Origin of the sequence: Pseudoalteromonas peptidolytica, assembly GCF_012641745.1 — a bacterium.
Classification (GTDB): Bacteria; Pseudomonadota; Gammaproteobacteria; order Enterobacterales; family Alteromonadaceae; genus Pseudoalteromonas; species Pseudoalteromonas peptidolytica.
The window spans coordinates 1-57,671 of sequence record NZ_WEHZ01000027.1 but is presented as its reverse complement, the minus strand read 5'-3'; the positions used below and the strand labels follow the sequence as shown (position 1 = coordinate 57,671).

The window sequence follows — 57,671 nt, the reverse complement described above, 5'->3', positions numbered from 1 at the left end:
CCATACGCCAACTGATTCTTGAGGTGCGAAAAAGTAATCAGAAGAAAGCATCAGTAGGCTGTTATCGGAGCTATCGTAGTCTGTGTAACTAGCAGCGTTGAACCACTCTTTTTGAACGTTTCCTGCGTTAGCTTGAGCGGTCGCTGAAACAAGTAGTGAAACAGCTGCGATAGATAGTAGTTTTTTCATGTTCATCCCTTTAATTTCCATATATTGAGCTACATCAACTCAACGGCGCGCATAGTAGTACTAGAAATCTGAACAGGAACTGACAGAAGTCAAAAATTTATGAATTGGCGTAAATGCTCAGCTTTACATATGCTTTAGTTGGATTTGCAACTTCGGTTTTAGCTGGTTTACATGTTAATAGGAAGCGTAATGTCAGACTCGTTTCATGGTATTTCTATAGGCACTGAGAGGCGTCAAAACGATATCTACTTAACCTTAACACTCAGCGGTAAACTTACCCATGAAGATTACGTTACTATTATGCCTATTATTGAAGAGGTTATAAAAACGGTAAAGTCGCCACAGGTGTATGCACTAATTGATGCAATTGACTTTAAAGGCTGGGAGCTCAGAGCAATGTGGGACGATTTTCAGATAGTATTATCTCACAGCCACGAGTTTAAAAGAGTGGCCATTTATGGTGGCAAAAAGTGGCATCGTCTTGCTGCATTGATTGGTAATTGGATTATAACTGGGGAGGTAAAATATTTTCGAGATAAAAATCAGGCAATACTTTGGATTGAAAACAAATCATAGCCATACACAAAACGGTAATACATTGATGAGCAATGATGAATACAGAAATCCCATTTGTCTAAAAAGTGGATTATCCAGTTGCTCATCATGTATAGTGAATAAACACCAGCGGCTTTTATCTGAATGGCTTGGGAGTTGACTCTGTGAAAACAATACTGATAACAGGTGCTAATCGTGGGATTGGACTTGCGTTAACTAAGGTCTACCTGCAATCGGGGTGGCATGTGCTGGCAACATGTAGAGATCCGCTAGCTGCAACTGACTTAAATGCGTTATCTGCGACGTTTCCTGAACTTCAGGTGTTCGCCCTAGATGTCACTAATTTTGATCAAATGACGGAGTTGAGCGAAAAGCTTGCGCCAGTTGCCATTGATATTGTCGTTAATAATGCTGGCATATATGGACCAAAGGGTTACGCCTTTGGAGAAACAGATATTGAAGCGTGGCGTGAGGTGATGGAGGTCAATGTCTTTGCTACCATGCGACTTGCTGAGCTTTTTTATACCCACTTAAGTAACTCAACAGAAAAAATATTTGCCGCGGTGTCATCCAAAGTTGGTAGCCACACAATGAATACCAAAGGTGGTGGATATATTTATCGCAGCTCCAAAGCTGCAGTGAACTCAGTGATTAAAAGCTTATCAAATGATTTACTAGTTGATGGGATCCGTACCGTTGCATTGCACCCTGGTTGGGTTCAAACAGACATGGGGGGAGCTGAGGCACCAGTTACACCAGAGGAGTCGGCTGCTGGGCTTTATAGCGTGTTATCACATTTTGTTGATGCACAAAGTGGCGGCTTTTATGACTACAAAGGAGATGCAATTCCTTGGTGATCGCCGCATAAGTTATGTTTAATAACAACTAGCCTTAATACGTGCTCAATTTGAAGGAGTAAATCTGACGCCTAATTGCGTTAAAAATTTCTATTTAGAACAACTAAATAAAAATCCTTGCATTGCTTACAGAACATAAATACCTCGGCGTGAGCAGGGCGTGGAGCGGTGTTATCGACAAGATTTTCTCGCTTCAAAATAGTAGACCACTTAATTAAAATAATTAGTATAAGAAAGGAATATGTGTCTGTGGTAGAAGTACAAAATGTTGTCTTCTCTCGTCGTGACGGAGAGTCTCGCAGAGAAATATTAAGTGATCTTAATCTTAGCATCGGTAAAAATGAGCAAGTGGCAGTGGTAGGAGATAGCGGCTCAGGCAAGACCACATTGATCCATTTAATAGGTGGGCTACTCAGGCCTGACAGTGGCAGCATCATTATCGACGGCCAAGATATTACCAAATTTAACGACACAGCGCAGGCCAGATATCGCAGAAGCCTGGGCATGATATTCCAGCATTATCAACTACTATCAGTACTCAACGTATACGACAATATTACTTTCCAAGCACAGCTCAACAATATAAAACTAGCACCACAGACAGTCAAAACACTTGCTTCACGCTTGGGGATTGCAGATAAACTCAATGCCTTACCACATCAATTATCTGGTGGGGAGCAACAGCGAGTAGGTATTGCACGGGCTATGTTGAATAAACCTCTGTTGCTATTAGCAGATGAGCCTACAGGCAATTTAGATGCAGCCAAAAGCGAAGAAGTTGTGTCACTTTTACGTCAGCTATGCCAAGAGCAGTCGGTGAACCTGATTATGGTTACTCACAGCCAACACCTTGCCAATAGCCTAGATAGAAAAGTGACCATTGAGAATAAGCGCGCTTATGGTTAAGCACTCTCAGTTAAACATGGCCTTACCTACAGCGCTTGAAATTAGATTAATACTGGGGGTTTTTTTCCAGTTTTATCGCCGACACCTTTGGCTCTTTTTCCTGTTTGTTCTTGGTTTGTCGCTGGGGAGTGCGTTATTAGGTGCAATCCAAGGGCTGAATCAAGAAGCGAGTAACCGCTACCACCAAACCAGTGCGTTGATAAATAATCCAATCAGTCACTTTGTGAGGCCAATTCACGGTAGTAAAACACTTGAATCGACTATTTGGCGGGCGCTACGAAAAGCAGGTGTACGTTCTGCTGAGCCGGTGGCTGAAGGAGTGGTCACAATAGTCGAAGGTCAAAAAGTACGTATAAAAGGTGTAAATACTCTTCAGTGGCTTGGCAAAGGGAGTCATTCAGGCCGTCAACAAAATCAAAATCCCAGTATGCAGTTTGGTTTTAACACTATTTATATCTCCAATGCATTGGCGGAGCGCTTCTCCTTGAAGCAGCATCAGAGTATGCAAATTGCCGGTGTTGATTGTGTGTTTGTCGTATTACCAGGGCTTAGCGGGAATACCGCGTTGGCAGACATAGCCTTGGTTGACCGCCTGTTACATTTGGAAGGAAAAATCAGTTACATAGAAATTTCAGACTTTCATTTGAATAGTGCGCAGGTAAACGCCATTATTGCCAACAAAGCGCGACTGCAAAGTGCCGAGGCGCAATCATTCGACTCCCTGTCACAAGCCTTCTTTTTCAATCTCAAAGCGCTTGCGTTATTGGGTTATGTTGTTGGCGCTTTTTTAAGTTTCAATGCCATTAAATTGTGTCTGCATAGCCGACAAAAATTACATCAGCAACTTATATTGCTGGGTTGTCTTCAGCGCACGCTTGTTGTCGCCGTAAGTATAGAAATAATACTACTTAGCTTTTTGGCAGCATTGCTCGGTGCCGGTATCGCTTTTGTCGGTTCGAATGCTTTGGTGGCAGAAATCACACTCGCACTGAAAGGTCTCTTCGAACTGGACAGGCATTTACCGGTTCATTTCAGTTGGGTAGTTGTTTTACAAGCCTTTATGCTAAATATGTTGGTATTGGCGAGCATTGCTTATGCACAAACCAATGTGTTGACTTTCTATCGTAAGAAAAGGTTTCGAGTACTTTGTGTCATAGGAACTGGACTGATAGCAGGGTACTTCTATATTGGTAGCGATAATCCTTTTTTCGCGCTTGGCCTTTGTGTGTGTTTATTGCTGGTGTTCTTTATTATTACGCCTGTGGTACTGCGAATATCGTTTGCGTGTATACCCACAACCCGGCCATTACTCAAGTGGATGAAAGCTGATAGTCATGAGCAGATCAGAGTATTAACCACAAGCGTCTATGCAGTTTTGCTGGCTGTGGGTACGTCGGTGGGGTTGCAAATTATGGTTGCCAGCTTTAGCACCGCGTTGCAAATTCATTTAGATAGTCGTTTAAGTGCCGAGCTCTATATTCGGCCAAATCATATAGAAAGCTGGCAGTATCAATGGTTATCAGCAAGGCAGGAAGTTGATACTGTGGGTGTTTTTTGGCAAGCAGAAGGCAGTTATCAGCGCAATGATAGTGACCCTAATACACAATCAGTGAGATTAATCAGCTTTGGCTCTCATGCTGATTTACATCAAAATCTTACATTGCTTTCTGGAGTTCCACCAACTTCAAAAACGCTGTACCACGAAGCCAGCATACCGCGCAGTGGGTGCCTTGCTAATGAACCAAGTAAACTATTACATGGCATAAGATTGGGTCAATACGTCACCATCAAACAGGGTGAGCGTCAGATTAACTGCGAAATAACAGGGTTTTACTATGATTATGGTGAGCAGCGCAGTGTTTTTGTGGTGATTACTACAGCCATTTTACAAGCCAAGTTTAATTACGAGGCTTTTGGCTTCTCATTGCGTTTAAAAGAAGGAGCTGATGAGCTCGGCTTAAAACAGCAACTTTTACAACAATTTGAGCTTACCGAATCACAAGTTGTTGAAAATCATGTGTTTAAAAAATATGCGACACAATTATTTGAACATACATTTTACGCGACCAATGCTCTGAACCTGATGATAGTGGTGATTGCCTTATTTGGTCTTTGGGTGTCATTACTCACTTTGGGAGTCAAGCAGGTGCAGCCTTTGGCTGTGCTTAAAACCTTGGGGATCACTACACTACAAGCATTTCAGATTAAGCTTTCGCAAAGCTCGATTATCTTATTGGTAAGCTTGGTATTAGCAATGGTATTAGGTGGGTTATTGGGCTGGGTATTGCTGAAGTTTGTAATGCCTGTTGGGTTTGGCTGGAGCATTCCTTTTTTGATTCCGTATCAAAGTATTATGGTGTTTATCATGGGTATTTACAGTTTAGCCTTGTTGGTAAGTATTGCCCCGCTCATTAAGCTCAGTCGATATGCAGTTGCGGACTTATTACATGAAGACTAGATTGTGTTTATTGTTATTTATATTGGCACTATGTGTGGCTTGTACGCCAGAGCCTGCCAGCGACACCGAGGCTCAAACGCGCTTTTTTAGCCAAGTGCGAGGCACTGCTGTATCACCGGATTATCAACTACGCTTTCCTCATGATCATGGCAGTCATCCAGATCAAGGTATTGAATGGTGGTATATCACGGCAAATCTTCACAGCGATTTAGGCAAAGCGTTTGGGGTGCAATGGACGTTATTTAGAGTATCCGCCCCAAACACACATTACGCGAGTCATTGGTGGGATGATCAGCTCTACTTTGCGCATTTTGCGATTCAAAATGATGAGTCTCATCAAGCTTATGAGCGTTATGGTCGCGCAGGTCAAATAGAAATCGCGACTACTCCTTTTATTGCCCGCCTTGACGACTGGTATTTAAAAAGTGACTCAAGCGCTTTTTTGCCTCTGTCTCTGCATGCAAGCGAAAGCGGCAACAGTATTAATCTTAAGCTTAATGATAGTCCCTTGGTATTACATGGGGAAAATGGCTATAGCGAAAAGACCGCAGATGGTCATGCATCCATGTATTATAGCTACCCATTTTTAAATGCCTCTGGCACGCTTTACTTTAACGGTGAAAGCCATCAAGTATCAGGTAAAGCTTGGCTTGATAGAGAGTGGTCATCAGCTTTTATAAGTAAAACACAGCGTGGATGGGATTGGTTTAGTATCCGCGCAAAAGACAGAAAACAGGGGGCTCTGATGGTGTTTTGCATTCGTGATAGTGAGCAAAGCTACACTGATTGTCGAGGTACCAAGATTGCAAGCGATGGAAAATCGCCACAGCAGATAGAACATAATGAAATTAAACTGACGGTGCTAAAGTCAATACCGCTTGATGGTGTTCATTATCCTTCTAAATGGCTGCTAGAGCTTGATGGTAAGTCACCAATTACCATTGAAGCCATTAATCGAGACTCTAGGAATCAGCTCTCTATTCCCTATTGGGAGGGGCGAGTCAGAACCTCTGGAGGATTTGATGGAGAAGGTTTCGCTGAGCTGGTGGGCTACCAATAAGCGCTAAAAATTATATTGAATCTAAGAAACAGGATGACCTCGGCCACCTTATCTAGTAATAATGTCTGATATTTTAACTGTGGACTAAGCGCTATTACCTATGTTGCTGACTGGTTAATTAGACAAAGCTTGTTACAAAGTGAAGCCGTATTTATTCAAAAACCTTGTTGTTTTTGCACGAAAATACAGTAATATGCGCCGCGAATTGTACCAATATGCGTGACTATTCGGTGCCGCAAATTGGTATTACATACGAGCAATATGGAGTAAATCGTGAATTCAGTATTAAAGCAAGTAGTAGCAGTTTCAGCCTTACTAGTATCAACCGCCAGCGCTGCAAACTCAACAGATTTTGTTGAGCTTGGCTATGGTAAAATAACGATTGATAACTTAGATGAGGTAAAACCAGCGGGTGTTGTGGTTACTGCAAATAAGGCTTTCGATGGTTTTTATCTTCAAGGAAGTTATGCGGTACTTAGCGATGATATTAGTCGCTCTCAGCTAGAGGTTCATCACGATATACGTATAAATACAGCCCTAGAGGTGGATACAGATTTAGACTACTTGACCTTGTTGGTGGGGCACCAATTTGATGTTAGTGATGCAGGTTTTATGGATATTTACGGTGGCTACTCAAGGTATGAGGTAGACGTTGAGTATTCAGGTATTACAACAATAGTGCATAACAATGGTCAAGCTTATCAGCAGCAACTTTCAGATAAAGACAGTGATAATAGTGACCACTATCACTTAGAAGCTGCGTATGAGCATGCTTTTGGCGCATTATCTGCGCGCATTGGTCTTGGTGTTGAGCGTATTCAAAACGACGAAAGTGAAACCAACTTTGTATACCTAGCTAAGCTTGGTTACCAGTTTACAGACCGCATTTCAGCTAATATCAGCTACAGAAATGCAGATGAATACGATAACTTCGGTTTGAACTTGCGTTATAGCTTCTAATCAAGTTTATGTAATGATGAGATACAGGTCGTTGTAAAACGAGGCTGTATCTCTGATCCCCTGTATAAGCAAAGCAACTTCTAAGCTTAAAAAATGGCGTGCTTAGTCAATCTGACTGGTATAAACATGATTTGCAATCACTTTGCCATTAAATGAAAAATCAAACTGACCACAGTGAGCTAACCCAAGCTTTTGATAAAATTGATTTGATTCATTCTCTACCCATGTGTACAGCCAATATTTTTCACCTAGATCGGCACATGCGGCCGTGATGAGTTGCGAGCCGGCTCCCTTACCATGCCATCTTCTTAATACATAAAGCTTTTCAATCTCGAATCCAAGATCTTGGTCGCCGTATTGTGAAGACCTGTTAGCTTGAATGTATCCCTGTATTGCACCATCATGTTCAGCAACATAAATGCTGATTTCATCACGTTGTAACAAAGCTAAAAAATATGCTTGTGTAAAGGTGGTAAGTGCATAGTCGGCATATTCTTGTTTTACTCCCTCTAACGCATACGTGTCGAGCCACACCTGAATAGATAAGGCTGCGAGCGAGGAGGCGTCGCATGGTCGGGCTGGACGAATTTGGAAGTGGTACATTATCCTAGTTTATCCATTATTTGTGCGTATTGGTAATAAGCGAGCTGGCCAAATCGACGTAATTGTGGCAGCGGAAATGTGGGTAGCGGTTTAGTATAAATAGGTAAATTAGGTACAGGTTGTCCCATTAACTTTTCAGCAAGGCGTTTACTGGCCTGCGCACTAAATGCCACTCCTGAGCCACAGTAGCCGAGTATGTAACCGGTGTTATTTTCAGTATAAATATGTGGAATATCATCAAGCGCTGCCGCAATATAACCACTCCAGAAATAATCTACTGTAAATGGCAGTTTTGCAAAGCAATCTTTGAGGGCCGTCTGTAAGTTGTGTTGATACTTTAAGTTATCTTGACTGTGCCCAAATACAGCACCACGCCCACCAAATAAAATGCGATTATCTGGAAGTCGGCGGTAATAATACTTGAGTCGCCGGGTATCCATGACGACTTGCTCAGTGAATAGACCATGGGCATTTAACACGTCATCACTAAGAGGGTTGGTAACAATAATACTGCTTAAGATCGGCAAATAACGACCTTGTGTTAAAGGAGATAAGTTGCGTTGGCTATAGGCATTTGCTGCAATCACCACTTTATCTGCTGATACCTTGTGACCATTAACTTCTAAATGGTGTTTACCATTTGGGCTTTGGTGGTGTGTGACCAAGCTATTTTCGTATATCTTTACTCCGGCTTGCTGTGCCATCGCTTTGTAACCCATTAATAATTTTAATGGATGGACACCAAAGGCATTATCAAAACGCAGTGCGCCAAATCCCTGTTGATTACGCATATAAGCGTCACGGAGTTGTTGCTGGTCAAGCAGTTGGTGTTTGTTACAGTCCATTGTGGAATTTAAGTACTCAGACTGCGCCTTTAAAAGCGAAAATGCTTGCTGATTATGTGCTACTTTAAGGTAACCCGATGCTTGGACATTACACTCAATCTGGTTCACTTTGATATGATCACGCACTCTATCTACCGCATCATTATATTCTTGGTAGATGGATTTACTGATGTCTACACCATATCTTTTAGCAATTTGAGAATAACCTAAACGTCCTGTACTTGGTAAAACAAACCCTGCGTTTCTTGCGCTTGCACCAAAGCCAATTTGGTTGGCTTCAAATAATGCCACATTTTGCTGGAAAGTAGTCGCTAAATGATAAGCTGTCAGTAAGCCAGTAAAGCCGCCGCCAATGACTGCCACATCAACCTGTAAGGGACTATCAAGTGCTGAGGATGGCTCACCGATGTCGCAGGTTGCAGCCCAGTAACTCTTGGCAAAAGCTTGCCCCTGACAATGTGGCTGGGTTAGAGGATCAAATCCGGACATACTAAAACTCCAGCACCATTTCTGCCGCTTGGCAGTGGCACTGTGTGCCACAAATAGTGCAGACATAACCATGATAGATACAATCGTCTAGCCATTTGTCATCGTGTACTTTGATGAGTTTACCACCTGCTTTAGTGAAGTATTTTACTGCGCCATTGCCTGGGCTTTGCTTCCATAGGTGAGAGACACCAGCTTTTGCACCTTGTTGTTTTAGTGCTGCTACTGCATGGCTTAATAATTGTGGTCCTATACCTTGCCCCTGTGCATTGGGCGCGATAGCAATACACTTAAAGTAAGCCATATCATTTTCATCAACCGGCCATAGTGTTGGCGAGCTCCATTTGTCAATTGGCCATTGTCCGGCACTGTAGGTGGTTCTAAAACCAAGTAGTTCACCATTCTCGCCCAGCGCAACAAAAGAAGCATTGATACCGTTTTTACAACCTTTTTGGTACATCTGTTCGATACCGGTTTCATCTAAGTAGTTATCACCATGAACGAGGTTACCAAGCTCAATAACGGGTAAGAAATGCTCTGGTTGCAAGGGAGTGATTTTCATAAGAAGCTCTATTGTTGTTATTTATAATCAATTTTTATTAGCGTTGGCCTTAGCATATCACGTTGACTGACGTACCAAAAAGTCTTGGTCGTGCTCATTTTTTGAGACTCTGTTATTGAGCTTCGGATCGTTAAATTTGACAGCGATGTCATTTTGTTAATAATTGTTAAGTTAGTGGGTTCCACTATTAACAACAACGTGTAAAGGAAAAAACATGAAAACGCTTAAATTAGCAACAGCAATTTCGCTGGCTATTACTGCAAGTCAAGCAATAGCTATGAGTCCGCAACCAGATCCGCAAAACCCGGGGGGCTATATCGTGTCGCGAGTAGAGCTTTCTGCAACTGAGGGCGCAAAAACAAACAATCCAATGTATGCAATCTGGTCTAAGGCACTAGAAACTCGAGATAACACAATCGTTGAGGGAATTGCTCCTAACCTTGCTAGTAATCCTAATAATGTTAAGCGAGCTGAGCGTGTCTTCGGTGAAGCACAATGGCAATTTTTAACCCAAATGGCTGCGCCTGAATACACATATACCCGTTTTTTACGTGCTATTGGTAAGTTTCCTGCTTTTTGCGGCGACTACACCGATGGTCGCGATGCTGATGCAATCTGTAAACGCTCAATCGTCACCGCTTTTGCGCACTTCGCCCAAGAAACTGGAAGCCACATTGCCAAAGATAATATTTCTGATAACCCATTAGGTCTTGAAGAATGGCAACAAGCCTTGGTGCATGTACGTGAAATGGGGTGGTCAGAAGGAGAGGTCGGTTATACTACAGGGTGTGGCCAAAATGATTGGCAGAATCGTCGCTGGCCCTGTGGCACTGGGCAAGGCTACTTTGGTCGTGGTGCAAAGCAGCTATCTTATCACTTTAATTACGGTGCGTTCAGTGAAGTCATGTTTAATGGCGACGCCACTGTATTGCTTAATAACCCAGGTTTAGTTGCTGATTCTTGGCTAAATTTAGCGTCCGCAATTTGGTTTTTCTTAACTCCTCAAGCACCAAAGCCGGCGATGCTGCATGTGATTGACAAAACTTGGGTGCCGTCACAGCGTGAGGCAGATGCAGGGATTGGTTATGGTTTTGGTACCACTATTAATATTATTAATGGTGGTATCGAGTGCGGAGCACAAAACCGTGACAAAGGTCAACCTGTTAACCGCATCCGTTATTGGGAAGGGCTATCACATTACTATAATATTGCCATTGCTGCGGATGAAGAAAACACCTGCTGGCAGCAAACACCTTATGGTAGCTTAAATTTAGATGGCGCAACTGACGTACTATACACAAACTGGGAAGGAGACTGGACATATTACGCAGACCGCCCCGGAGGCTATTCTTTCGAGTGTAAACTTGTTGGGTATCAAACGGCTTATTCGGCACTTGTACCAGGAGACTACGAAAAATGCGTGACAAACTTTTATCAATCCCACGCAAGTTGGCCTCAAGTTCGAGTGGTTGACGACTTACCTACAACCCCTGTTGAACCGCCAGTGGGTGGTGTACCAGCTTGGGATGCTGATAAAGTCTACTTAAAAGGTGACCGTGCTAGCTACAATGGCGTGATATATGAAGCTAAATGGTGGACCAAAGGGAACATTCCAGCGGCTGACGGCCCTTGGTTAGCTGTTAAATAATACGGCAGTCGTTGTGGAGCGCGTTATACCATAAGTGGTCTATTTTGAGGTGAGAAAATCTTGTCGATAACAAGGCAAAAATTTTGCTATTTAGTTGTTCTAAATAAGAAATTTTTAACGCTGTTAGCGTCAGATTTACTCCTTCAAATTGAGCAAGTATTAAGTCAAATTGGTATTGTTTTGCTCCACAACTTCAAGATTCTCTGCAAAGATCACAAACTCCAATTGAAGCCCTTCTGTAGGCACGCTAAAATAGTATTTTAGCAATAACCGAGACCATATTGTGTCTGTAACTCGCGCATTAGTTCAAACTTTATCTGAGTGCATTGAACATGTACTTGACACCTCCCTCCATGCCGATAAAGCATTAACTCAACTACTGCAAAATAACCCGCAGTGGAGCCTTGATGAAAGGCAGTATGTAGTGAGTAACTATTACCATATTTTCCGCTTTAAACGATTACTGACTTACTTGCTTGAGCATGAGAATTTACCATTAGATGGGTTTGGCTATTGGTTGACTTGTCAAGTTGTAACCAAGCAGGCGTTGCCGGAGTGGGTAGATACCGAGCGTTATCATGTCGAGCGTTTACAAAGCTTGATAGAGCAGGCCCCCGAAGCTATCCGTCTGTCATTACCGGATTGGCTCAATGAAGTGGCGCATATACAGCTCGGTGAAAAATGGCAGGTGATTGCCAACGCGCTAAATCAAAGTGCTCAGCAATATTTGCGAGTCAATACTCTCAAAAGTGATATTGCAACGGTTACAGCATCTTTAGCAAAAGAAGGGATCAAGGTTTCAAACGTTGAACTTGATGCGCATATTGCCTTAAAAGTGGAGTCAAATAGCCATTTGTTTCGCTCTCAAGCATTTCAGTCCGGATGGTTTGAAATGCAAGATGCAGGCTCTCAGCAGATCGCACCATTTTTAGATGTGAAACCTGGACATAAAGTGGTGGACGCATGTGCTGGAGCTGGTGGAAAGAGCTTGCACTTAGCTGCATTGATGGAAAACAAAGGTCGATTACTGTCTTTGGATATTCATGAGCATAAACTTGAAACGCTAAAGCAACGGGCGAAACGCGCAGGGGTTCATGTTGCTGAGACCCGCGTTATTCAAAATAACAAAACCATCAAACGACAAAAAGAAAAGTTTGATCGTGTTTTGTTGGACGTACCTTGCTCAGGTTTAGGTGTACTAAAGCGAAACCCAGATGCAAAGTGGCACTTGAATTCGCAAAATTTAGACACACTTATTGATTTACAAACAGATATTCTGGCGCGCTACAGTCAAATGTGCAAAGTGGGCGGTAAATTAGTCTATGCAACTTGCTCTATTCTACCTGCTGAAAATGAGCAACAGGTTGAACGCTTTTTGGAGAACAACCCCAACTGGCAACTAGAGGACTCACTTTGCTTACTTCCGGGAATAAATTCGGAATTTGATGGTTTTTATGCCGCACGATTAGTAAAAAACAGTTAGGAAACAAGATGAATCCAATTATTGCATTACTTAAAGAGCACAATATTTCAGACGAGCAAATTGAAGCGGTGTTTACCCAGCTGACGGAAAACCCAATGATGGCAATGGCAACAATTCAGCAATTAGGTATTCCACCTGAAAAGCTTCAACAATTAATGGGTTTAGTAATGCAAAATCCTGCATTGATCAAAGAAGCGGTCGATGAATTAGGTCTGGATTTTGAAAAGGTTGAGGCTGCAAAAGCCCAGCTAAAACAGTAGTGTTAATGGCTAGACAAGCTCAGCCTTGTCTAGCCCTAGCTAAGTTAATCTAAGTTAATTCGCATGCCGCTCAAATCTTGTGAGTAAAACCACTGTATACCCCAAATAAAAATGTGAGCATTGCAGAAAATAGTGTCGAGCCTATCGCGTAGGCAAGTATTGCCTGAACCCAATTTTTCCACTTTGCCAGCTCATTTTCCGCCATTTTATAGTTAAGTATTATGCTGTACAAACCAGAAAATAAGAGCGAAAGAATAGCGTAAAGCTGCTCGCTGAAGATCTCTAGCATGAGTGGAATAGAGAATATCAGTACGCTTAGGGTTAGAATGAGTAGGTGTCCTATGGTGTACTCCAGCATTGTGTAGGGCGCAGAACGATACACTAGCTTAGAGGCTAATCCGAGTAAGAATGCCAGAATAAAGACGCGATAAATGTGCGTTGCTTCATATAGTGCGATTTCAGATTGCCATTTGAGCTGCTCTTTCGATTCCAAAAGCTGACTGCTGGGCATGAAGCTGGTTTCAAGTAGATGCGAGGCAAGCACGATCACGGTGAGTAGAATAAAACTAAACTTGAAGGGATTACCAAAGCGACTCCTCTGTCCATTCAAGTATCCAATAATGGTGCTAAAGGGTTGCAATAGCAGCCCAAAAAGCAATCTAAAAAATGGTGACTCTAAGTCGAATAATGCACTTTGAAGTAGTACACCTAAGTGTTTGAAAGTGAGCCTTGAGGCTCTTTTTTGCCCACAACCTGAGCAGTATTCGCCAGCTAACGGTGTGTGGCAGTTTAAACAGTGCGATTGGTTTTCGAAGTTTAGGTGATCCATACGATTTTTTATTATTTTTTACTTATAACGAATGCTACCTTTTATTGTCTCTTAGGAGCAAACAAAATGGGTGTCACAGCCCACTTTTCAAGCATACCATCCGAACTAATTGTTGTAAGCACGTTACTATCAGAGAGGTGGAAGTCATAAACGGTACTGCCAGCGCTTCGTTGTGCGATTGGCCAACTTATGATTTCTGTTCCAGATACAAGTTCCCATAACGAGATATAGGCTTTGGATGAGGTTGTTAACAAAAACTCATCGCTAGCTAGAAATTGGGCACCGCGAAAAAACTTGAAGCGTTGAGGGTAGGAGAGTGATAAAACAGGCTCGCCAGAACGAGTATCAATGAGCTCCTGTGCTTGGAGGGCGTCTGAAACAAACAGTCTATTTTCATTTTGTGATAAAGCTAAACTAGTAATTCGATGAGGAAGCGCATAGTCTATCGTGATTTCTTTACTCTGTAATTCAAGCCTTTTAGCATGACCATCTAAAGAGGCAGAGTAGAGAGAGGTTAAACTCCGATTAAAAATCAAATGTGTGACGCTGCTTTCATGAAGGTGTATTTTCGTGATGGTTTGTTTATCTAAACTCAACAGCAGTACGCTGCCGTCATTGTAGCCAAGGGCAATAAGCTGCTCATCGCTGGACCACTGTGCCTTCGTAATACGAATAGATGAGTCAAATTCAGGTAATGAATAGCTTACTATCTCGTTCGTGTGTAATTGCCAGATGTTGAGTTGCGTGTCTGAAATACTAACAATACTTCGCTTGCTCGGCGCTATCAAAGCGTCACGAAAAGTAAGTTGGTATTTACTGCCTTCAATCTGTTTCATGAGCTGTTGGCTTTGGTTATCCCACACTTGTAGTAAATGATCGTCAATAAGTAGTAAGGTTAATGCTGCATCATGAGAGAGCGTCGCAAGATTAACAGGTAATTGAGTTAACTGTACCTGTGTTATCGGTTCTATAGCCTGCTTTTTGCTGCATCCAGTTAGAATAAGCAAAGCAATCATACATATACAAAAATAACGTCTCATTCTGTGCTCTTTCCGCTTTTCTCTTTTTTATCAAGGGTAGTCTTAACCATAACCTGAGCTTAAGGCAATTAAAGTCTCTTTAGCTAGCAATGCGTGCAGGTGTCTGGGTGCAAGAGCAGCGTGCTCTACAAAATTCGCTTATCTAGAATAAGACAATCATTTAACGTGATTGTAAAAAAATGAGTTAACTTATTTTATCCCACTCTCAGATTACGTAAATAAATGGCCACTTCACTTAGCAAGCTGGCTATAAAAGTTGTGTAACGCGCACTTGCTAATTTGAGTGCCAAAAATGGCTTGTGCTCGATTACCGTATCGGCTTATGGTAGCTGCTCATTAGTATTTTTCTGGAGTTTATCGTGAAAGGATTATTGGGATTAGTACTATTAGCTGCAATTTGGGGGGGCTCTTTTTTATTTATGAAGCTAGCCGCGAGCGAGCTAGGACCCGCTGTACTGATTGAATTTAGGGTGATATTAGGTGCGGTTACACTGAGTGTGGTGGCATTACTGCTGAAGCGCAATTTGCATTTTTGGCGCTATAAAAAACATTTTCTAATCTTAGGCATGTTCAATTCAGCAATCCCTTTTATGTTGTTTGCATATGCTGTGCAAACGCTTGATGCGTCAATGGTATCTATTTTAAATTCAACTGCGCCATTTTGGGGAGTGGTAATTGGAGCATTATGGTTAAAAGTGCCAACGCATAAGTCGGTATGGATGGGGTGTGGGTTTGGCCTTGCCGGTGTTGTTACGTTAGTGGGGTTTGATAGCGCAGTAATCAAAGAAGGTGCATGGTTGCCTATTTTAGCGGCATTGTGTGCGACACTGAGCTATGCGGGCGCATCGCACTACACAAAACGTGCACCACAGATGACTTCATTTAATCATGCTCATGGCAATTTGTGGGGAGCTGCCATATTTGTTTTACCTTTCATATTCTTTATGCCGATAAGAGAAACTCCCAACTCAACCGTGATAAGTGCGGTCGTTGGGCTTGGTATTATTTGCACAGGGATTGCGTATATTTTGTATTTCAAGCTTGTAGAAGAGTTAGGCGCGGCTTCGGCGCTATCAGTGACCTTTCTGATCCCGGTTTTTGGCATTTTATGGGGACATCTATTTCTTGATGAAAAAATAGGTATAAACACGATTTTAGGCAGCGTATTAGTGCTAGTTGGTGTGAGTTTAGTAACAGGGCTGCATGAAAAGCTGTTTACGTTAAAGAGGTTAAAAGCATCATAGTTGCTCCAAGATACAGTGATGTTAGCAATACTACGATGTTTTTATACATATTCAATTTAAGGCTTTAGCCGCGTTAAGCGTTTTTTAGCTTATACCAATTATCTTAATTAAGTGGTCTATTTTGAGGCGAGAAAATCTTGTCGATAACAGGACGCGGGAGCGGTGTTATTCCCAAAACTGTCTGGCTAGGGAAAGGTATAATTTAATGTGGTATTAAAGAGCAAAGTTTACAGGGGGAAGAGTGAGCGATAGCTGGAAACGATAAAAGGGCCTAAAAGGCCCTTTGGTGAAGTATCGTTCAAGTTAGTATGGTCACTTTAACCCCTTAAAGCAACCAACCAATTGTTTTGCAACTGCGGCTTATCTCAATAAGTTTCTAAGCTAGCGAGAGGAAGAAACCTGCAATTGCTGCACTCATGAGGTTAGCCATAGACCCTGCTAACACTGCTCTGAGCCCTAGGCGAGCGATATCCTTTCTACGACTGGGAGCCATACCCCCGAGTCCGCCTAGTAAGATGGCAATCGACGATAAGTTAGCAAATCCACATAAAGCAAATGTGACAATCGCTTGAGTGTGTGTGCTCAACGTATCGCGATAATTCATATAATCTAGGTAGGCAACAAACTCGTTTACTACCAATTTTTGGCCGATAAAACTACCTGCCGTTACAGCTTCCGACCAAGGTACCCCAAGTAGCCAAGCGACAGGGGCAAAGACGTAGCCTAAAATTTCTTGTAGCGTCAGTGTTGGGTAATCAAAGATTCCCCCAATACTACCTAATAAACCATTGAGTAAGGCAATTAGCGCTACAAATGCAAGTAGCATTGCACCTACGTTTAGTGCTAAGTGCATACCACTTGATGCACCAGATGCTGCTGCATCTATTACATTAACAGGTTTATCTTCGCCACTATCAACATCTGATAAATTTTCATGTGGCTTTTCGGTTTCTGGCACAATCATTTTTGCCATTAAGAAACCACCCGGTGCCGCCATAAAGCTTGCTGCTATTAGGTATTTAAGTTCAACACCAATCGCAACATAACCAGCCATTACCGAGCCAGCGACTGTTGCTAAACCGCCCACCATGACTGCAAACAATTCTGACTGCGTCATTTTTGGGATAAACGGTTTTACGATTAGAGGCGCTTCCGTTTGACCAACAAAGATGTTTGCTGTAGCGGAAAGCGACTCAGGTCGTGACGTTTGCAACAGCTTTTGTAAGCCGCCACCTAAAATCTTAATAATCCAATTCATTATGCCAAGGTGATACAACACAGCCACAAGTGCTGAGAAGAACACGATTACCGGCAATACTTGAATTGCAAAAATAAATCCTAGCGAGTCTTGTTGAGCCAAAGGACCAAATAAAAAGCCAATGCCATCATTAGCATAGCTGATTACCTTTGCAACCGCGCTAGACATTGAAGCTAAAACGTTTTTGCCTGCTTCAATAAAGAGTACAAAGCCGCCTATTAAGACTTGCAGTAAAAATGCGACGCCTACGGTGCGCTTATTAATAGCACTGCGGTTAGTCGAACACGCAAATGCTACACCTAGGAGCATCATCATACCCACTAGGCTCATAATTGTTGTCATGCCAATTTCCCGTTATTCTTGTAGCAAATATTTTATTTTACTTTTTATAATATCAATCGCAACGCGATTCATACCACCACGGGTCACAACCAAGTCGGCATTATGCTTGGATGGCTCGATAAACTGATAAAACATCGGTCTTACCGTTGCCTGATATTGTTCTACCACAGATGACAAACTTCTTCCTCTGTGCTCTATATCCCTTTGCATGCGACGCAGCAAACAAATATCCAAAGGTGTATCAATGAACACCTTTATATCAAACTCTTCACTTAATGCAGGATCACTTAACAATAAAATACCCTCAACGATTAGTATCTTTGCAGGATTAACTATTCGGGTTTTATCGCTACGTGTATGCTGTCCGTAATCGTAGGTAGGAACCTCTACAGATTCACCTTGGCGAAGCTTTGTTAAATGCTCGCGTAACAGCTCGTGTTCAAACGCATCAGGATGGTCATAATTCGTTTGAGTACGATGCTCTATAGGTAAATGCGATTGATCTTTATAATAGGCGTCCTCTTCGATTACCGCGATAGCGCCTGAGGCAAGCTCATTCACTAATTCGTTGTAAATCGTTTGACTAAAAAGAGACTTACCAGACGCAGATGCGCCAGCTATGGCTATAATAGTTCGTGTCACTAAAGTTCACACCCAGCAGTTGTTTATGTTGGAAGATCACAATAGCAAAAAAGACACGATTAATCTCTTTTGCCTCGCTTAATGAGCAAATTTAACGGGTTTGGCGGACTCAAAACAGGACTTATGTCCGCTGAAGGCAATTGATTGAAATTTGCAAGATCGCAACTTTTCGTGAATTTTGTGACTATTTTATGACAGCGGACTTATGTCCTGTACGATTTTTTTAACCAAACATAAAGTAACCAACGCTTACGGTAACCATGTATTTAAGAATAAATAACAGCCTAAGCAGTATAGAGAGGTATCTATGGCAAGAGCAATCATATTAATGGCGGATAGCCTAGGCATTGGCGCAGCACCAGACGCAGAACAGTTTGGTGACCTAGGTGCTAATACTCTCGCACATTTATTGCAGGCATACAGTGAAGAAAAAGGTGAAGCACTCGATTTACCTAATCTTTCTAAACTAGGTCTAATCGCAGCATGTGAAGCTGCGGGTAAAGAAACCTGCATCGTTGCACAAAATATCGAGCCAAGTGCAGCTTGGGGATATGCAAAAGAATTATCAAGTGGTAAAGACACACCGTCTGGCCACTGGGAAATGGCAGGGGTACCTGTATTGTTTGATTGGGGTTACTTTCCAAATACTAACCCATGTTTCCCGCAAGAGTTTATAGATGAGTTGTGCAAGCGTGCGGAAATCCCAGGTATTTTAGGGAACTGCTACGCGTCGGGCACCACTATTTTAGAGCAGCTGGGTGAAGAACATATGCAAACTGGTAAGCCAATTTGCTACACCTCAGTTGATAGCGTCTTTCAAATAGCCGCTCATGAGCAATCTTTTGGCCTTGACAAGCTTTATCAAGTATGTGAAATCGCACGGGCACTGCTTGATGAAATGAATATAGGACGAGTGATTGCGCGGCCATTTATAGGCACTTCAAGTGCCGACTTTATTCGTACCGGTAACCGTAGAGATTACTCCGTGTTACCACCTTCGCCAACAGTGTTGGATAAGCTAGCCAACGACGGCGGCGAAGTAATTAGCATTGGTAAAATTGCAGATATCTACGCACATCAAGGGATAACGCAAAAGCATAAAGCCCCTGGTTTGTTGAATCTACTAGCAAAAACAAGCGAAGTGATGGACTCTGCACCGGAGCACAGCCTTATTTTCACCAACTTAGTCGACTTCGACGAAAAGTTTGGTCATCGCAGGAATGCAGTAGGTTACGCTGAAGCGTTAGCTCAGTTTGATGCTTTTTTACCAGAGATTATTGCCAAATTAAAAGCAGATGATTTGCTTTTAATTACCGCCGATCACGGTTGTGACCCAACTGCTGAAGGCACAGATCATACGCGTGAATACGTGCCTGTATTGGCATATACACCGGTTATGAACAATACTCCGTTAGGAGAGAGACAAAGTTTTGCTGACATAGGTCAAACGCTTGCCCAGTGGTTTGATTTAGACGCAACACAGTACGGTGAAGGCTTTAAGGCCGAAATAAAAGCCTAACTAAAGGAAACAATATGAGCACTCCACACATTAGCGCAAAGCCAGGTGATTTTGCAGAAACGGTATTAATGCCGGGTGATCCATTAAGAGCAAAATACATTGCAGAAAACTTCTTGGAAGATGCTCGTCAGGTAACTGACGTTCGCAACATGTTTGGTTTTACAGGTACTTATAATGGTAAGCCAGTCAGCATCATGGGCTCAGGCATGGGCATTCCGTCGATGTCAATTTACGCACGTGAGCTTATAGTTAGCTTCGGCGTTAAGAACCTTATCCGTATCGGTACATGTGGTGGAATTAGCCAAGACATTAAGATCCGCGATGTTATTTTTGCCCAAGGCGCAAGTACAGATTCAAACGTGAACCGTGCTCGCGTACGTGGCTATGATTTTGCTGCTATCTCTGATTTTGGTCTTTTGGAAAATGGTGTAAATGCCGCGCGTCGTTTAGGTATTGATGCAAAAATTGGTAATGTATTCACGACAGATACTTTCTATCAAGCGGATAGCGAATTTTATAAAGAATTAGACAAGCTAGGTGTAATGGCCGTTGATATGGAAACGGCGGGCCTATATGGTGTTGCGGCTGAGTATGGTGCAAAAGCAATGGCATTATTCACTGTAAGTGATCATGTTATTACTGGTGAAGCAACACCACCTGAAGAACGTCAAAGTACGTTCAATGAAATGGTAAAAATTGCGCTAGAGTCAATTTAATACAATTTAAAAAGTTCCTTGGTAACGTAATCGCAGAGTTTTGGAGACACGCCTAAAACAAAGCGAATCACACCCAAAAAAGCCGCTCCTAGCGGCTTTTTTTTTGATCATCATTCTTTGATGTATTGAAAATTAGCCCGCACAAGATAAAGGTGGTAGAGTTTTAAGTAAGCCACTTTGTTTCATATAAATCAATACCAATTTGACTTAATACTTGCTCAATTTGAAGGAGTAAACCTGACGCTAACAGCGTTAAAAACTTCTTATTTAGAACAACTAAATAGCAAAACTTTTGCCTTGCCTACATATATGTAGGTAACTCAGCGATAGTAGGACGCGGTAGCGGAGGTATCGACAAGATTTTCGCGCCTTATAATAGACCACTTAATAAAGATAATTGATATAAACTGGTTTGAGTTAGGAGTAGTGACGATGCTCGCTATAGTTCTTTTTACTTTGATGACAAATAGTGGGGTTGGGCTGGATTGGGTTAGCCTTAACTCGCTAGTTAAAAATAAACCAGGTGAAGCAATACAAGCATACCAAATTGCACTCTCGCGAGACGATCTCACTCTACGTGACTACTATCGGCTTCATAGCCTTGCCATTCGTGCGGGGGCAATTACATTTAATAATTCAGTGTTGTTAACGGCACTGGAAGCGTTAAAAAATAAAGATTTTGATGCACTCATCGAGGAAAATAAAGTCAAACTACTCGCCAATATTGGCGTCGCTTATCGCTATCGCGAACAAAATCAACAGGCCATTTGGCACTATCGGTGCGCAATGAATGAGGCGACTAGCTCGCAGTATAAAGCGGCACTTAAAGTGAATATTGCCATTGCCTATACGCGAATCAATCAGCCTTCTCTTGGTTATAGCTTGCTTAAAAACATAGAAAAAAGATTCCTTCCAGATTACATGCGGGCAGGACTTGCAACTGCACTTGGGAATATTACGTTTGCACTAGGTGAGTCTGAAGAGGCGCTACGCTATTTTCAAGAAGCAGCAAAACAATATCGAGATGATGAAAATTATAAAGCAATGAGGCAAGTAAGTGTAAACAGCCTCGGAATACATCTCTTAAATGAAGACTTTGCTAGCTATCACAAAGTTTTGGCAGAAGTTGAGCTAGATGATGAGTTGATGAGCGCCAAGCAGCACTACCTATCTTGGCTTACTGAGTTAGAGCGCCTGTTAAAGCAAGGTAGCAATAAACCAAATTTGAATACGCCAGATATTATGAAAGCTTATGCGTTGGGTGCTGCAAAAGAGGATTATGCAGCGATGGTCAATGCCCATATTGATAAGTTTTCTCTCTCAATACCTAAAGTCGATGCACAGATTGTGGTTAAGGAGCCATTACCAATTGAACTGGGCAAGCCGTGGTGTTTAAACCTTTGACAAACGCCTGTTTTTTGCCATGGTTATGTTATTGCTTTTTATTGGTGAATAGCTACTTTTGGAGAAATCATGTCACAGTGGGTAAAAGGAGAGGTGATCGACATTGTTCATTGGACACAAACGCTTTTTAGTATTCGATTTAGAGCAGATATCGCGCCTTTTAAGGCCGGTCAGTACACTAAGCTAAGTTTAGTTGAACACGACGTTCGAACGTCCAGAGCCTACTCTTTTGTGAACTCTCCATCAGAATCAACTCATGAAGTTCTGGTTGTAAGTGTACCTGAAGGCAACCTGTCCCCTGCGTTACATCAGCTCAAAGCTGGGGACTTCATTGAGGTCTCTCATAAGGCCAATGGATTTTTTACCCTAGATGAATTACCGCCATGCGATACACTATGGATGATCTGCACAGGTACAGCCATTGGACCATTTTTGTCTATGTTGGATGACGGTGAAATATGGCAACGGGTAAAACAGGTGCACCTCATTCATGGCGTTAGACTCAATGCTGACTTGTGCTACCGAGCAAAGCTAGAGCAACTGCAAGCGCAAAGAGGTGAGTTTACTTATATCCCTTTAGTAACGCGAGAGCAACCTGAAGTGGGTTATCAGGGACGAGTTACGGAGCTTGTGGAAAACAAGCAATTATTAGCGCATTTTGGTTATTTACACTTCCCAGACAAAAGCCATTTTATGCTGTGCGGTAATCCCGATATGGTAAAACAACTCAGTGCTCAGTTACAGAAGATGGGTTTTGAACGTCATAGGCGGGCAAAGCCCGGTCAGATCACTGTCGAGCAATACTGGTAATAGCAATGCAGACTAGGTTTATCTTTTTGGTATATCTGACACTGGTATCTTGTAGCGTTATTGCCGTCCCAAAAGTCATCAAAGTCGTAGATGCAGCGAAAGAGAATGGAACGCCCCAGAATCAATACTTTCTGTCGGTTTTACGCTTGGCCCTAGATAAATCACAGCATAGATATGGCGAATACTGGTTGGAGCGCATCGACTTACCAATCAACCAGTCTCGACAGTTTAAAGAGTTAATTAAGCACAACATTGATGTATTTTGGACTGTCTCTACAGCTGCAAGGGATGGGCAAGCACAGCCTGTAGCTATCCCAATTGCATTTGGCAGTTTTGGTATTAGGGTATTGGTCAAAAATGTCGCTGATAAGGCCAAGCTAAATACACATTTGTCCTTATCGGAGTTGCAAAAGTTCAAGGTCTTATTAGGTAAAGACTGGCCTGATGTTGAGATTTTCGAAAAGTCAGGTTTTACAGTCGAAACGTGTATGGATGGCCTCACCTGCTATCGAGTGCTTACAAATAGTACCGGCAGGGTCTTTCCGAGGGGAATAATTGAAGTAATACCCGAAATAAGGTCTTTTGGAGATCAACGACTTAGCTACAATGGAAAGAATCTATTGCTCTACCCGTCTACAGTGTACTTCTACGTCAATAAGGAAGATAACAGCCTTCACCGTCGCTTGGAATACGGCTTAACCCAAGCGCTTAAAGATGGCTCATTAGCTGCACTTTTCTATGAAAGTAGCTTGATGGATGAACTAAAAAAGCACTTTAATCTGCAAAGTGCTTCGGTCCATCAAATAGGTAATCCTTTGATCAAGTCAAAAAAGCAGCTCGAGACAGTGACTCAATTACAAACCGAGCTGCTAAAACACCTTAACTATTCACCAGCTCGTTAAAGCTTTGGTTGTCTGCAAGGCTAGCAAAAGCTGGTTCATGTTGTAACTCATTCTTTAAGTTCGGTGCATACTCAAGCGCCATACGAATATCAGCCATTGCATCTGCATGTTGATAGAGCATGGCGTATGCACAAGCCCGTTGCCAGTAGGCATAGCCGTAATCGCTGTCGATTTCTAATGCCTGATTACATAGGTCGATAGCGGTGTTAGTTTGCCCAAGCTCCAATAGCGCATCGGCTTTGTAAGCAATAGCCTCAACATCTTCGGGCTTACGGTTGAGGATCTCATCGTAAATTTCAATCTTAGAATTCATATCACTTTCTAGGTTTGCTCGCATCCAAAGTGAGTGTACTTCGTTGGTGATTGAAATTTTCTTTTGATTATTGAGGATCTCCTCAGAGCGCTCACGTAGCTTTTCTTCTAATACTTGTAGGCGCTTTTCGTATTCATCGGTAATAGTACCTACACGCTGACTAACAATATCTTCAACTTTACTTTTTATGTCTCTAAATGATGACCATCCAACGACCACTAAAATTGAAGCAGCTGCGGTTATAAGAAAGAGCACGTTATTAATGGTGTCGGTGGTATAAGTGATAGCACGATCAGCGGTATCTAATTGTGAATGGCTGATTTTTTTTTCAATGTCAGCTCTAAGACGCATTTGATCTTCTCTTACCGCTTTTAGCTCATCAAGAATGTAACGCTCGATTAATGGACGGTACATGGGTTCTTGTAATTGGCTTAAAGCCTGTTGTTGTTGGTTTTCTGATGGCTTGTTCTGTGAGGACTGCTCTGAAGCTGAAGAAGTCAAACTAAAAGCGGCAAGAAAAATAAATAGTACTATGCTTTTCATATTAATAATCTAAAAATTATATTTTGCAATATGTTGCATGAGTTAAATAGGAATTGCAAAAGCTTAACAGAGAAAGCCGCTTGGCGTTGTCCTTTTTTTGTAATGTGGCCTTTATTGCTGATATTACTATTAAGTGGTGTAAGTTATGCCAACACTTTGCTTGTGGTGACTGAGGAGTGGCGTCCCTACAACTATACCAATGATGAGGGAGTCATTGTTGGTAGAGCGACCGACAAAGTACGTGAAGTGCTGTCGATGGAAGGGGTTAACTATGAAATAAAAAGCTTTCCGTGGATCCGCGCAATGGAGACGGCAAAGAGTAGGCCGAACACCTTGATTTATACCATCTACCGCACGACGCAGCGTGAGGAAGACTACGAATGGGCGTGTCCCTTGATCCGTCCCGTACCAATGTACTTTTTTAAACTGAAATCAAGAAAGGATATTAAGGTTACTCAACTTGAAGACGCGAAAAATTATACTTCGGCAGTGGTCAAGGGCAGCCTTTATCATGAATTTTTGCTTAAAAATGGCTTTATAACTGGTAAACATTTGATAGTTTCTGCGGAGTCTACTAGTTTTTACAAGCCATTCTTTAGAGGACGTATCGATCTTGTTATGTCAACGGAGTACTTGATGGGGGAGGCGCTTGCTGCCGCTGACATGGAATACGAAGATGTTGAACTGTTAGTAGAAGTAACAAAAGCGAATCAACAACGCGGCTGTATGGCTTTTAATAAACAAACCGACCCGCTGATAATTAAAAAAGTTCGAAGGGCATTGGCTGAGCATAATAATAAATTTGTTGGCCCATAGTCATTACCTTGTTATTTGCAGCCAACGTATGAGTTATGTGCTGTATTTTTTATTGAAGTTTAAAAACCTTGCCTCCGTTTAATAGATGATGAAATGAGGTGCAGCTTAAACGAGTCAAGTTGGGGGTGCTGAATAGTTATGAATATTGTTAAAACCATCTCAAAGCCTGAAAATGCCAAAGCCTTGGTTGTCTTAGTTGGATTGATAATGCTTGGCCGGTCTTTTTATTATTTTCTGATTGATGACTCGAACCTGATCATTTGTACGAGGCTTCAATGTATGCAGCCACAAGCTTCTATTTTACAAGTATTTAGAATGGAAATACCGATGTTCGTTATGACCATTATCTGGCCTATTGTATTTGCTGCGCTGAATTTAATAAATGACAAAGTACGTATCGCTCATCAAATGTTTTACACAATAATAGGTATACACTTTCTATCTTGTTTATTAGCTGCCGCTACTGTGTATAGGTTTGGAAATATTGGTGAAGGGGTTTACCTTGATGACACTTTTAGTTCTGTTATTGCAGTCGTAACGCTAACACTATTGTCATCAAGCTGTGCGATATATTTGTTCAGGAAGAAACTTCGTTTATTTGAGTGACAGGGAGTAACACGAAAAAAGAGAAACGCGCACCGTTGGTGCGCGTATTCAGTGCCATCGTGAAGGGGGGTTATCCTAATAGCCCGAGGGCTGTTCAAACCCTTCATGATAGTAAACGAAGGGTGACAGAAAAAAGATCAATTATTTTTTAAATTTTTGCAGCTTGTTGAACTACTATTGCGTGACGCTTTGCAAGACGCTGATGATTTTTGTCGTAGCCACCGCCAATCACGGTGGCTACGGGAATACCATGTTTATGGCACAACCCTAAAACCAGCGCATCTCGCTTTGCAATGCCAAGCCAAGATATATCGAGTTTTCCAAGGCTATCTCCTTGCCAAACATCGACCCCAGCATCATAAAAAACAATATCAGGGTTAAGGTCCAGCAGCAAAGACTCTAGCGTGTTCGCTACGATATCGAGGTAGCGGCTATCTGTTAAACCAATATCCAACCCTATATCTAAGTCACTTTGGTGTTTACGAAATGGAAAATTCTTTTCACAGTGAATTGAGCAGGTGAATACGTACGGGTTGTGCTTCAGCATAGCTGCTGTGCCATCGCCTTGGTGAACATCTAAATCAAAAATGAGCGCATTGGTGATCTTTTGTGTGTTGATAAGCTCTGTTGCGGCAAAAGCAAGGTCATTTACCATACAAAAGCCAGAACCAAAATCGAAATGTGCGTGATGTGTGCCTCCTGCAAGATGGCAAGCTGTACCGTATTGCAATGCTAACTCTGCTGTTTTCAGTGTGCCAAGTGGCGCAGTAAAGGTACGTGCCATCAGTGCATCTGACCACGGTAAGCCAATTCTTCGCATTGCCTTTGGGTCAAGTCGATTATGCCACAAGTCCCAAAGGTACTGTTCACAATGCACCAACTCAAGAGGCGATGGCGAGCCAAGCTCTGGCTCATAGACATTATTTTGTATTAGCCCTAGTGTCTTGAGCTCTTGATATAGACGTGCAAACTTACTCATCACAAAGCGATGTTGCGGATCAAAGTTAAATGAGTAATTGGGGTGGTAAACCAGCGGTAAGTTTGGGTTGTTCAAAAAAAGCTCGGGAAAAGTTACAAAGAGGTATGTTAACCATTGTATTAGCGAACAGCGCTATTTTGAAGCATGGAAAGACATAAATGACATGAACTGACATACAGCCAGGTCTCGGGGTTGGCCGTCTGAGTAAGCAAATGAAGGCAAAGCTACCTCGTTCTAGGTAGTAATTCTACTCTCCAAACCCCAATTCTTTTGCTTTTAATGTTGCTTGTGTCCGGTCTCGAACTTGCAACTTTGATAGCAAACAAGATACGGAGTTTCGGATAGTACCTTCCGCTTTATATAAGGTGTTGGCTATTTCTTTATTAGAATAGCCTTTGGCAATTAGTTGTAATATATCTCGCTCGCGGGTGGTCAGTTTGTCTAACGTGAGATCTGGCTTTTCCATTGTCTCAGCCAACTCTTCTTGAACAATAATCTCACCTTGATGAACTTGTCGGACAGCGGCGATTAACTCTTCTAATTCTATATCTTTGAGTAAACAGCCTTTGGCGCCAAGCGCCATAGCTTGTTTCAGCTTGGTAGTGTCATTAAACGTGGTGAGAATAATCACTTTAAAATTCACGTTGAAATTATCTAATGCGCTCAGTACATCAACACCATCTAAAGTAGGCATGCGCATATCCAAAAGAACAATATCGGTACTGATCTTATGCTGTCGTACTAGCTGTAAAAATTCGTCGCCACTGCCACAGTGACCTGCACACACGATATCACCACTTAGTGACAGCAACGCTCGCATTCCCTGTCGTACAAGCGCTTGGTCGTCGACCAGGTACACCGAAATTTTAGTCATTATTCACCCCAAATTGGATAGTTAATGTGACACCTTGTTTGGTTGCAACCGTCAGGCTGCCACCAAGCTCTTCAATCCGCTCTTGCATACCGACTAATCCATTACCAAAACGTATGCTGTTAAGTGTGATGCCATTATCACTTATCTTTATGATTAACCCATTGTGGTTATATACGCCCACCTGCATTTTGTCAGCTTTTGCATGTTTTAACGTATTGGTTATCGCTTCTTGGCAGCACTTTAAAACACAGTTTGCATAACTCAGCTTTTCAAGTAATGGATGATGTTCGTAATCAAGTTCGATGTTTAATCTTGGTATAGATTCAGTTAGTTTGATAAGGGCATCGTATAAATCTATATGCTCATTGCTACGTTTATCACTTACCAGATCACGAATACACGTAAGTGTTTCTCTGGCTTGCTGGTAACAACTATCAAGCAATTCATTCAACGGCTGCGCAGCGGTTCGACGTGCAACGTCTAAGTTGACAATGAGGCTGGTAATTTGGTGTCCAACATCGTCATGTAACTCACGCGCAAGTTGTAACCTTTCTTGTTTAGCAATACTTTGGCTGAGTAGAGACTGGGTTGCAGAAAGCTGACTATGCGCCAGTTGTAGCGCTTCTTTAGCCTCTTGCTCTTTTTGCATTCGCTTGCATACAACAAAGGCAAAAAGTTGAAAGCATGCAAACAACACGGCATTTAAGTATTCAAATCCATTGTGCCAGAAGAAGTACTGCGAACCGACGTAAAAGCACGATGTAAATATAATGTAGCCAAGAGCAAAGCTAAGCGGCACATAGAATGCCAGTATACCGACAAGTTTTACATTATAAATAAGATGGATGGCAGCAGGCGAAGTGATACTGATAGACTGGATCAGTATTGCAAGTACAACGAGCATTGCATATCTTGCCTTATATCCATAGTGCTTTTCAGATTCGTTGATACATAATAATACCAATAGCAGTATTGCGATATGCTGAAACCAAGGCAGCCACTGAACACTTTGCTTTACATACGTTAAGCTCGGTATAGCAACCGCTAGCCACGTGACAAGCGTTGTTATTAGCCAAGAAGTTGGGTAGCGAAAAAAGCCAGGCATCTAGTTACTCCTACCCAACAGCTGTTATTGGGTATCGTTATTCCTTTATCACTCAATAAATTATCCTATCAAATAAATATGACGCTGTGATGATGACGAATGTCACAACTTTTACCTTATGAATAAAATTGCAATATTTGTGACATCCCTAATCCTGCTCTATCTTTATGTAATAATCTTTTCATAATTAGGGATACGTGCGATGAAAAGTGTCAAAGCAAAACTGATCATAGCAGTCACGGTTGGGTTAGCGGTGATGTTAGTCGGGGCCATGATTACCGTTTTTACGATGAAACAGGTTTCCGAGCAATATGATGAACTTATCGACAATGAGTTGACGGCCAGAGAGCAGATTAATTTAGTGCTGGATGACTTTAAAACTCAAGTACAAGAATGGAAAAATGTACTAATTCGAGGTAGTGATCCTGCCTTATTAGAGAAATATTGGACAAGATTTGAAGCGAAAGAGCGTAACGTTCAGTCACAGGTGGACACAATTTTATCGCGCTACACATTGCCACAGTCTCTTCAAGATAAGCTTAAAAGCTACCAAGAAGAGCATCTCATATTAGGACAAAAGTATCGTGAATCTTTTGCTGTATTTAAACAATCAGGGTTTGATACTCAACTAGCAGATCGCCTTGTTCAAGGAATTGACAGAAAAGCAAGTGCTTACTTGCTTGAAATAAACAAACAGATCAACACCCTTGTTGAAGAACGTACAGCCGTGACTGTAGCGACGAAGCATCAGGTTATTCTGTTAAGCACGATCGGCTCTATTATAAGCGCGTTGCTGACTTTAGCGCTGTTGACATGGTATATGCAGCGTTTAATTACGCGACCAATTCATCATGCTTCTGTTGTTGCTAAAGCTATTGCACAGGGGCGACTCGACAATGAGGTTGAAGTTCACAGTGACGATGAAATTGGTGACTTACTACTCAACCTGCGGCAAATGCAAACTAACCTACTTGACGCGACTAAAAAACTTGAATTACAAGCTCGAGAAAATCAAAGGATCCGTTATGCGCTCGACAATGTAGCGGCTCCTGTGATGCTATGTGATGACCACAATCAGGTTATTTATGTAAACCGTCAATGTGAGGCTTTGTTCCAGCGCTATCAAGCACAACTAGAGTTACCACCGCGAGTAGTACACAGCGCGATTCCCAGTGCATTACTCCATAGCTCGGATGCCCTTGCACAAGCCGCCGGGTCGCTGCTGAAGCAGCTGGAGTGGGAATGGTGTGTTGACACCGTCATTATTGCAGCGACGGCCAACCCAGTCACTGATCAAAATGGTGTGTTGCTTGGAACCGTGTTTGAATTTGCAGATTTGAGTCAAGTAAGACGCGCTGAAAAACAAGTTGAACAACTTATTCAATCAGCATCTGCTGGCAAGCTGTCTGAACGTGTGAATTTGGAAGGCTATGTCGGTTCAATGAAGCTGATTGCCAATGGTTTAAATAAACTGCTTGATGCAGTAGAGCAACCTATAAAACAAACAAAACAGCACCTCATCGCACTTTCTAAAGGAGAGATCCCTGAGCAAGTTAATACGCAATTTAAAGGCGAGTTTGCCCAGATCCATACCGCATTAGAACATGCAACGGCATCCCTATCGCTACTGATTGAAGATACGTATAGCTTGGTTGCAGCAGCAGGCAAAGGAGCCTTATCTACACGTGTTGATGAAACCAAGCATCAAGGTGAATTTAGAAAAATTATCCGTGGTGTTAATGAAACATTAGATGCGGTATCAAAGCCCGTAGCATTGACGAGTGACTACCTAGAAAGTATAGCAAATGGCCAACTTCCAGAGCTAAATAAAGCTGGCTACAAGGGCGAATTTGAGCGTATTTATCAAAGCTTGGTGCGTAGTATTGATGCGATTGAGAAAATGCTGACAGATGCAGAGAAGCTTGCAGAAGCTGCCAGCGAGGGGGATTTACATCATCGAGCAAAGGCTGATACACATCAGGGCGCTTATGCCAGCATAATTTTGGCGATGAATAAGACCTTAGACTCCATTGAAGCACCACTAACTGAGTGTATGAATGTGATGGACGGCCTGTCGCAGGGAAATTTAACACGACAAGTCGAGCAAAGTTACAGTGGAGATTTTGCCTTGCTGAAACAGTCTGTGAATACCAGTGTTGCGAATTTGGCAGATATGATCCAAAAACTGATTGCGATGGCTGAGTCGATCACTGTTTCAGTTCAGCAGATCACCACAGGTATCGAAGAGCTAAGTGAGCGCTCATCTTCACAGGCTGCTTCTATTGAAGAAACACGTGTATCTGTGGGAGAAATCACCGAAACCGTACACTCTAATGCTAGTAATGCACAATCAGCGAACCAACTTGCAATCTCGGTTAATCAACAAGCCAAACAAGGTGGAGAAGTGGTCGAAGCGACGATTGGGTCAATGGCAGAAATAACGAAAAGTGCGAGCGAAATCCTTACGGTGATAGAGGTTATTGATTCAATTGCTTTTCAAACCAATTTGTTGGCGCTTAATGCGTCTGTTGAAGCTGCAAGAGCTGGAGAAAAAGGCAAAGGGTTTGCAGTAGTAGCTGCTGAAGTGAGGAATTTAGCATTACGCAGCGCAAGTGCCTCAAAAGACATCTCAAAGCTTTTGAGCGATAGCACCAGCAAGGTGAAGCAAGGCTCGAAATTGGCTTCAGAGTCAGGAAAAACCTTGAAAACCATAGTTGAAAATGTCTATGGTTTAGCCTCACAAGTGCAAACAATAGCAGAAGCTTGCGATACACAATCTTCTGGCATTGAGCAAATCAACCTTGCAATTAAGCAAATTGATGGCATTACACAGCAAAATAATACATTGGTTGAGATGACCAACGCCTCAGGACTTTCTTTACTGAGTAAAGCGAATGAGCTTCGCGATATGGTTGAGCAATTTGATATTGGGAAATCCAAAACCGAATTAATAAAATGTGTGGGCTAACAAGACCTTACCAATAAGACAGTGTGTTTTTGATAAAGTCTTTACTATAAGCACTGTTTAATTCTGGCAGGGTGACCCGTTAAGGTGGGCGGTCACCATTTGCGCAACACTGTGCTTCAACCAATGAGGTCCTTCATCTGACATATCGTTATGCTTTGCTTTTGCTATGGTCACTACGCAGCTATGATACTTTTTAAGTTCTTCGTTATTTGGCAATACGCCCGGATCTGCTGGGAAATCACTTGCTCGGATGGAAAGCACCTTGATTTTTGGATCCCTTGGTAGCGGTACGCGGCGGTGATCCAATGTAATAATATGATCAGCAAATGTAGCACCATGATTGATAAGCCATGCGGATATATCTCCACCATTGGAATGTCCAATAAGCAATACTTTATCGAAGTTATACGCTGGTAGCTGAGTTTTAAAATGGGCGCGAATAAAAGATAAGGTGTCTGCACCTCTTTGCCAATTTTCAGCACGTGTTTCGTATAAGTTACCTTCTACAGACAGCGGTGGATCGCTTGGTAATTCGTGTCCAACCGCGACGACTAAATAACCGGCTCGATTGAGCGTTTTCGTCAAAAATTGGTAGTCTTTATGCGACACTCCATACCCTGCACTTAACATTGCAACGGCGCAGCGAGCAGTGGGTGAGCAGTTAACCGCGTTATCAGGAAAGTAGGTTTCAATGGGGATCTCTCTATCACGAGAGGGATCTGTTACTGTTTGTGCAAGTGAACAAAAAGGTAGAAAAAATAAGTAAATTACTAACGCTCTGAACATGTATGCAGTCCTAAAAATGGCGGCGTCTAATTGCTACGCCGCCTTTGGTTGGTGATTAATATCAATTAGACTTAATACTTGCTCAATTTGAAAGAGTAAACCTGACGCTAACCGCGTTAAAAATTTCTTATTTAGAACAACTAAATAGCGAAATTTTTGCCTTGCCTACAGGATATAGATACCTTGGCGTGAGCAGGACGCGGAAGCGGTGTTACCGACAAGATTTTCTCGCCTCAAAATAGACCACTTAATTAAGATAATTGGTATAAATATAATTTTGTTTTAGGATAATTATTGGTTGCCCTTAGCTATTATCCTTTGTCGAAGTTTTAAATCGACTTTGTGTCAACACTGTTGGGTATAACTACCACAAGCTCAACTTAATTGGTTTAAAAATGCCGTTATTGAACTTAATTCTCTTTGCTTTTTATTGACGCATGTTTTTGTAGCTAACTCAAGCTGTTGCAAACTCTTTTCTAGCCCATCAATATCGGAACGCATCGGTTCGAAAAACTGCTTAGCTTGATTGAGGTGTGATGTATCACAACGCGAAAATAAATAGAAAGGTAACCTTGGAACCGCAAATGGCGGGAGTTTTGTTTTAAGGCTTGTAAAGTTGTTATAAAACCATTTTTGATAACGCGCTTTTCGCGCTTTACCTTGTTTGTTACCCGCTAAGATATACCCTAAATCAGAGGCCGTGACCTGCTTAGTGAGCGCATACTTAAGCATTTCTTGTTGCAAAGCTGGCTCACCAAAATAACCCATTGCTGACAGCAAGTGCGTACGTTTGCTTGGATTAGTCGTTGACTCAAACTGCTGCTGATATGCCTTTAATAGCTCAGCACTGCCATAATAAGCTGCTATTTTTAAAAAGCTTTCTACTAGGTATGGGTCAACCTTATCTGCGTTGCTGAGATAAAGTAGCGCTTGCTTTTTGGCGTGGGTAATAATCTCACTATGCTTAGTCTCAAAAGCCAGTATTTCTATTAGCTGAGCGCGGATCTCAGAGCTAGCTGGTTGCTCCTCTTTAGTCGCTGTTAGCCCATAATGCTTAAATGCAGGCTCAATATAGGTGGCAAAAAATGCCGCCCAGCGCTTTTGGTCAATATTCTCTTTATACAAATGATATTGACTGAGTAAACTCGTCAATGCGGTTTTAGCGACCTCAGGGTGGTCATCATTAGTATAGTGGCCTAATGTTGTCATGAGGGTGGCAGTATCAATCTTTCCGGCATCTAATAGCGCCTCGACATTATCAAGCACATCCAGTTTTTCACGTGTATTGAGCTTGCTGGTGGCGTGCTGCGTTAAGCCAATGAGGTTTTCTGATGAAAGCTGCCAGCGGTAGTAACCTGTGACATTGGCATTAGGTAATATCCACTCAGGTTCAAATGCCAGCGTGACTTGCTTAGATTGTGCGTCGAGTAGCAGCGATGTGGTGGCCGATTGTTCCCCTTTCCCATAACGTAGAATGATTGGAATGTGCCAAGTTTGAGATGGTACTGTTTGCCCGTGAATCGCAAAACGTTGTTGTGATATTGTCAGTGTTGCGCCCTTTTGTTCCACGGTTAGAAGTGGAAAAGAAGCTTGAGAAACAAAAGAGTTTAACACAGCGGCAACCTCTTTATTCGAGACTTTACTCAATGCGCTCCAGAGATCTTTTGCCTCGGCATTTTTATGTGCATACTGACGGACATAGTTTCGCATGCCTTGCTTAAAAACGTCCTCTCCTAACCATTGTTCGACCATATACAAAATGGCACTGCCTTTACTGTAAGCTAGCCACAAGCCATCCATAATGTCTGCTTCGGTATTGATTGGCTTTTGAATAGGAGAGGTCGTGGCTTGAGCATCAAAGTCCATCGCGTAGTGTTGCAGCAATGCCAAGTTAGATTCCAGTTCAGGATGGAGCTGGTGGGTGATTTTGGATGCAATCCATGTCGCAAATGCTTCGTTGAGCCATAAATCGTTCCACCACTTCATTGTTACTAAATTTCCATACCATTGATGTGCTAACTCGTGAGTAATAATATTGAGGTGATCAATACGAACACGTTGAGTTGAACGAGCTGGGTCGATAAGTAAAATATCTTCTCGGTATGTTACTAGGCCTGCGTTTTCCATTGCTCCAAAAGGAAACTCAGGTACGGCGACTTGATCCAATTTTTTATAGACATAGGGAATGTCAAAATACTTTTCCAGTGCTGTTAATATTTTTGGCGTATTTTCAATGCTATATGCGGCAAGACTTGACTTGTTTTGCGGTGTAATTAGGTTTCCAGGAACAGACATTCCCGGTACTTTTAGCACTTCAAATGGTCCAACCGCGATCGCTAGTGAATAAGATGGTAGTGGAAGTGTTTTATCAAAGTAATGAGTAACCAGCCCTTTTGATTTTGTTGTTTTTAGCAATGGTGTATTGGTAAAGACTTTTTGATCTTCAGGCGCTGTGATGGTTATTTTAAAGGGGATCTTATATTCAGGTTCATCAAATACAGGAAATGCACGGCGTGCGTCGCTCATTTGAAATTGGCTGAATAGATAGGGAACTCCATTATCAATCGTTTTATATAAACCAACACTTTTCCGATTATAAGGTGCAGTATAATCCATCGTCAGGGTGTAACGACCTTTGGGGAAGCTATGCTCACAGCTGAGCTTAACTTTACCAGTTTTAAGCATTTGACTTTCAAGATTGCAAAATTGTTTACCGTTTAATTTTGCGGTTTCAATGTTGTAATCAAGGCCGTTAACTTCAATGAATGACGTCTCGTTTAAAACCTCCAGTGTAATGACTGTACTGCCCGAAAATACATCTTTTTTGGGATCTAAATTAAAAGCCACAGTTTGCGATAGTGGCTTTGCTACTGGTGCCAAGCGATGGAGTGCTGCGTTATCCTGTGCGAGAGATACAGTACTTATCATTAACAAGACAGTACCGACTGATTGATGTGTATTTAGCATAAAATTCCTTGCCTATTGTGATAGTGTTATTTTTGCTTGGCTAATTATCAATTTGACCAGAAAACCCTGAATAAAACAGGTGAGTCGCAATGCTGCTTCTATGTCAGCATGGCTTTCTTACATCATAGCGATAAGTTAAATAAACCTGAGTTTCGGATCATTAATGCCTTCCTTGCAGCCAGTTTTAGCGCTAACTGCGTTAAATTCACCTCTAATAGCCAGCTATTGGTACGTAAATTCGCCTTGCCTACAGGATGTAGTTACCTTAGCGAGAGCAAGACGCGGTAGCGGTGTTTCCCCCAAAACTGTCTAACTAGAGAAGGGATAATTTAATGTGGTTTTGAAAACAATGAGTTAGCCCACTCCTTATCCAAACCTCAGGTTAAATTGAGCAAAAAATATTATTATTATAAGGGCTTGTTGATCTTTACCGTTTTACTTTTTTCTCCTGAGTGAGTTTTAGTCGCAGCGCTCGGTTTGCCGTTTAGTGATCTAGGCAAATGTTGAGCAACAATGAACTAAGTGCACTCAAGTGAACCCAAACTGCTGCAAAAACAAACTTGAAAGATAAACAGAGTCCAACTTTTCAGCACGTTGAATGGTTTATCGATACCAAGCAATCGTGGTGAGCAGGGGTTACCTGCGTCCCCTTTACCATAACAATTTCTCTGTCTGTAGGTAGGCAATTTATCGTTAAATTTTATGTAACAAAAAGTGTTCTTCAACAGCTTTTGTGTTTCACCTTGAAAGTTAACTACAGGATAGTTTAAATAGCAAAAATACAAATGTATTGCGCGTTTTAGTATCTAATGTGCTCAAGGTATACCACGGCTAAATAAGCAAATTTACGTGCAAAATGTAGGTGGCTCGAAAAGTAATAATTATCGAGCGCTTGGCTATTTATGCTTTATCACGTGTTCAAGTTTTAAGTATGAGCCAATGAAATTTAACCAGTTCACGAGCGTCCATTTAGGCTTGGGTTTGCTGTAGTGCATCGTCTTTCCTTTACTAATTTTACGTAATCAATAACTGTATATTGGTTCAAAATATGGCAGGATACCAACGATGTTTAATTACAATTAATATAAGTTGAACTTATGGATAAGAGGCTCAGATACCTAAACGCGTTACGTTGCTTTGAAAGTGCAGCTAGGTTGCAAAGTTATACACAAGCCGCATCAGAATTGAATATTACACAAGCTGCGGTGAGCCAACAAATGCGCCAACTAGAAACAGCCCTGGAAGTTAAATTATTTGTTAGAAAAGGTCGTAACATGCACCTAACTGAAGCCGCTGAGGTACTGTTGACGTCAACTCAAGGTGCATTTAACCGTCTAATTGATGGCTTAAATCAGATCCAAATGCAAGAAATGGCAGGGAGTTTAACTATTACTTCAACACAGTCATTTTGTTCATTATGGTTAATGCCCAATTTATGCTCCTTCTATGACGCTTATGATGATATTCAAATTCGTGTACTTGGCTCTAACCGCTTAGAAGACATCAGGCTTAATCATATTGATGTAGCGATCCGGTTCTCAACTAAGGCCGATTTAGCTTGCCCTACAGGACTTGAACAGATTTACTTGGGGGGAGATAAAAGTTACCCAGTTTGCTCAGCAAATTATAAAGCAAAACTCGATCTTAAAACGCCCGCGGATTTAGCAAGATGCGATTTAATCCATCACGATGACAATAAAGTGAGCTGGAAGGAGTGGTTTGAGGCGCAAGGTTTATGTGCCACGAGTGCTTGTGCAAAAGGGCCGCATACACGTGTTTCATCCAATGATTTAGCGCTGAGTGCAGCATTAAAAGGGCAAGGCGTTGCATTGGTTTCTAAGGAATTATTTTTAGACTTTCAACAAGCAGGGCTTATTGTACAGCTTTTTGATATTCCGCATCCTGTAGTCTGGCAGCGTTATGTACTTTATGACCCTCATTCACCTAAACGCAAACGTATTCAAGTATTTATAGACTGGCTAATCGACAGTCTTCCTTAAATAGCGCTAATCGGTATGCGCACTAACAAAGTCATATTATGTCTTTCTTATGGCTAGTTTTCACGTTTTTCGCATAAATTCGCCTTGCTTACTTTGGGAGGCACCCAGCTACCGCTAAGGTACCTACATCGATGTAGGCAAGGCAAAAACTTTGCTATTTAGTTGTTCTAAATAAGAAATTTTTAACGCTGTTAGCGTCAGATTTACGCCTTCAAATTGAGCAAGCATAAAGTCTAATTGGTATAAGTATTGCCATTATCTGGCTGTGTTAATTTTTGGTTTTTATTCTGTGTCTTTTTTGTGTTGTTTGTATATTGCGTGCAATCGCTATAAAAAGGAGGTACACTGCCAATAGGTTGCTTAACGGACAAATTAAAAGGACATTAATTTGAAATTTATTATTTCGCTATTTCCAGCACTGATCTTAACCAAAGTGGTCTTTTATGTATGGGATTTCGATTATCTCATGATAGGTGAACCCTTGGATGTTGGTAAGTTGCTAATAGATATTAGTGTGTTCGGTTTTTTCTATTTTATTGCGCTTTTAGCATACGATCACTTCTTTGGTGAGAAGCTACAATTGGAGCGCTCATCGGCAAAACAAGTTGTTAATAAAAAGAGAGGCAGTTCAACCTAATATTTACACTTCTCCTGTTTTGGTTTAACGATTTTTGAATGTGCATGTCAATTACTTCTACATGGTCAACTCACTTATAATTGTTGGGTATAATTTACATCCCTCTGCATTTTTTATCTTCTATACTGTAAATAATTCTCTAACTAACTATGGCCAGAGCTAGTTGTTAGTCCAGCAACGCATAATATTACGAGACAACCGATTAGATGCGAACGCCTGATTAGCGCCGGTGTTACCCCCGTTCTCTCTGGCTAGATAAGGAAGTAAGTTTATTGCTGGCATCATTGTTGCTGCTACATCGTATTCATCACGTCTAGGAGAAAAATATGGATTTATTGAGAATTATTATCGCAATTTTACTACCACCTCTGGGGGTTTTCTTACAAGTAGGCCTTGGTGGTGCTTTTTGGTTGAACATCTTGCTTACGTTACTTGGATACATTCCGGGGATTGTGCATGCTGTATGGGTCATTGCTAGAAGGTAACAAGCGTCACGGTCATCTTTGCAGGTCTGCCGTTTAACCTGCAAAGATCTCAATGATGATGGGGACAACTGAAAGTACCAAGAGCATTGCCATTATAAAATTAAACCACCGACGTGCTTTAGCACTCTTCAAAACATGTTGGAGTGTTGAACCGAACACCAGCCAAACTCCCACGCAGGGAAATGACACCAAAAGAAAGACGACACTAATCATGACATGCTGATATGTAAACTCTGTACCCGTCGTTGTATAAGTTGAAACCGCCCCAACTGCAACTATCCACGCTTTAGCGTTCACCCACTGAAATAATGCACCTTTTAGAAATGAAAATGGCATTGTGTGGGTTTCGGCGAGTTTGATACTTGATGACTTGGCAATTTGATATGCGAGGAAAAGCAGATAAACAACGCCTATGCACTTGAGTAAATAATGCAGTATGGGATAGCGGGCAAACAGTGTTGCAAACCCAAGACCGACTAGCAGTAGCATGATGGCAAAGCCTGCACATATACCACTAAGTAATGGGATACTGTTTTTTAACCCAAAGTTCATGCCTGACGACATCACCATGATGTTGTTGGGTCCGGGGGTTACTGAAGAAGCAATAGCAAATAAGGTGACTGCAATCAGATAATCCAAGTTTCTTTCCTTAATACTTGTCACTTTACTTTTTTATATCACAACGCAGTAGAAAGCAAATTAAACCTCGAGTTGTTTTTTGTTTTGTTATAATGTAGCATTTATTAAAGTTATAACATCACATATGTATGAGTAGGACTCTTTCATGGTACTAAAAGGTAAACTTTTGGCTGTTGCCATTTCTGCACTTGTTCTTTCTGCTTGCGGCGGTACTGAACACACAATTGTAAAAGCTGAGTCATCAACTCATGATGATAGCAGCCACAATGATGATCACGATACCGATCACCACACTAGTATTACAGATACACTGGGCCGTATCCTAGTTACTAGCGCTGAGAGTAACGTTGTCAATTTGTATTCAGCAGCAGATAAGTCATTAATTGATGCAATCGGTGCGACTAGCTACCCACAGTATATTTACCCATCAGAAAATCATCGCTTTGCAATTTTAGTACAGCGCGATGAGGGTAGAGTTGAATTTGTTGATGGTGGCTTATATCAAGAAGCACACGGTGATCATTATCATGCCTATCAACATACGCCTGCTTTGGTTGATTTTCAGTTAAGTTCGGTAAAGCCTACTCATGTAACCGTTGGCGAGTCAGGTATTGCGGTATTCTCCGATGGTGACGAAGAAACTGCACAAAATGCAGGCGTTACTATGTTTAGTGAGCATCACATTAGTGGCGAGCAAAGTGAGGCCGCAACCCTGCATTATAACACCTATATGCACGGCGCTGCGCAAGCTAGAGGCGAGTATTTGGTCAGCACTATAAGAGCACCAGAGAGTGAAACGTCACTGCCTTCGCAAATCGGTTTGTATCATGCCCATGGCGACCACTTTCATCAAGCGCAAGTGTTTGACTTGAACTGCCCTGCTTTACATGGCAGTGCACAAAACGAAGATGTTGTTGCGTTTGCGTGTGCTGACGGTGTTGCACTTATCAGTCAGCAAGGCTCAAGCTTTAACGCTACTAAAGTAACAAACCCCGACTTTTTTGCACAGGGGCAGCGGATCTTCGCCATAAAAGGGCATCATGAAGTAAACCAGTTTATCGCTGCTGCCGGTAATGATCTTGTTCTGCTAGCGCCAGCAACTGGTCATATTGAGAAGTTGGAGTGGCAAGCGAGTGAACAATATCGTATTGCTAGCTATGGCTTTAGTTTTGGTGGAGAGCACTTGGTAGCAATGGACACCGCGGGTAAATTGAGCGTTTTCACAGCCCATGAGCATGACAATGAACAGCACTGGGAAATAAGCGGTGTGACTCAAGTGAGTGATGCTGATCTTACCGCCATGCCGACAGGCCACAAGTTTCAAATGACATTTTCTCAAGCAGAGCAAGCGGTCTACGTGAGTGACCCAATTGCTCAGCAAATTAAAAAATATGACTTAGCATCAGCAACATTGCAAGACACTATTGAGCTTGACTATGTACCTGAAAAGCTTGTTTGGTTAGGTATTGCTGAAGAAGCGTCTCACGACCACGAATAACTCCCTCGACGAGTTCTATTAACCCATGTATGTGGGTTGATATAACACACTGTAGATAGTGGTTTTGCCACCTTAGTAACGCTAAGGTGGCATTTTTTTTGGCGTTAAAGAATAGAGGATGAATTCGGTAATAATGTGCCTAGTTAATACCAATCTTAATACTTGCTAATTTGAAGGAGTAAACCTGGCGCAAGCTGAACTACTGGCGCTTGCTAGAGTACCAAGCTCTAATAACAATACATATTAGCGCTTTGCGTTATAAGTATAAATGTTGCGTTCAGCGACAGAGCCATTCATTGTTGTGGTGTAATTTGCGACCAATTCAAAACCGTGGGTGCTAAACAGGTGATTTACAGCTAATGCGTCCACGCGACAGCGTGTATGGATCTCTTGCTGAGCTTCACTTAATGCAGCGTGTAATAGCTGCTTACCAATGCCTTTACCACGAGTTTCGGTGTCTACCATAAAATTAGAAATATATAAGCCAGTTTGTAATTTGAACCGTGCTCTATCTTTAAAGTGTGCTATTGGTACAATAGACAAACTACCGATCAATTTTTGTGTTGAGGTATCAAAAATCACATGTACATCGCCTTCTGTGATTTCTTTTATCATCAGTAAACGGATCTCAGCACTATCAATTTCCTCATTACGAGGAGGGGCTGAAAAGGTTGCAATGTACAACTCAGTCAGTTGTTCAACTATCTCATCGGTTGGTGTAGAAACACGTTCTATCATGCCCTAATGGCTCCTGTTTTAAGTTTTGTTAGTATAGCTGGTGAGTAAGTGCTCAATATTGCGTTTAAATAGCTCACTTGCGTGTTCGGTTAATACAGTGTTTTTTGCGATGGCATGTCCTAAATACAAGTTGTACAACTCGTAAGCTGCACACTGAGGATCCAACTGAGGGTTAAAAATACCAGCACGAATACCGAGCTCTACTTTGTGTTTTATGTAACCAAAAAGCCGATTATGCTGCTCGGTAACTTTTTTGTGAATTGGGCTATTGGTATGGCAGTTAAACTCAACCAAGGCTTTTATAAAAGGACAGGTTAAATGTGGCTCGTTAAATAACTCACGTGTCCAATCAGCCCAAATAGAGAACAGTTTTGTTAACTGAGTCAGTGGATCGTCATCTCTTGCTGGCGCTACAACGTGAAGCATAAACTGCGATTCGCAGTAATCTAAAATCGCCAGCTGCATATCTTCTTTACTGTCAAAGTGAGAGATAAGTCCACTGCGAGATAAGCCACAAAGTTTTGCCATAGCGCCGATAGTTACTTCAATCAAGCCATATTGGCTACTAAAGCGCATCCCTTGTTCTAATATGCTTAGCCGTGTTTTCTCGCCTTTATTCATCAGTTACGCGGTTATTCTTTGAGTAATACTTTTGATAACGCCAGTATCGCCTAAAATGCGGCGATGTCCAAGGCCTGAAGTTTGAATTAAACGCTCTGGTGCTGTCGCTATGAGCGCATGCACATGCTCAAATGGCGCAAATTTATCCTGAGTATCGTGAATAAAAGTAGGTTGAAACTGAGCCACACTATCATGAAACTTATCTCGGATACGGTGCCAGTGAGTACCATATTTAGCCGTAATAGCGTCTAACACTTGGGCTAGCATTTTTTCAGAAATTCCCGCACGGGTTACACGCTCGAACATTAACTCAAAAAACTGTACAGGTGTTGCAATATTGATGATAACACGATTATGTAAATGGTAATCGGGTAAGTTCATTAATGCTACCGCGCCCATGGAGTGCCCAACTAATGCTACAATTTCATGGCGTTGTGCTTCAAGCTGCTCTATCAAGGTGTCAAGGGCTTCAATAAACGCCAGCAAATGTGCACGTTTACCACAAGATTGACCATGACCTGCATGATCTATGGCAACCACGCAATAGCCTGCTGCGACTAGCTCAGGTATTAAGGTATCGAAACAACTACTATTATCGGCCCAACCATGGCTGAGAATAACCGTTTTTGAACCAAGTCCAAAGATGTTCACATGCACACGGCCAAGAGAAGTCAAAATATTCATCTCGCCATTAGGCTTCTTATTTTTAAACCGGTAGTCACGCTTACCATGTGGACTCATTAATAGTACTTGCCCAAGCCTTGCCGTTACTGGTGGCGCAAGCGTACATATCAATCCTGTTATCCCTCTGCTTGCACGAGTTAATACAGACCCATCTTTATCGTTAAAGTAGCTGAATTTCATCCTTATCTCCAAAAAAAGAACACTTGTACTTTTTTAAAATAGTACACTTGTACTTTTTTGTAAAGCGCAATTTTTCGCCACTCGTTTTCTTGCTTAGGATGAATTTACTTGTTTCCAGGAAAGTAAATAGATATGTTTATTATGTTAATGGATGGTATGAAAAGACAGGGATGGTAATGAGTAACTTTCAGCAGGCAAAGTCATTAGCGCATATTGCGCATCCAGATATTCAGCATGGTAATCATCAAAGTGTATTTGCGCACTTGCAGGGTGTAAGCCAGATTAGCGCGGTGCTAGCAACTAAAATAGGCTTTACTGAGCAAGGACAGTTAATCGGTTTACTGCATGATTTTGGTAAATACAGCAGCGCATTCCAGCATTACATGCGCCTTATTATTCAAGAGCAAGCAGGCTATAACCCAGATAATGATGAAGGAAGTACTGAAAGTTCAGCGAGTAAAAGTCTAAAAGGTAAAATTGACCACTCCAGTGCGGGTGCGCAGTGGGTCTATCAGGCATTGCTGGCGCATTTGGACAAGTTACAGCAACAAGACAAAACGCTAGTGCCTTTCGGCCTTACGATTGTACAAGCGTTAAGTATCTGTATCGCATCTCACCACAGTGGATTAATTGATTGCTTGTCAAAAAATGAGCATGTGTTTGCTAATCGGATCAAAAAACACGACGACTTAACGCACCTGAGTGAATGCGTAGAAAAAGCTGATCCTGAAGTACTTACGCAAGCACAATCTCTTGCCAGCTATAACGGTCTTTTTAAGTGCAGTCAAAATCTTAAAAGTATGTTTCAAAAGTACGAGCTTTCTGTAATTGAGCAGGATTATTATTTTGGCATGTTTACCAAATTGCTATTTAGCTGCTTAATTGATGCCGATCGGATCGACAGTACGGACTTTGAGCAACCAGATAATCGAGCTGAACGCTTTAAGCCCGCTGATTGGGGGCTGGCATGCGATAAAATAGAAAGCTTCATTGCTAAGTATGTACCTGTTAACCCGATAGACCACATTCGCTCAGAAATATCAGAAAACTGCGTTAATCGTGCTCAAGAAGAGATTGGTATTTATAGCTTAACGGTACCCACCGGTGGTGGAAAAACTTATGCGAGCCTGAGATTCGCACTGCACCATGCCAACAGGCACAACCTTGATCGGATTATCTATATTATTCCATTTACTTCAATTATCGAGCAAAACGCCGCGGCTATTCGTGATGTACTCAAGGGGCTAAATACAGACGATTGGGTGTTAGAGCACCATTCTAATTTGGAACCAGAGCAACAAACGTGGCGCTCAAAGCTGGCCTGTGAAAATTGGGATAAGCCCATCATACTGACCACCATGGTGCAATTTCTTGAAACAGTATTTGCAAGTGGTACACGTGGCTCAAGGCGATTACACCAGCTTAGTAATGCGGTGCTGGTGTTTGATGAAATTCAAACACTTCCTATTCGTTGTGTGCACTTATTCAATAATACCCTTAATTATTTGACGCGTTTTTGCCGCACCACAGCACTGATGTGTACAGCAACTCAACCTTTACTTAATCAATTACCACAACAGATAAAGCATTTAGGTGAGCTGCAATTACCACGAGAAAATGAATTAACTCCAAATATTGCCGAGCTTTATCAGCAATTGGAGAGAGTAAGTATAAAAGACATCACTAAAAAAACAGGGTGGAATGCAGCTGAAATCACCGAACTTATTCAAAAACAGCTAGCGGCAGAGCAAAGCTGTTTGGTGATTGTGAACACCAAAGCGTGGGCTAAAACTCTATTTCAAGCGTTGCAACACCAAGTTAGTGATGAAATAGCAATATTCCATCTAAGTACGGGAATGTGCCCAGCGCATCGTAAAGCGATTTTAGATGAGATCAGAATGCGGTTATCAGAGGGGGTGATGACACTTTGTATCAGTACACAACTTATTGAAGCGGGTGTTGATGTCGATTTTGGCTGTGTGATCCGCTTTGTGGCTGGCCTTGATTCGATTGCTCAGGCGGCGGGGCGTTGTAACCGTAATGGTAAGCAGCAAAAAGGTAACGTGTTTGTGCTTAATCCAAATGACGAGAATATTGGCATGTTACACGATATTAGGACTGGAATTGCAGCCACAAACCGCATATTTACGGAGTTTGATGAAGCTGATTTACTAAAACCAGAGGCGATGGAGCGGTACTTCCAATACTACTTTTTCGAGCGTCTTAAGGAGATGACATATCCACTCAAGGGCGGCCAAAGCTTACTGAATTTGTTAAGTAGCAATCTAAATAATATCAACCCAACACAGTTTACTTTAAAGCAGTCATTTATGACTGCCGCCAAACAATTCAAAGCGATAGATGCGCCGATCCACTCAGTGATCGTGCCATTTAATGATGAAGCGCAATCCATCATCACACAGCTATGTGCTATCAATAAGGCTTTTGATGCTGTGACCTTTCACAATTTATTAAAAGCCGCGCAAAAGTACAGTGTGAACATTTTTCCTAACGTATGGCAAAAGCTCAATGAACAACAGGCTGTATACCCAATCGCGCAAGACGAAGCTGTGTTTTATTTAAGTGAAGCATTTTACAGTCAAGATTTTGGCTTGAGCCTAGAGGTAGCAAATGCTCAGCAAGATTTAATTTTTTAAAAAATAATTGTGTTTTTAACAAGGAGAGCTAAGTGAAAAACAGTATTAGCTTTAGATTATGGGGAAGGTACGCATTGTTTACCGATCCTATAACAAAAGTAGGAGGTGAAAAATGCACATACCACCTTCCAACTTACGAGGCAATAAAAGGGGTACTAAAGTCAATTTACTGGAAGCCGACGCTTGTTTGGCATGTTGACCGAGTTAGGGTGATAAAACCACTACGCACTCAAACCAAGGGTACCAAACCATTAAACTGGAGCGGGGGAAATACCTTGGCTTATTACACCTTTTTGCATGAGGTTGAATACCAAGTAGAAGCCCATTTTGAGTGGAATGAGCACCGACCTGAACTAGCACGAGATAGGGTTGATGGAAAGCACTTTGCCATAGCAAATCGCATGCTTGAAAAAGGTGGCCGACAAGACATTTTTTTAGGCACTCGTGACTGCCAAGGATATGTTGAGCCTTGCGTGTTTGGCGAAGGAGAAGGCGCTTACGACAACATTGACGAGCTAGGTTTTGGCCTAATGTTCCACAGTTTTGGGTATCCTGATGAAACCGGCAACAACGAATTGACCAGCCGATTTTGGCATGGCGTAATGAAAAACGGAGTGATTGATTATCCTCATGTAAGCGCATGTCCGGTTACGCGCCATGTGAGAAAAATGAATGCCAAAAGTTTTGAGCTTGAACATAATATTCAGAGCGCTGAACAAACGGAGCGCTGCCTATGACTTGGTTAACAACACTCTATAAAACTTATGATGAGCTTGAAAAACGCAACGATACATTGCCGTTTGAACAGCAAGTCATGCCGATTTGTCATACTCTTCAAAATGCACACATTCATATTGTCATCAACAATCGAGGTGAGTGTCTTCGTGCTGAGGTGCTTGAAAAAGCGCAAATTGTATTACCTGCAACCGAGCAGTCTGCGGGGCGTAGTAGCGGTTTATGTGCACACCCATTGGCGGATAAAATTCAATACGTTGCGAAAGACTACGCTGATTTTGGTGGGGTTAAAAAGCCAGGGTTTGAACTATATCAAGCGCAATTAAAAGCGTGGTGTGATTCAGGGTATAGCCACCCCGCTGTAACTGCTGTGCTCCAATACATTGCCAAAGGTACTGTGGTAGCAGACCTCATTGCTGAAAAAGTGCTGCATCAGCAAGATAGAAAGTTACTGACAAAGTGGCAAGATGCTGGAGAAGCTCCCACATTACTCAAAACACTACCAAAAGAAAAAGGACTATTTGATCAAGGCTCAGCACTTGTATGCTGGAGCGTAGAAACTCCCGGCGAACCGCAAGCGAAAACTTGGCGTGACCCCAGTATTCAGCAAAGTTGGATTGCTTTTGACAGCCAAAATGGTGATAACTCAGCGTTGTGCTATGCCACCGGAGAAAATAAACTTGTTGCTAGCAATCATCCTGCAAAAATACGCCACAGTGGTGATAAAGCCAAATTAATCTCCGCAAACGACAAAAGCGGTTATACCTTTAGAGGTCGTTTCTTGTCTAATGAAGAAGCGTGCAACATTAGCTTTGAAGTGACACAAAAAGCCCATAATGCACTGCGTTGTTTGTTAACGAAGCAAAGTGTATTTAGAAATGGTGATCAAGTTTATCTGGCATGGGCGGTGTCAGGCAAAACGGTGCCAAAAGCTACCGAACCAGACTTTATTGACTTCGCAAACTTATTAGAAACAAGCAACATTGTTGATCATACACAGGATTTAGGGCGGGAATATGCCAGTCAGTTAACGCGTTATTTTAACGGCATAAAAGTAAAAAACCAATTAGACGATAATGAGCAAATTGCTCTGCTGGGGTTAGACTCTGCCACACCGGGGCGTATGGGTATTTTGTATTATCGTGAAACCATAGCAAAAGAGTTTTTAGCTCGGTTAGAGCAATGGCAGCGAGATCTGGGTTGGCAGCAAAGAGTCAAAATCAACGAGCATTGGCGATGGGTGTATAGCGCACCGAGTTTATTCAGGGTACTTGATGGTGTTTATGGAGACGTGCTTAAGTCAGCCGACACACTAAAGAAAAACCTGATCACACGCTTATACCCCTGCATTGTTGAGGGTAAATCTATTCCGCAAGACATCATGCAAAGCGCTTTTCACCGCGCCATTAACCGAGCTGCTTATAAATCGGATCAAACATGGCTTTGGTTACAAAACGTGGGGATAGCTTGCTCACTGATCAAAGGGTTTTATATCAGAACCACCAATTCAATTCTTCAAAAGGAATACCCAATGGCATTACAACAAGATAATACCAGCCGCGACTACTTGTTTGGTCGCTTACTGGCGGTGGCAAATAAGATTGAAAAAATTGCGCTTTCAAGTAGTGAGACAAACCGTTTAACAACAGCTGAGCGTTTTATGACGCAATTTGTCAACAAACCTTCTGATACTTGGCTGAATATCAGCAATGCGTTAGTGCCTTACCAACAAAGGCTATTTAATAATTACCAAGGATATGACAAAGCAACTAAAACAGTAATTAGTCAAATAACGGATATGTTTGACCCCGCTGACTTTACGTCAAACCAAAAGCTAAGCCCAGAGTTTTTACTTGGCTTTCACAATCAAATGATGTGGTTAGAGAGCCACAAGGTTGAGCAAGGTCTGTGGGTTAAAAAAGTAACTGATACGCAAACAACAGCGCCACTAGAAGAAACCGTTTAAGAAAAGGAATATCACAATGAGCTTACAAAATAAAATCGACTTTGCATTAATTTTTAACGTGTTAAACGCTAACCCAAATGGCGATCCACTCAACGGCAATCGTCCTCGAACAGATTATGATGGTTTTGGCGAAATTACCGATGTTTGCTTAAAGCGCAAAATACGAGACCGTTTGCAAGAAGTGGGAGAGAGTATTTTTGTACAATCTGATGAAAAGAAAACTGACGGTATGACTAGTTTACGCAACCGTGCTGAGTCTGATGAATTTGGGTTAGGTAAAGAGACGTTTAACAGCAAAAAAACAGCGCCTGATGAAGCCGCTAAAAAGTGCTGTGAAAAATGGTTAGATGTGCGTGCATTTGGCCAAGTGTTTGCGTTTAAGGGGACAGGCTCCGATGGCGTATCTATTCCGATCCGCGGCCCCGTCACTATTCAAAGTGCCTTTAGTATTGAACCTGTGAGCATTACGAGTACCCAAATTACCAAAAGTGTCAGCGGTGAAGGGGATGGCAGTAAAAAGTCCTCAGATACGATGGGGATGAAACATCGAGTTGACAAAGCCACGTATGTTGCATTTGGCGCGATGACTCCGCAACTGGCTGAAAAAACCGGCTTTAGTGATGCAGATGCAGAAAAGATAAAAGCAGTATTAGTGAAATTATTTGAAGGAGACGCATCATCAGCTCGGCCTGAGGGGTCAATGGGGATTTCACACCTTGTGTGGTGGCAGCACGGCTCAAAGTCGGGGCAATATTCTTCAGCCAAAGTACATCAAAGCTTAAGAGATCATATCGAGAAAGGTTTACCACTTGAAACCGCAGCATTAAATGATTCATTGATCAGTGCATTGCAAGGGCTGGAGCCTGAAGTCATAGAGGGTTTCTAGTGACTGACGCACGCCTTATCAACATTTCCGCTCTACAACACTTTGCTTTTTGTCAGCGCCAGTGTGCGTTGATCCACCTTGAGCAAGTGTGGCAAGAAAATTATTTAACCGCGCATGGTAGGCAGCTACATGAGCGAGTAGATAATGGCGAGCCAGAAACGCGAAAAGGCGTGCGGTTTGAACGTGGCGTAGTGGTGACTGCGCCACAACTTAGCTTAACGGGCAAACTTGATTTGCTTGAACACCATAAGACAAGTAACCAGTTTATTCCTGTTGAATACAAACGCGGTAAGCCAAAAACTAACGACATAGATAAAGTGCAACTCTGTGCGCAGGCAATGTGCATTGAAGAAATGCTCGCCGTTGAAGTAAAGCAAGGTGCGCTCTGGTATTGGCAAACACGAAAACGCATTGAAATTGAATTCGACATAAGCTTGCGAAGGCAAACTAAAGATTTAATAGCACAAGTACAACAATTATTTATAAACGGCAGCACACCCGCACCGACAACAGGCCAACATTGTAAAGCTTGCTCGCTCATTGATATTTGCCAACCAAACTTAGCTGAACATGATGCTTCAAACCGTTATATCGAGTCGTTATTTAACATGGAGGCTGAATGAAAAAGCTACAAAATTCGCTCTATATAACCAAAGACGGCGTGTATTTACACAAACAACGAGAAACCTTGTTGATTGAGCAAAAAATAGCAGGCGAGAAGCAAAAGTTGATGCAGCTGCCAATCCACTCCATAGGCAGTATATTTTGCTTTGGTAACATTATGGTTTCGCCGCAGTTATTGGGTTTTTGTGGCGAAAACGGTACACACTTGGCTTTTTTTGATATGCACGGCCGCTTTTTAGCTAATGTGGTCGGTAAGCAAACGGGTAATGTATTGCTGCGCAGGCAGCAGTTTAATGTTGATGAATTAACCGCAAACGAACTGGCAAAACATATTGTTGCTGCAAAAATTCGTTCATCACGTATGTTACTGTTGCGTTTTAGGCGTAATCACACAGCCACACCACAAATCGAAAAAGCCATAGAACGCTTAAAACAAATTATTGAGCAACTAAAAGGTGCAACTGCCTACGAAACCATTTTAGGGCTAGAAGGTGAAGCCGCATCGCATTACTTCGCTGCATTTGCTGATATGTTCAAAGGCAATGCTGAAAAGCAGCTATTTGATAAACGCACACGCAGGCCACCTAAAGATCCAGTCAATGCCGTTATTTCTTTACTCTATTCAGTCCTTGGGCAAGAGATAAGCGGTGCATTGCAAAGCGTCGGGCTTGATCCTCAAGTAGGTTTTTTACATAAAGAAAGACCCGGCAGAAACAGTTTAGCCCTCGATATTTTAGAAGAGTTTAGAGCCTATATCGTCGATAGTATTGCGTTAAAACTGTTTAACAACCAAACCCTCACTTTGAGAGATTTTGAAACTGATTGTTTAGGTGGCGTGACCATTAAAGATGATGCTCGAAAGCAAGTGTTCCAAGCATATCAAGCTAAGAAACAAGAAGAAGTACTCCACCCTTTTTTACAAGAGAAAGTGCAAATTGGTTTGTTGCCTCATGTGCAGGCAATGTTATTAGCACGCCACTTACGTGGTGATTTAGCAAGTTATCCGCCATTTGTGATTAAAAAATAAGGATTATGAACCATGATGGTATTGGTCACTTACGATGTCTCGTTTACTAGTGAAGATGGGCAAAAGCGCCTTAGGCAATTAGCAAAAGTATGTTTAGATTATGGCGTTCGCGTACAATACTCTGTATTTGAGTGTGAAATAGATGCAACACAATGGCTTATTTTTAAAAATAAGCTTTTATCTATCTATGACCCTGAAGTCGATAGCCTGCGTTTTTATAAACTAGGCAAAAATTGGCACAACAAAGTTGAGCATCATGGTGCTAAAGTTGCGTTAGATATTTTTCGTGACCCATTAATTTTGTAATCGCTAGGGCTTGGTTCTCATGAAATCCCTGTGGATCTAGCGATTTTATAAGCTCTTTAAAAATATAAGAAAAATTTTATTCTTGGTGATTAGCACTAAGGATATTGATACATTTGCTCATGGCTAGCGGAAACCTCTACACCATGATAGTGTATTTGTGCCTTTGAGAGAAGGCTGTCGCGCCTCCCGCAGGCGCGTGGATTGAAACATGTTGAAAGTTCTAAAAATTTTATCGCACAGCAGTCGCGCCTCCCGCAGGCGCGTGGATTGAAACAGTGCATGGAGTAAACATCCTAATTACAGACCAAAAGTCGCGCCTCCCGCAGGCGCGTGGATTGAAACATGCCTGTGCTGTCATACTTACCGCCATTGTTTGTCGCGCCTCCCGCAGGCGCGTGGATTGAAACCATGTGTATCATTGCTGCAATGACTCGTGTATATGTCGCGCCTCCCGCAGGCGCGTGGATTGAAACATAGCACCACCCTTTTGCTTGCGCTCATGCGGTTGTCGCGCCTCCCGCAGGCGCGTGGATTGAAACGCCGAACGCATGGGGCGCTTTGCGGAAGTGGAGTGTCGCGCCTCCCGCAGGCGCGTGGATTGAAACTACGATTGAATGACTCATGGTTCACCCCTCAATGTCGCGCCTCCCGCAGGCGCGTGGATTGAAACCGACCTTTAAGGCGCGAGATTCGGAGCGTTCACCGTCGCGCCTCCCGCAGGCGCGTGGATTGAAACGTCATAATCGTCAAGCGCTGCGGTCTTAACGTGAGTCGCGCCTCCCGCAGGCGCGTGGATTGAAACTTTGGCATCATGCCTAAGACAGCCGAGGCGGATGGTCGCGCCTCCCGCAGGCGCGTGGATTGAAACGAAACACGTATCTACGTCAACGATTAGAGAAATGATTTTAGGTCGCGCCTCCCGCAGGCGCGTGGATTGAAACTGGCTTTGCGTGAATTTGAGTTTTTCACCGGGGAGTCGCGCCTCCCGCAGGCGCGTGGATTGAAACCCACAAGCATCAAAATCAATTTTATCAGTGTTAAGTCGCGCCTCCCGCAGGCGCGTGGATTGAAACGAAGAGCAAATGGAACTGAGTATTGGACGGCAAGGTCGCGCCTCCCGCAGGCGCGTGGATTGAAACTACCCAAAGTTAAAAGCATTATCAGTGGAAGAAGTCGCGCCTCCCGCAGGCGCGTGGATTGAAACCAGCCAGACCAATCTGCATAATGGTCAATATTAAGTCGCGCCTCCCGCAGGCGCGTGGATTGAAACATGAAGGGTTTAGTCCCACTATTTACAAATGTACTGTCGCGCCTCCCGCAGGCGCGTGGATTGAAACTCAGACTGATTTTAGAGTTTTGAGCTCTAAAAACGTCGCGCCTCCCGCAGGCGCGTGGATTGAAACTGGTCTTTTTCATCCATAACGAGCAATTGACCTCCCGTCGCGCCTCCCGCAGGCGCGTGGATTGAAACTCAGGAGTGATTTCTGCACCTAGCTTTAATGAAGTCGCGCCTCCCGCAGGCGCGTGGATTGAAACGTTTATTTGACTACGCCAATCTCAGAAAAGATGGGTCGCGCCTCCCGCAGGCGCGTGGATTGAAACACCTTGGCTTGGTTATGGGTAAATATTCACCTTGTCGCGCCTCCCGCAGGCGCGTGGATTGAAACAGGGGGGTTTGATACGAGTAGTGATACTATTGAGGTCGCGCCTCCCGCAGGCGCGTGGATTGAAACAGGTTCTAAGCGAGGGCTAAGGGGACTTACTGATGTCGCGCCTCCCGCAGGCGCGTGGATTGAAACCTGGACGTTTTTACCCGTGACCGTTTGCAGCATAGTCGCGCCTCCCGCAGGCGCGTGGATTACAACCTCAGTGAGTAACGTGAAATTCAGTGTTTAAGCTGATTGTGTCTTTGTTTGGTAAAGGAGACGTAATGGGTTTTTGATATGTTATCGCGTTCTAATTCGAAAGAGGAGATGGCGGCAGGGCGAGACTCGAACTCACATAATATACTGTATATAACCGTTACCCATTGGAAACACTGCCGCACTCGTCTACTTTGTCATACTATTTACAAAATAGCTAACACGTTCTTAATTGCTTTTGCAAAGTTCATGACGATTATTGGCTGCTAAAAAGTTAGGCTTTATTTCAACATCTTATTGTATAGGTGAGGTTGTAATTGTACTTACTGTGATGGTGATGCGTAGAGTATTTCCCATGTTAGGGGCTGGTATGCTTGTTAACATATTGGCATTTTGCCTCTTCTATCGTGTACTTTTGCAATTTTATCTATGTACTTTATCGTGAGAGACTTGTCTTTATAATTAACTAAATGTAATGTTTGGGTTAAATGTAAAAGGATAGCAACACAATCATGGTAGTAAGATGCAAACACCTGAAGAGTATGAGGTAAGCCAACGTATTGGTCGGTTAATTGCTGGCTTAAAAGATACACGCGGTATGACCCGTGAATCAATATGTAAACGCTTGGAAATTAGCACTCGTACGTTAGACAACTATTTAAGTGGGGTTAGCTCTTTTAAGCTTGGTACGCTACTAAAACTTGCCGATATTTTAGATGACACAGATGCGCTGTCGCGTTTGTACTCAAAAAACATGAAAGACAAAGGAGGTATATTTACCATATTGCTTGGCTCATTAGCAGGCGTAATGGTATTTGAGTCGACAGTCTTTTTATTATTGGTTGCGTTATTCTTCTACGCATATAAAGATAAGAATAGTTTAAGCATTATCTCTATACTACTTGTGATTTATTTCCTAACGTTGATTTCAGGTTATTGTCTTAATTACATCATTTTTCCTATGGCTGAGAGCTATTATATGCAGAATACTTACGCTTTTAGCTTGCATTTATTGCTCAGTACCATGATGGCGCTATCGATAAAACACAGAATGTTGATAGCTGCTTGGGTAACAAGGGGTAAAGTGCCTAGCATTTTTGAGCGAAATTATGTTGATGCCCCGCTATTCTCTTTAGCTTGCTGCTTGATGTTTGTAGATTTTGCGGCGCTTATTGAAAACTTTATTCGTAGTAGTGAACGGTTAGGAGTACCACTTGAAATAGCGCAACAATTTTGGGAAGTCACCTTTTTTTACGATTATTTTTGGTATTTTAAGGCAGTCCCTTCATTAATGATATTATCAGTATTGTACATGGGGATCGAAATTAGAAAAAGAGCGGCGAGCAGCGAGGGTGTAATAGCAAGCTAGTACGAAAATAATGAAGTAAAATAGATTTTACCCCTTTTTATAATGAGTATTTTTTACAAACCATTTATACCAAAAATTACAAGATAGTGATAAGGTATTCAGCTGAAGGCGTACTTTTGTATGTCAGTCTGCATAAAAATAATACCGTCATCTACTTGTCTTTAAATTTAACCATGTGTAAACTTTTGGTTAACTTTGGTTGGGGTGAATGAGAGATATGGTGGGGCGATGCAGACGCCAGAAGAATATGAGGTAAGCCAGCGTATCGGCCGACTGATACAAGGGCTAAAACGTAAAAAAGGCTGGACGAGAGAAGAAGTTAGCCGACGTATGGGCGTGGGTAACAGAACTTTAGACAATTACTTAAATGGCTCCAGTTCGTTTAAGTTAGGTACATTGCTTAGGTTTGCTGAAATCTGTAAAGTAAAGCTGTCGGATATTTTAGAAGATACAGATAAGCTCTCAGGCCTGTACGGAGAGAAAAATGAGGAAGAGAACAATGAAGGCTGTTCAGAAGAAGCCAAAAAAGATAGTCCTTAGTCATTCATTGTGTAAACAAGTTGTTGGAGGGACGGTTCTTGGTGGGGGAGGTCCTAAAAACCAGCAGGCAGAATCCTCTTCAATCAAGAAAAACACTTAAGGTTGGATATATGAGAAGTCTATTTAGTCTAACATTGTTGACAAGCGTTTTAGCACTTGCGCTTGCATCGGTAGCTCAAGCCACAGTTTTCGAACCTATCACCTGTGCTTTGCTGTTTATTTTAGTGGTTTTTGCAAGAGATGACGAGAATAGTTTATTGTTAACCTTAGTATTTGCTGTAGTTCTCTCTCTTGATGCTTTAATGGTTTTTTATTTAAAAAATATACTTTTCCCTATAATTGAAAGTTTTTACATAGAAAACATCTTTGCCTATGGTGGGCAGTTAACTTTGAGTATTCTGTTATTATTTTTGCTTAAATATAGAATGGCCGTAGCAGTTTTGGTGACGCGAGGTAAATCTGCTTCAGTATTCGAGAAAAATCATGCCGAGGGGCCGTTGTATTTACTCGTATTAACACTTGTGTTTATTGATTTTATGGCGTTAATGGAGAACTTTTTACGTAATATGGAACACCTGGGTGTAAAAGAAGAAACTGCAAAGGTGTTTTGGGAAGTGACGTTTTTTTATGATTATTTTGCGTATCTTAAATCAGTTCCCTTGCTTTTGTGTATAGCTATGCTTTACGTTGGGATTGTGGTAAGGACTAGAAGAACTCCAATCCAAGCTGATGAAAATTAGAGATAAGTGAAGTAACGCTCGTACTTGTTTTAATCTACTAATTCCATATTCGTATCTTATTATAACTAAAATTTGCTCTGAAACTTTTTGGTTTATTAGAAAACCACTTTGCTAATTCATAATAGTGCTCAAAAATTATCTTTGCAGTCTGTTGTCAGGGAGCCCAAGGTGATGCAAACGCCAGAAGAGTATGAAGTCAGTCAGCGAGTCGGGCTATTAATCCAAGGGCTTAAGTATCGTCGAGGTATGTCGAAACAGACAATATGTCAGTATTTAGAGATTAGTACACGCACATTGGATAATTACCTAAGCGGAGCAAGCTCTTTTAAGCTAGGTACCTTATTAAAATTTGCAGATTTATGCCGTATCAGACTGGCTGATATCTTAGATGAAACAGAAGCGTTATCGCGATTACACCCTCATAAGTTAAAAGATAAGTTTAGTATTCTAATTGTTTGTTTTAGCTCTATCTGGAGCTTGTTTTTCTTTGAAAATATTATACTGATAATTCTTTGCGTGTTGTTTTTCTACGCTAATAAAGATAAAAATAGTCAAAGTGTCATTGGCATATTTGTTATTGCTTTTATGCTAGAGGTTATCGTCGCCTACTGCTTGAAATTTATTATCTTTCCTGCTGTTGAAAGTTACTACTTTGAAAATATTTATGCCTTTGGTTTGCAGCTTTGTATAAATTTACTGCTACTTTTTATGCTTAAAAATAGAGCGTTTTTAAGTGTTTTGGTGACGAGGGGTCGCTCTGCACCTGTGCTCGAGAGAAGCCCTATAGAGGCAACCGTTTATTTTTTGGTTCTTACCTTAGCATCAGTCGACTTTTTAGCGCTCATGGAGAATTTTCTTCGCAATCTGGAAAGGCTGGGTGTTGAAGAAAGTGTTGCTAAAGCTTTTTGGGAAGTGACTTTTTTTTATGATTATTTTGAGTACCTTAAGGCTGCTCCAACTTGGGCATGTGTAATGGTACTGTTTACAGCAATAATCGCACGTAAAGATAATAAAGCTAGCCTGAACAGTTGGTAACCCGGTGAAGATAACTGCTTTAAAGCTCGTTTAATGTAACGGATATAAGGGAAAGAACGTAAGCCGATGCAAACACCAGAAGAATATGAAGTCAGTCAGCGAGTCGGACAGTTAATCCAAGGGCTTAAGCATCGTCGAGGCATGTCGAAAGAGACAATATGTCGGCACTTAGATATTAGCACACGTACACTGGACAATTATTTGAGTGGTGCAAGTTCTTTTAAGCTGGGGACATTATTAAAGTTTGCAGATTTATGCCGCGTAAGACTTGCTGATATTTTGGATGATACAGAAACGCTCTCGAGGTTATATCCAAATAACTTGAAAGATAAGAGCACGCTCGTAACATTAATTATGACTACAGCATTAAGCTCGCTGGTATTTGAGCCTATTATTTGTAGTTTGATCTGTATACTTTTAATTCTTTTCCGAAGTGATAGGAGTTGTGCATCTTTAGCGTTAATTTTTGCAGCTATATTTAGCCTAGATATTTTCATGATCGCTATTATTAAGTATATAATTTTCCCAAATGTTGAAAGTAATTTCATACAAAATACTTCTGCTTTTGGAATTCAGTTATGTATTAATGTAGTTTTACTTTCGTTATTAAAAAATAGACAAGTTTTACTTGTACTGGTTAGTCGAGGAAGCTCTTGCACAGCTTTTGAGAAGAATTACGCAGAAGGGCCACTATATTTTTTGGTAATGTTTATGACTACTGTAGATTTACTTGCGCTAGTTGAAAACTTCATTCGTAACCTTGAGAAGGTGGGTGTTAACGCAGGGGCAGAGCATACTTTGATTACTTATAAACCAAAGAATACCTGTGCCCTAAATTTGTCGTTCCAGCCAGCGGTTTTCAATTTGCTGCGTTGACTCGGTAAGCCGCATTCACACTGCTTGAGCA

General features: G+C 41.9%; 51 protein-coding genes, 1 pseudogene and 1 CRISPR repeat array (1 of these 53 running past the window's edge). Of the genes and pseudogenes, 34 read left to right on the top strand and 18 right to left on the bottom strand.

The window, feature by feature from the left end; all coding sequences use genetic code 11:
* On the bottom strand, positions 1-189 hold the 5' portion of the coding sequence (locus F9Y84_RS16370) for a putative porin (protein WP_128730631.1). 609 nt of this gene lie to the left of the window's left edge; only the first 189 of its 798 coding nucleotides appear in the window; it begins with the start codon at positions 187-189; its stop codon lies off the left edge, out of view.
* Positions 190-378: 189 nt separating this feature from the next.
* On the opposite strand from F9Y84_RS16370, the gene F9Y84_RS16365 reads away from it, so the two are divergent.
* The 6 genes from F9Y84_RS16365 to F9Y84_RS16340 all read left to right on the top strand — a co-directional run bounded on the left by F9Y84_RS16365 (position 379) and on the right by F9Y84_RS16340 (position 6,985).
* A complete protein-coding gene (locus F9Y84_RS16365) occupies positions 379-765 on the top strand; it encodes a SpoIIAA family protein (protein WP_147390708.1) in 387 nt (128 codons plus the stop codon).
* Positions 766-908: 143 nt separating this feature from the next.
* The gene (locus F9Y84_RS16360) at positions 909-1,601 is read left to right on the top strand and encodes an SDR family oxidoreductase (RefSeq protein ID WP_125251842.1); all 693 of its coding nucleotides are present in this window, start codon (positions 909-911) and stop codon (positions 1,599-1,601) included.
* 249 nt (positions 1,602-1,850) lie between these two features.
* Positions 1,851-2,507 carry an ABC transporter ATP-binding protein gene (locus F9Y84_RS16355; protein ID WP_147391166.1) on the top strand — a complete coding sequence of 219 codons (657 nt, stop codon included), beginning with the start codon at positions 1,851-1,853 and terminating at the stop codon, positions 2,505-2,507.
* A complete protein-coding gene (locus tag F9Y84_RS16350) occupies positions 2,500-4,965 on the top strand; it encodes an FtsX-like permease family protein (protein ID WP_225740837.1) in 2,466 nt (821 codons plus the stop codon). The genes F9Y84_RS16355 and F9Y84_RS16350 overlap by 8 nt, the downstream gene beginning before the upstream one ends.
* Positions 4,955-6,025 (top strand): lipocalin-like domain-containing protein, encoded by a 1,071-nt coding sequence (locus tag F9Y84_RS16345; RefSeq protein ID WP_147391165.1) that lies wholly within the window; start codon positions 4,955-4,957, stop codon positions 6,023-6,025. Before F9Y84_RS16350 ends, F9Y84_RS16345 begins: the two co-directional genes overlap by 11 nt.
* A 273-nt stretch (positions 6,026-6,298) precedes the next feature.
* Positions 6,299-6,985, top strand: a complete 687-nt coding sequence (locus tag F9Y84_RS16340; RefSeq protein ID WP_128732116.1) for a porin — start codon at positions 6,299-6,301, stop codon at positions 6,983-6,985.
* A gap of 102 nt (positions 6,986-7,087) precedes the next feature.
* Here the strand turns inward: F9Y84_RS16340 and F9Y84_RS16335 are convergent, their stop codons facing one another.
* Genes F9Y84_RS16335 through F9Y84_RS16325 form a run of 3 tightly spaced genes read right to left on the bottom strand, consistent with a single transcriptional unit; the run spans position 7,088 to position 9,481 of the window.
* A complete protein-coding gene (locus F9Y84_RS16335) occupies positions 7,088-7,588 on the bottom strand; it encodes a GNAT family N-acetyltransferase (RefSeq protein WP_147391164.1) in 501 nt (166 codons plus the stop codon).
* Entirely contained in the window at positions 7,588-8,922 is a 1,335-nt protein-coding gene (locus tag F9Y84_RS16330; RefSeq protein WP_147391163.1) for an NAD(P)/FAD-dependent oxidoreductase, read from the bottom strand. Before F9Y84_RS16330 ends, F9Y84_RS16335 begins: the two co-directional genes overlap by 1 nt.
* A 1-nt stretch (position 8,923) precedes the next feature.
* Complete coding sequence (locus tag F9Y84_RS16325) at positions 8,924-9,481, bottom strand: GNAT family N-acetyltransferase (protein WP_147391162.1); 558 nt, start codon at positions 9,479-9,481, stop codon at positions 8,924-8,926.
* A gap of 214 nt (positions 9,482-9,695) precedes the next feature.
* On the opposite strand from F9Y84_RS16325, the gene F9Y84_RS16320 reads away from it, so the two are divergent.
* From F9Y84_RS16320 to F9Y84_RS16310, 3 genes are all read left to right on the top strand, one after another.
* A complete protein-coding gene (locus F9Y84_RS16320; RefSeq protein WP_147391161.1) occupies positions 9,696-11,129 on the top strand; it encodes a chitinase in 1,434 nt (477 codons plus the stop codon).
* Between the two features lie 283 nt (positions 11,130-11,412).
* Positions 11,413-12,612, top strand: coding sequence for an RsmB/NOP family class I SAM-dependent RNA methyltransferase (locus F9Y84_RS16315; RefSeq protein WP_147391402.1), 1,200 nt, complete (start codon positions 11,413-11,415; stop codon positions 12,610-12,612).
* An 8-nt stretch (positions 12,613-12,620) separates the two neighbouring features.
* Positions 12,621-12,872, top strand: coding sequence for a DUF2999 family protein (locus F9Y84_RS16310; protein ID WP_099640869.1), 252 nt, complete (start codon positions 12,621-12,623; stop codon positions 12,870-12,872).
* A gap of 70 nt (positions 12,873-12,942) precedes the next feature.
* Here F9Y84_RS16310 and F9Y84_RS16305 read toward each other — a convergent pair whose 3' ends face one another.
* Positions 12,943-13,701, bottom strand: a complete 759-nt coding sequence (locus F9Y84_RS16305; RefSeq protein WP_147391401.1) for a DUF3667 domain-containing protein — start codon at positions 13,699-13,701, stop codon at positions 12,943-12,945.
* Between the two features lie 41 nt (positions 13,702-13,742).
* Positions 13,743-14,741, bottom strand: a complete 999-nt coding sequence (locus F9Y84_RS16300; RefSeq protein ID WP_147391400.1) for a WD40 repeat domain-containing protein — start codon at positions 14,739-14,741, stop codon at positions 13,743-13,745.
* A 359-nt stretch (positions 14,742-15,100) separates the two neighbouring features.
* Here F9Y84_RS16300 and F9Y84_RS16295 point away from each other — a divergent pair, with 359 nt between their 5' ends.
* The gene (locus F9Y84_RS16295; RefSeq protein ID WP_147391399.1) at positions 15,101-15,985 is read left to right on the top strand and encodes a DMT family transporter; all 885 of its coding nucleotides are present in this window, start codon (positions 15,101-15,103) and stop codon (positions 15,983-15,985) included.
* 376 nt (positions 15,986-16,361) lie between these two features.
* Here F9Y84_RS16295 and F9Y84_RS16290 read toward each other — a convergent pair whose 3' ends face one another.
* Positions 16,362-17,585, bottom strand: coding sequence for a NupC/NupG family nucleoside CNT transporter (locus F9Y84_RS16290; RefSeq protein ID WP_125251830.1), 1,224 nt, complete (start codon positions 17,583-17,585; stop codon positions 16,362-16,364).
* 12 nt (positions 17,586-17,597) lie between these two features.
* Positions 17,598-18,227 carry a uridine kinase gene (gene udk, locus F9Y84_RS16285; protein ID WP_125251829.1) on the bottom strand — a complete coding sequence of 210 codons (630 nt, stop codon included), beginning with the start codon at positions 18,225-18,227 and terminating at the stop codon, positions 17,598-17,600.
* A gap of 307 nt (positions 18,228-18,534) precedes the next feature.
* On the opposite strand from udk, the gene F9Y84_RS16280 reads away from it, so the two are divergent.
* The 5 genes from F9Y84_RS16280 (at position 18,535) to F9Y84_RS16260 (ending at position 23,578) form a co-directional block, all read left to right on the top strand.
* Entirely contained in the window at positions 18,535-19,746 is a 1,212-nt protein-coding gene (locus F9Y84_RS16280; protein ID WP_147391405.1) for a phosphopentomutase, read from the top strand.
* A 14-nt stretch (positions 19,747-19,760) separates the two neighbouring features.
* Positions 19,761-20,462 carry a purine-nucleoside phosphorylase gene (gene deoD, locus F9Y84_RS16275; RefSeq protein WP_125251827.1) on the top strand — a complete coding sequence of 234 codons (702 nt, stop codon included), beginning with the start codon at positions 19,761-19,763 and terminating at the stop codon, positions 20,460-20,462.
* Between the two features lie 432 nt (positions 20,463-20,894).
* Positions 20,895-21,866, top strand: coding sequence for a tetratricopeptide repeat protein (locus F9Y84_RS16270; protein ID WP_211091668.1), 972 nt, complete (start codon positions 20,895-20,897; stop codon positions 21,864-21,866).
* Between the two features lie 69 nt (positions 21,867-21,935).
* Positions 21,936-22,676, top strand: coding sequence for a ferredoxin--NADP reductase (locus F9Y84_RS16265; RefSeq protein ID WP_147391045.1), 741 nt, complete (start codon positions 21,936-21,938; stop codon positions 22,674-22,676).
* A 5-nt stretch (positions 22,677-22,681) separates the two neighbouring features.
* Positions 22,682-23,578: a hypothetical protein gene (locus tag F9Y84_RS16260; RefSeq protein WP_147391046.1), complete on the top strand. Its 897-nt coding sequence runs from the start codon at positions 22,682-22,684 to the stop codon at positions 23,576-23,578.
* Here the strand turns inward: F9Y84_RS16260 and F9Y84_RS16255 are convergent.
* A complete protein-coding gene (locus F9Y84_RS16255) occupies positions 23,556-24,434 on the bottom strand; it encodes a TPR end-of-group domain-containing protein (protein WP_147391047.1) in 879 nt (292 codons plus the stop codon). The two genes, F9Y84_RS16260 and F9Y84_RS16255, sit on opposite strands and share 23 nt — an antisense overlap.
* Before the next feature lie 114 nt (positions 24,435-24,548).
* Between F9Y84_RS16255 and F9Y84_RS16250 the strand changes: the two genes are divergently transcribed.
* The gene (locus tag F9Y84_RS16250; RefSeq protein WP_225740838.1) at positions 24,549-25,250 is read left to right on the top strand and encodes a substrate-binding periplasmic protein; all 702 of its coding nucleotides are present in this window, start codon (positions 24,549-24,551) and stop codon (positions 25,248-25,250) included.
* A 138-nt stretch (positions 25,251-25,388) separates the two neighbouring features.
* Positions 25,389-25,856 carry a hypothetical protein gene (locus F9Y84_RS16245; protein WP_147391049.1) on the top strand — a complete coding sequence of 156 codons (468 nt, stop codon included), beginning with the start codon at positions 25,389-25,391 and terminating at the stop codon, positions 25,854-25,856.
* A gap of 148 nt (positions 25,857-26,004) precedes the next feature.
* Here the strand turns inward: F9Y84_RS16245 and F9Y84_RS16240 are convergent, their stop codons facing one another.
* The 3 genes from F9Y84_RS16240 to F9Y84_RS16230 all read right to left on the bottom strand — a co-directional run bounded on the left by F9Y84_RS16240 (position 26,005) and on the right by F9Y84_RS16230 (position 28,814).
* A complete protein-coding gene (locus F9Y84_RS16240; protein ID WP_147391050.1) occupies positions 26,005-26,910 on the bottom strand; it encodes a histone deacetylase family protein in 906 nt (301 codons plus the stop codon).
* A 172-nt stretch (positions 26,911-27,082) separates the two neighbouring features.
* Entirely contained in the window at positions 27,083-27,709 is a 627-nt protein-coding gene (locus tag F9Y84_RS16235; RefSeq protein WP_147391051.1) for a response regulator, read from the bottom strand.
* A complete protein-coding gene (locus F9Y84_RS16230) occupies positions 27,702-28,814 on the bottom strand; it encodes a sensor histidine kinase (RefSeq protein WP_147391052.1) in 1,113 nt (370 codons plus the stop codon). The genes F9Y84_RS16235 and F9Y84_RS16230 overlap by 8 nt, the downstream gene beginning before the upstream one ends.
* Before the next feature lie 202 nt (positions 28,815-29,016).
* On the opposite strand from F9Y84_RS16230, the gene F9Y84_RS16225 reads away from it, so the two are divergent.
* Entirely contained in the window at positions 29,017-31,782 is a 2,766-nt protein-coding gene (locus tag F9Y84_RS16225) for a methyl-accepting chemotaxis protein (protein ID WP_147391053.1), read from the top strand.
* 57 nt (positions 31,783-31,839) lie between these two features.
* Here the strand turns inward: F9Y84_RS16225 and F9Y84_RS16220 are convergent, their stop codons facing one another.
* Both F9Y84_RS16220 and F9Y84_RS16215 read right to left on the bottom strand, forming a co-directional pair.
* Complete coding sequence (locus F9Y84_RS16220) at positions 31,840-32,568, bottom strand: alpha/beta hydrolase (RefSeq protein WP_147391054.1); 729 nt, start codon at positions 32,566-32,568, stop codon at positions 31,840-31,842.
* Between the two features lie 375 nt (positions 32,569-32,943).
* On the bottom strand, positions 32,944-35,535 hold the full coding sequence (locus F9Y84_RS16215) for a M1 family metallopeptidase (RefSeq protein WP_147391397.1): 2,592 nt from the start codon (positions 35,533-35,535) through the stop codon (positions 32,944-32,946).
* A gap of 1,097 nt (positions 35,536-36,632) precedes the next feature.
* Here F9Y84_RS16215 and F9Y84_RS16210 point away from each other — a divergent pair.
* The 3 genes from F9Y84_RS16210 to F9Y84_RS16200 all read left to right on the top strand — a co-directional run bounded on the left by F9Y84_RS16210 (position 36,633) and on the right by F9Y84_RS16200 (position 38,657).
* Positions 36,633-37,535: a LysR substrate-binding domain-containing protein gene (locus F9Y84_RS16210; RefSeq protein WP_125251815.1), complete on the top strand. Its 903-nt coding sequence runs from the start codon at positions 36,633-36,635 to the stop codon at positions 37,533-37,535.
* Between the two features lie 388 nt (positions 37,536-37,923).
* Positions 37,924-38,172, top strand: a complete 249-nt coding sequence (locus tag F9Y84_RS16205; protein WP_125251814.1) for a hypothetical protein — start codon at positions 37,924-37,926, stop codon at positions 38,170-38,172.
* A 326-nt stretch (positions 38,173-38,498) separates the two neighbouring features.
* Positions 38,499-38,657, top strand: coding sequence for a YqaE/Pmp3 family membrane protein (locus tag F9Y84_RS16200; RefSeq protein ID WP_010369885.1), 159 nt, complete (start codon positions 38,499-38,501; stop codon positions 38,655-38,657).
* A gap of 33 nt (positions 38,658-38,690) precedes the next feature.
* Here the strand turns inward: F9Y84_RS16200 and F9Y84_RS16195 are convergent, their stop codons facing one another.
* The gene (locus F9Y84_RS16195; RefSeq protein WP_147390915.1) at positions 38,691-39,296 is read right to left on the bottom strand and encodes a LysE family translocator; all 606 of its coding nucleotides are present in this window, start codon (positions 39,294-39,296) and stop codon (positions 38,691-38,693) included.
* Between the two features lie 145 nt (positions 39,297-39,441).
* Between F9Y84_RS16195 and F9Y84_RS16190 the strand changes: the two genes are divergently transcribed.
* Positions 39,442-40,794 (top strand): hypothetical protein, encoded by a 1,353-nt coding sequence (locus tag F9Y84_RS16190; protein WP_147390916.1) that lies wholly within the window; start codon positions 39,442-39,444, stop codon positions 40,792-40,794.
* Between the two features lie 243 nt (positions 40,795-41,037).
* On the opposite strand, the gene F9Y84_RS16185 is transcribed toward F9Y84_RS16190, so the two are convergent.
* From F9Y84_RS16185 to F9Y84_RS16175, 3 genes are read right to left on the bottom strand one after another with little or no spacing between them, the layout of a single operon-like run.
* Positions 41,038-41,532, bottom strand: a complete 495-nt coding sequence (locus tag F9Y84_RS16185; protein ID WP_147390917.1) for a GNAT family N-acetyltransferase — start codon at positions 41,530-41,532, stop codon at positions 41,038-41,040.
* Positions 41,533-41,550: 18 nt separating this feature from the next.
* The gene (locus tag F9Y84_RS16180; protein WP_147390918.1) at positions 41,551-42,153 is read right to left on the bottom strand and encodes a TetR/AcrR family transcriptional regulator; all 603 of its coding nucleotides are present in this window, start codon (positions 42,151-42,153) and stop codon (positions 41,551-41,553) included.
* 3 nt (positions 42,154-42,156) lie between these two features.
* Positions 42,157-43,017, bottom strand: coding sequence for an alpha/beta hydrolase (locus F9Y84_RS16175; protein ID WP_147390919.1), 861 nt, complete (start codon positions 43,015-43,017; stop codon positions 42,157-42,159).
* Positions 43,018-43,193: 176 nt separating this feature from the next.
* On the opposite strand from F9Y84_RS16175, the gene cas3 reads away from it, so the two are divergent.
* From cas3 to F9Y84_RS22625, 12 genes and pseudogenes are all read left to right on the top strand, one after another.
* Complete coding sequence (gene cas3 / locus F9Y84_RS16170) at positions 43,194-45,674, top strand: CRISPR-associated helicase Cas3' (protein ID WP_147390920.1); 2,481 nt, start codon at positions 43,194-43,196, stop codon at positions 45,672-45,674.
* A 32-nt stretch (positions 45,675-45,706) separates the two neighbouring features.
* Positions 45,707-46,411 carry a type I-C CRISPR-associated protein Cas5c gene (gene cas5c, locus F9Y84_RS16165; RefSeq protein WP_147390921.1) on the top strand — a complete coding sequence of 235 codons (705 nt, stop codon included), beginning with the start codon at positions 45,707-45,709 and terminating at the stop codon, positions 46,409-46,411.
* Positions 46,408-48,375, top strand: coding sequence for a type I-C CRISPR-associated protein Cas8c/Csd1 (gene cas8c, locus F9Y84_RS16160; RefSeq protein ID WP_147390922.1), 1,968 nt, complete (start codon positions 46,408-46,410; stop codon positions 48,373-48,375). Before cas5c ends, cas8c begins: the two co-directional genes overlap by 4 nt.
* 16 nt (positions 48,376-48,391) lie before the next feature.
* On the top strand, positions 48,392-49,261 hold the full coding sequence (cas7c, locus tag F9Y84_RS16155; protein ID WP_147390923.1) for a type I-C CRISPR-associated protein Cas7/Csd2: 870 nt from the start codon (positions 48,392-48,394) through the stop codon (positions 49,259-49,261).
* Positions 49,261-49,884 carry a CRISPR-associated protein Cas4 gene (gene cas4 / locus F9Y84_RS16150; protein WP_147390924.1) on the top strand — a complete coding sequence of 208 codons (624 nt, stop codon included), beginning with the start codon at positions 49,261-49,263 and terminating at the stop codon, positions 49,882-49,884. Before cas7c ends, cas4 begins: the two co-directional genes overlap by 1 nt.
* Positions 49,881-50,912, top strand: coding sequence for a type I-C CRISPR-associated endonuclease Cas1c (gene cas1c / locus F9Y84_RS16145; RefSeq protein WP_147390925.1), 1,032 nt, complete (start codon positions 49,881-49,883; stop codon positions 50,910-50,912). Before cas4 ends, cas1c begins: the two co-directional genes overlap by 4 nt.
* A 12-nt stretch (positions 50,913-50,924) precedes the next feature.
* Positions 50,925-51,218, top strand: coding sequence for a CRISPR-associated endonuclease Cas2 (gene cas2 / locus F9Y84_RS16140; protein ID WP_147390926.1), 294 nt, complete (start codon positions 50,925-50,927; stop codon positions 51,216-51,218).
* A gap of 176 nt (positions 51,219-51,394) precedes the next feature.
* Positions 51,395-53,083: a CRISPR direct-repeat array (repeat unit 32 nt; unit sequence GTCGCGCCTCCCGCAGGCGCGTGGATTGAAAC).
* Between the two features lie 520 nt (positions 53,084-53,603).
* The gene (locus F9Y84_RS16135; protein ID WP_147391365.1) at positions 53,604-54,449 is read left to right on the top strand and encodes a helix-turn-helix domain-containing protein; all 846 of its coding nucleotides are present in this window, start codon (positions 53,604-53,606) and stop codon (positions 54,447-54,449) included.
* A 228-nt stretch (positions 54,450-54,677) separates the two neighbouring features.
* Positions 54,678-54,950 (top strand): annotated as a pseudogene (locus F9Y84_RS16130) (helix-turn-helix domain-containing protein); the annotation flags it as partial.
* A 149-nt stretch (positions 54,951-55,099) separates the two neighbouring features.
* Positions 55,100-55,729, top strand: coding sequence for a hypothetical protein (locus F9Y84_RS16125; RefSeq protein WP_147391363.1), 630 nt, complete (start codon positions 55,100-55,102; stop codon positions 55,727-55,729).
* A 171-nt stretch (positions 55,730-55,900) separates the two neighbouring features.
* Entirely contained in the window at positions 55,901-56,764 is an 864-nt protein-coding gene (locus F9Y84_RS16120) for a helix-turn-helix domain-containing protein (protein WP_147391362.1), read from the top strand.
* Positions 56,765-56,830: 66 nt separating this feature from the next.
* Positions 56,831-57,640, top strand: coding sequence for a helix-turn-helix domain-containing protein (locus F9Y84_RS22625; protein ID WP_168756769.1), 810 nt, complete (start codon positions 56,831-56,833; stop codon positions 57,638-57,640).
* The last annotated feature ends 31 nt before the right edge of the window (positions 57,641-57,671 follow it).

Excerpts from the sequence above, each read along its gene's own strand:
- F9Y84_RS16365 (WP_147390708.1), top strand. The coding sequence starts at position 379 with ATGTCAGACTCGTTTCATGGTATTTCTATAGGCACTGAGAGGCGTCAA.
- F9Y84_RS16345 (WP_147391165.1), top strand. The coding sequence starts at position 4,955 with ATGAAGACTAGATTGTGTTTATTGTTATTTATATTGGCACTATGTGTG.
- F9Y84_RS16125 (WP_147391363.1), top strand. The coding sequence starts at position 55,100 with ATGAGAAGTCTATTTAGTCTAACATTGTTGACAAGCGTTTTAGCACTT.
- F9Y84_RS16305 (WP_147391401.1), bottom strand. The coding sequence starts at position 13,701 with ATGGATCACCTAAACTTCGAAAACCAATCGCACTGTTTAAACTGCCAC.
- cas7c (WP_147390923.1), top strand. The coding sequence starts at position 48,392 with ATGAGCTTACAAAATAAAATCGACTTTGCATTAATTTTTAACGTGTTA.
- F9Y84_RS16350 (WP_225740837.1), top strand. The coding sequence starts at position 2,500 with ATGGTTAAGCACTCTCAGTTAAACATGGCCTTACCTACAGCGCTTGAA.
- F9Y84_RS16325 (WP_147391162.1), bottom strand. The coding sequence starts at position 9,481 with ATGAAAATCACTCCCTTGCAACCAGAGCATTTCTTACCCGTTATTGAG.
- F9Y84_RS16235 (WP_147391051.1), bottom strand. The coding sequence starts at position 27,709 with ATGACTAAAATTTCGGTGTACCTGGTCGACGACCAAGCGCTTGTACGA.
- F9Y84_RS16255 (WP_147391047.1), bottom strand. The coding sequence starts at position 24,434 with ATGAAAAGCATAGTACTATTTATTTTTCTTGCCGCTTTTAGTTTGACT.
- cas2 (WP_147390926.1), top strand. The coding sequence starts at position 50,925 with ATGATGGTATTGGTCACTTACGATGTCTCGTTTACTAGTGAAGATGGG.
- F9Y84_RS16215 (WP_147391397.1), bottom strand. The coding sequence starts at position 35,535 with ATGCTAAATACACATCAATCAGTCGGTACTGTCTTGTTAATGATAAGT.
- F9Y84_RS16175 (WP_147390919.1), bottom strand. The coding sequence starts at position 43,017 with ATGAAATTCAGCTACTTTAACGATAAAGATGGGTCTGTATTAACTCGT.
- F9Y84_RS16300 (WP_147391400.1), bottom strand. The coding sequence starts at position 14,741 with ATGAGACGTTATTTTTGTATATGTATGATTGCTTTGCTTATTCTAACT.
- F9Y84_RS16245 (WP_147391049.1), top strand. The coding sequence starts at position 25,389 with ATGAATATTGTTAAAACCATCTCAAAGCCTGAAAATGCCAAAGCCTTG.
- F9Y84_RS16210 (WP_125251815.1), top strand. The coding sequence starts at position 36,633 with ATGGATAAGAGGCTCAGATACCTAAACGCGTTACGTTGCTTTGAAAGT.
- F9Y84_RS16280 (WP_147391405.1), top strand. The coding sequence starts at position 18,535 with ATGGCAAGAGCAATCATATTAATGGCGGATAGCCTAGGCATTGGCGCA.
- cas3 (WP_147390920.1), top strand. The coding sequence starts at position 43,194 with ATGAGTAACTTTCAGCAGGCAAAGTCATTAGCGCATATTGCGCATCCA.
- F9Y84_RS16135 (WP_147391365.1), top strand. The coding sequence starts at position 53,604 with ATGCAAACACCTGAAGAGTATGAGGTAAGCCAACGTATTGGTCGGTTA.
- F9Y84_RS22625 (WP_168756769.1), top strand. The coding sequence starts at position 56,831 with ATGCAAACACCAGAAGAATATGAAGTCAGTCAGCGAGTCGGACAGTTA.
- F9Y84_RS16260 (WP_147391046.1), top strand. The coding sequence starts at position 22,682 with ATGCAGACTAGGTTTATCTTTTTGGTATATCTGACACTGGTATCTTGT.
- F9Y84_RS16185 (WP_147390917.1), bottom strand. The coding sequence starts at position 41,532 with ATGATAGAACGTGTTTCTACACCAACCGATGAGATAGTTGAACAACTG.
- F9Y84_RS16220 (WP_147391054.1), bottom strand. The coding sequence starts at position 32,568 with ATGTTCAGAGCGTTAGTAATTTACTTATTTTTTCTACCTTTTTGTTCA.
- cas1c (WP_147390925.1), top strand. The coding sequence starts at position 49,881 with ATGAAAAAGCTACAAAATTCGCTCTATATAACCAAAGACGGCGTGTAT.
- F9Y84_RS16225 (WP_147391053.1), top strand. The coding sequence starts at position 29,017 with ATGAAAAGTGTCAAAGCAAAACTGATCATAGCAGTCACGGTTGGGTTA.
- F9Y84_RS16335 (WP_147391164.1), bottom strand. The coding sequence starts at position 7,588 with ATGTACCACTTCCAAATTCGTCCAGCCCGACCATGCGACGCCTCCTCG.
- F9Y84_RS16120 (WP_147391362.1), top strand. The coding sequence starts at position 55,901 with ATGCAAACGCCAGAAGAGTATGAAGTCAGTCAGCGAGTCGGGCTATTA.
- F9Y84_RS16265 (WP_147391045.1), top strand. The coding sequence starts at position 21,936 with ATGTCACAGTGGGTAAAAGGAGAGGTGATCGACATTGTTCATTGGACA.
- deoD (WP_125251827.1), top strand. The coding sequence starts at position 19,761 with ATGAGCACTCCACACATTAGCGCAAAGCCAGGTGATTTTGCAGAAACG.
- F9Y84_RS16230 (WP_147391052.1), bottom strand. The coding sequence starts at position 28,814 with ATGCCTGGCTTTTTTCGCTACCCAACTTCTTGGCTAATAACAACGCTT.
- F9Y84_RS16310 (WP_099640869.1), top strand. The coding sequence starts at position 12,621 with ATGAATCCAATTATTGCATTACTTAAAGAGCACAATATTTCAGACGAG.
- cas8c (WP_147390922.1), top strand. The coding sequence starts at position 46,408 with ATGACTTGGTTAACAACACTCTATAAAACTTATGATGAGCTTGAAAAA.
- F9Y84_RS16180 (WP_147390918.1), bottom strand. The coding sequence starts at position 42,153 with ATGAATAAAGGCGAGAAAACACGGCTAAGCATATTAGAACAAGGGATG.
- F9Y84_RS16200 (WP_010369885.1), top strand. The coding sequence starts at position 38,499 with ATGGATTTATTGAGAATTATTATCGCAATTTTACTACCACCTCTGGGG.
- F9Y84_RS16190 (WP_147390916.1), top strand. The coding sequence starts at position 39,442 with ATGGTACTAAAAGGTAAACTTTTGGCTGTTGCCATTTCTGCACTTGTT.
- F9Y84_RS16330 (WP_147391163.1), bottom strand. The coding sequence starts at position 8,922 with ATGTCCGGATTTGATCCTCTAACCCAGCCACATTGTCAGGGGCAAGCT.
- F9Y84_RS16320 (WP_147391161.1), top strand. The coding sequence starts at position 9,696 with ATGAAAACGCTTAAATTAGCAACAGCAATTTCGCTGGCTATTACTGCA.
- F9Y84_RS16270 (WP_211091668.1), top strand. The coding sequence starts at position 20,895 with ATGCTCGCTATAGTTCTTTTTACTTTGATGACAAATAGTGGGGTTGGG.
- F9Y84_RS16290 (WP_125251830.1), bottom strand. The coding sequence starts at position 17,585 with ATGACAACAATTATGAGCCTAGTGGGTATGATGATGCTCCTAGGTGTA.